Source organism: Psychrobacter sp. Ps4 (genome assembly GCF_022129285.1).
GTDB lineage: Bacteria > Pseudomonadota > Gammaproteobacteria > Pseudomonadales > Moraxellaceae > Psychrobacter > Psychrobacter immobilis_A.
Genome location: NZ_JADQAK010000006.1, coordinates 57,672 through 115,342, shown reverse-complemented (window position 1 = coordinate 115,342; position 57,671 = coordinate 57,672). Strand labels below are relative to the sequence as shown.

Genomic DNA, 57,671 nt, shown 5'->3' with positions numbered 1-57,671 from the left:
TTAGTTGCACACGATAATTGGAGATCGCACGATCAGCCTTAGCAACCATATTAAACAGGTCATTCGCAATTGTTCTCTGATAAGTTAACCATGCATTAGTATAGGTACTTGCGTTAACCTTTATGCCAGAGAACTGCAACCGGCCTTTCACTGTGTATATATCCCATAGCTCATACAATTCAAAGTGTAATACCATACGCGCCATCAGTCGTGCCAGCTCAGACAAGGTATGAGTACATGCCTGCGGTGCAACGCGCTTATCTTTATTGCATCGCTCAATCATATTGGCTGCCAGATGCTCCACTACTTCGTCAAAGTGACGTGACCAATCCCAATTAGTATCACTACCCCACAGTAATATGCTTGCCAGCGCCTTGGCTGGCTTGTCATCAATCATAGCGATAGCAGCACAATGGTCTTCCCAGTTTACTTCTGGCGGTAAGCCACCGGAACCAATATTAAATTTAACGGTCTTGGCATGCATACCTTGCTCTAACCAGTCTTGGTTTGATAGCTGTAGGTTTGGAGACTGGCCGAAGTTATTAGGCAACTCATCAATCCATGCACAGGTAAACTGACCATGCTTAGACTTTTCCTTTACTGGCTCAGGCTTATTTGTTACTTCTTGCGCTCGAACAACTGGCACGGCGTAACGTAGGAACTTATCGATAGATATAACTCTTTCTTTTGTACGATTTGGATTATTCAGCCATTTAAACCTAAGTTCGTCTTTATCATAATCGACATGCAGCACTTCCATTACCTCGCCTGCTTTGTCGAGCCATTCGGTCTTGATTTCGATATCAGTCACTTTTTACCACCTTTCTTAGTTTTGCGATTATTGCGTGGCTTATGCGGTATATAACCCTGACCTTTGAACTCTAATGGGTCGCATATACCATGAGTCTGTTGCTTAAGCATTGCGATAATTCTGCTGCTATCCTTTATCTTACTCATCGATTTCTCCTAAGACTTACCATTCAGGTTCATTTAAAACTTTTATAAAAACAACAAAAACTGCGAAGCTGAGCATAATTAATGATATACCCCACTGCCTAGAACTGAAGCCTGCACCCGCAACTAGCTCTACATAGGCCATCACTATTGAAGGCGTGCCGAATGCAAGAAAAATAAGTAGGCATGCTTTAGTCGAATTTTTCAAAGCCCTATCTCCTTTTCTTTTTAATTGGCTTTGGCGCTGGCACGTCGACCACACCTTTATCAATAAGCCTGTGATATTTGTAGATCATCATGCCAGCGTCTCGAGCGTGCTCAGATGTGCGAGCCGTCCAGCCAGTAATCATCTCGAAGTCCTCAGCATTACGCTTGGTATCAATGTGAGATGGTGGTACTAATATATGACGTAGGCCATTACGTTCACAGAACTCTTGCCAGATGCTGCAATCTCTTGTGACTGAGCCAACACCCTTCAAACGTTCCTTACCAATGCTGTGGTCTACCCATTTGCGCTTGCGAACGTCCTCAATGCAAACCACCAGCTTAACGTCTGACTGTGCCGCTTCGTCTCTAATCTCTAAGACTCTATCTTGTGCACTAAGGATGGTCTGTGTTGATACATCCTGAAGCACGCCATCAATACTATGAGCAAAGCCTGTCTTAACGCCTGTGTCGATACCGATTAAAATCATCACTTACCATCCTTTAAATTAATATCACCATATTCATGCTCTCTAGCCTTACCGCTCTCTGACCACTTGGCGTATTCATCATAGAAAGGGTTGCCTTCAACTACTCTCACTCGACCAGACCAGCCTTGATAAGAATAAACCTTTGTATCAAATGACTTTTGCAGTCCTAAGACGTTGAGGCCCTTTGTGGTTTTCATACTCACATCACCTTCAAATGGTTTACCGCAAAATAGTCATAACGCAGTTTTCAAAAGGTGACTCCGTAAACCTGATGTTTGTACCTCCAAAAACTCTCATGGCTGTATGCAACTGCATAATATGCATACCATCGACATCCATCTTAGTAGCGCTATAATTGGCTAACATTTTGCAGGTGGCTCTAACCTCTGCATTATGATCATCTAGTATTTGTTGACCGAGCTTAGTTAACTTGAGCTTCACCTTTTGGTTGATATTTACTGGCCCTTGAGCGTACCCATCGAAATAACTCATACTGCCTCCTTCATTTCTCTTGATAAACGATCGTATGCTGCTACTCGAGCTTCACCAGACTGAACATACCTATCTACATACGCCTCAGTCTCCGCAGTTGTCATGCCTGGTAAATGTGAACGCTTGCAGCCATTCAAGAACAGGGGCGCATACTCATCAGTAGGCTGGTTTACGCTGTGGCTTGGATGGTAGACAGGCGGTAAGTCGCTATCAAAGTTTGAATCGCCTTTGTTACCCGTGGTTCCCCAATTTTCGTTATCTGTAGAGAAACGGCCCTTAGCTTTTTCCTGACGTGCTTGATCGGCTTTTTGGTTGTTTGCTTCACGCATCATCCATTTGATTAGTTTTACTTTGCGATAAGATTCTGTGGTCAGTGGATTGCCTTTGAGCGCTTGCTCAGCGTAATGAGCTTTGAATGCTGAGATTTCAAACTGATACTGATCATCGGTCAGCTGTATCATCTTGCCTGCTTTGAATAACTCACCGCGCATCTGGTCAATGGTTGGTGCTTCCCAACTCTCAATATCATCAGCACGTTGGTCACGTATCTGGTCAGCTTTGGTTGCTGGCTGGTTAGCTGATGGCTGTGGTTCAACTGGTACTGGTTGGCTGGCTGATGGTTGGTTATTGTCAGTAGAGTTATCCACAGAACCATGGTTAAACTTATCCACAATCACCTCGCCTGTGTTTGTGTGTGCGTCTCTCTCAATAACTGGTTGTTGGTTACTGGTTACTGGTTCATGGTTACTAGTTATAGCAGCGTTTTTTGCGTTACTAGCGTTACTGTCATCGTTACTAGGCGTTACCGTTTGCGTTACATCACTTGTAACGTTATTAGCGTGACACTGCTTGATAGCGTCAATATGCTTGGCGTGTAATTCTCTTAGATCAGCAGTACCAATGTCCTTGTTAACAGATACGCCTATATCAGTAAGGTCATTAATCATATTGCGTTTGTCTTGACGAGACTTACGCACACGTTCTGCAGGTGTCATAGGTGCATCATTATCGTTACACGTAACGTTACATGATGCGTTACTTGGCGTTACACCTTGCGTTACACCTTGCGTTACATCATTCGTTACAGCGTTACGCTTGCCGTTACTATCAGCGTTACCGTTTTTGAATTTGTAATTCTTAATCTCTTTATCGATGCGATGATGGTGATGACGCTTACCACGTTTGACAAAGTATTCATCAAGTATGTATTCGAGCATCTTGAGATATTCAGGCGTAGTACATAGCAGACGACGAGCCAGCTTATCCATATCTGACGAATCGATGGCTTGTTCGTTGTGATAGTACATATCTATCAAGTCGCGATAGATGGCACGCTCAGGCAATGACAGATGGCGTGTTGAGTTATTAAAATCAGCAATGTTGAAGTTATAGAAATGCATTAGGCCACCTCATGAACGATGGCAAAAGTCTTAGCAAGGTGCGTAAGACCCTTTGGCGTGAATAGTGGCTGTGTTGTAGCGACTCGCTCGTTGCTGTTGCCTTGATACGTCACTGCCCGTTCTTCCATAAAGCCTTGCTTCATGCGGATACTACTCATCTTTAGCTTTTTGCGCGTATCGCGGTACATCCAATCATGGCCTAGGCACCAATTAACAAACTTGTTTTGTGGAATACCTAGCGCCTTGGCAGTATCTCGAACACTTAAACTACCCATGGCGCAGTCGATAACATCCAATGCTGCAGCTTTAGGCTCAGTAAGTGCTAAGCGCTCATTCTGCTTATCGATTAAATCAGCTTGATCAGCAGCTAATCGCAGCGCCTGTGACAAGGTTTGTGGAATAACTGGTGCACTTGCTTGCGCTTCTAGCTCTTGCCAGCGATCGATGACGGCTGCTGTAAATTCAGGCGATAAACGAGCAACAATAACTAAGCTGTCACGCTGGTCTGATAAGAAGTGAGTATATTGCTGACCATTCTGCTCATGCATGTATTGGTGGGGTGTCGTATTTTTTACGATACCCTTTTCAATCAAAGAGCGAACTAGCTTTAATACATTGTCATGAGGCTTGGCACATAGATCTGCCATTTCGCGGCTAGACATGCGCTTATCGTTATTTGCTTGCATCAATTGAATATTCATTGTAGTATTCCTTTATCTAGTTTTTGCTTTGAAGAAACGCCTAAAGCCCATCAGTTCCAGCTGATGGGCTTTTTGTTTGGGCGACTGCTTTGTGTTTAAGCTCCCACCCTTGTTTGTGCTGGCAAGCACGTTCGATACGTTCAAACTCACGTTTGATGTCTGCATCATTACCTGTCACAACTAAAGCCGTTCTTAGCTGGCTAGCTTTACACTGATCAATCTTATGCATGATTACCCTCACAATGATTCGTGATTTGGACGCTAAGTGTGCGTAGCATCTTCATCGTGTCTTGAATTTTGGTTTGTAGTGCATCACGTTCATTGCAATCAATGCGACCATCTTCTAATGCCTTATGCATCTCAGACATAACATCACCCTGGCATGCAGATGTAGATAGCGCTGTCATAAGTATGCTTGCCTGCGTTGCCTCACCTTCAACCGTACAGAACACACCGCCAAGGCGATGGGCCATAGCTTGAATGATGCTAGTGTCGCCTGTGTATTCCATGATGGTTAACGCTTCATCTAAGCGTAGATGGTGCGTAGGTGTGGTTGGATTGACCTTATTGTTGAGTACAGTGCTCGACATACCCATGCGTGCTGCCAATGCGATAGAACCACCATGCTTTGGGTTATGTACTGTTTTGTGTGCTGCGTCTATTACGTCCATCGAGTCCTACCTATTTATAAAAACGTGTTATTGATTAAGGGTTGGTTGTAGTATTGGTTTAAGCAGTTTGCTTCTTGAGCTCAGGAATCAAATCCTCTAACTCAACCTTGCCAGCACATGCTGATACTATGGATTGAGCAAGAGAAATAGAGCAACCACCCCAGCCATAAGCAATCTGACGCAAGTTATCAAATGATGTGCCGCATTTATCTGCAAAATCCTTGCGGTTTTCTACTGGCATATCATTTAATTTTTGCTTTAACTCCACGACGACAGGGCGACGACGTTCTTTCTTAGTTGATTCAATCATTATTTAGCCTCACGCTATATTTTAATGTTAGTTTATAACTAAACTATCTGCATTGCAAATTATGTTTTGCACTCATTTACTTCGCAGTCGTGTTTTAGTTAAATACTAAACAAAATAACTAGAAGGAGTCATAATGTGGACATTGGAAGCATAAGAAGAAAGAACATGCTTGATCTTATTTCAAACTTTAGGACTCAATCAGACTTTGCAGATGCAGTTGGCAAGCCAGCCTCATATATAAGCCAGATTAAGAAGGGTACGAAATCGAATGGCGAACCTATAAGTATGGGTAGCGAGTTTGCACGAGATATAGAAGAAAGTTTAGGCTTGGTTCACGGCTGGATGGACTCAATAGAAGACGCTAAAGCAGAGGGAATCGCTGCAGAAAATGACGAGAGCGCATTGGATCATGTATCGGTAGGAGTTAAGACGGCTTACCCATTGGTCCCTGTTAAGTATCTAGACATAAAGGCTAGCTGTGGTAACGGTTACGCCAATGAAGACCACCCATCAGCCCATACGCAAGTATTCACAGTTGAGTTCTTGCGCGCCAATAGTTTGCCTATTGATGGTGATGGTCTCGTGTTGATGCATGCGTGTAGTGACAGCATGGGCTACACAATCCCACACGGTACATTGATGCTGGTTAATACTAATGAGCGAGAATTTGATAATTTCACTAATAACAAAGTTTATGTGTTCAACGCCGATGGTGAGATGATATGCAAACGAGCCATTAAAAACCTAAACGGCACTGTCATACTTAAGTCAGACAACATGGATAAGGATAGCTATCCCGATCAAATAATTAGCCGCGATACTTTTGGACAATTCAACCTCTTTGGACGGGTACGTTACACTTTCAGCCAGTTATAAGCTCTATACCTCAATAAAACCGCCTATATGGCGGTTTTTTTATGTCTGTAATTTGTGTAATTGACACTATTTAGTCTATGACAAACTATTTTATTTACCTTTGAACTAAATTTATACTTGCGTTTTATTTAGTATTATACTAAATTATGTTTATCACATCGACACAGAGTAACCGTTATGAACTCAATCAAAGACTTTCTAGCCAGCATTGGCGTTATCGCATTACTGGTTCTTGGTATGACAGCAGCAACGGCTGGCGTGCAGTATATCAATCAGGCTTTTGAACGTCAGGAAGCAGGTCAAGACGCGTTGATTGCCGAACATAAGGCGTATCTAGCCAGCGACGATGACAACTACGTCACAGACCCTATGAATGGGTTTGACGATGAAGTCTACGAAGCGTCTGAGCAGGCTAAAGTAGCGAGTCATGCCAATCTGTTTATATCCACAGCTTACGGGAGAGAGTGATGATTGATTTTAAAATGATATTTTTCATCGTTCTAGGCTTAGCGATTTATAACTTTGCCAAATGGGTCTTTAAAGGTTATTTAAAGTCTGAAATCAAAAAACAGGTTGATAGCAGTAAGGATTAATAATGCCAGAACATAAATCACCGCAAGAAATGGAAGCCTTAGCGCTTGAGCTGCTCGAAACTGAGCTAAGTCTGGACATGCCAGCAAAGACCTGCCCTATCTGTGGCAGCAACGTGGAGAGTAATTAAGATGGCTGATGATATTGATCGCGCTGGTGAACGTATCGATGCTGAAATGACAGCTCGTCTGCGTGCCCTACCAACATTTAACATGCCGTCATTGCTTGATTGCCAAGCTTGCGGTGAAGAAATACCAAGCAAGCGACGCGCCATTGGTGGTGTTACCCGGTGCGTTGACTGTCAAAATCATTTTGAAGGGCGTCGTTGAACGTAAGGAAGTGGCAGATGTTAAGACTAAATAACAGCTCAGTAGCACGCGAGACTATCAATGGTATTGATGCGGTCAGCATGTATGCTGTATTTGATGATGTGACCAAGGCTGGTGTTATCAAACATAAGCATGCACAGCGCTTTGCTATCAAAGACAACCTGCTAACGCTGAACGGTGCACAGCATTGTTTGGTTGATCCAGTCGACTTGAACGCCGATCCTGAAGATTTGATTCAATACTTTGAGGCGCGGTTTGGCAGTGTTCAGCCGGATATCTTTGTAGAGCCGCCATCGTCAAGGAGTGGTATCCAAATACCAAAATCCATCAGAGAAGTACGCTGGGAATATCCTGATATGCAATGGCGTGCAACCGATAAGAGTGGCGCTGTTGCATACTTCGATCGTAGACCAGTGCTAGACAAAGCAGGCTACTGGGTGTCAGCAATCGATGGTGTTGTCGCTAGATATGGCAAATCACTATGTATCGCTGATAACTATCAGTGCAGTGTGCAAAATATTAAAGTTGGAGCTAATAATGGATAAGTTTATCAAAGAAGGTGATTTTAATTGGCTGTGCTTGGCGCTAAAAGACGATTGTATAGCGAACGAACATTTCGAGCTTATACACGTCGCTAATGGCAATGCTTATGCAACAAATGGCCACCGTATGCACGCAGCGCCTTGCAAGCTAGATGACGGTGTTTACTGTCGTTACGAGATTGCCAGAAGTTTAGACATCAACAACATACCCCCGGTAGAAACCGATGTTGAGATACCTGATGGATTTAAGCCGCAAGTCGTTATGATCAAGCAGGCAGCTAAAGCTTTTAATCCGGCTAGTGAAGTAAGGGCATCTAATTTTTATGTACAGAATGGCTTTTATGGTCAACTGGTGCCAAAGGACGGCAGTAGTAAATTTCAGCGCATCTATGTGCTTGAGGCGCTGTTTGGTATGTCGACCAAAGGTGGAACTATCCTGCACGTTCACACCAATGACGATGGCGAAAACTTTATGTATGCCAATGATGGTGAGCGTTCGTTTATTGTGATGGGTATGAAGCTGGATAAGGAGAACGACTGTGAGTAAGGTTTATCAGAAACTAGGGTTATTCGGCAAGACCTATTGGTACGATGACGGCTTGTTTGTTAAAAAAATAACCAAGCAGCAATATGATGAGATAGTGGTTAAATCTCAAGTCGCTAAAGAGTTGGCCAGACAACGGAATAGGGGTGAAAAACATGCCAAATGAATCTCAAGCCATAATCGACCTGCTTCACCAAATGGGCTTAACGCCGCTTGATTGGGTGGACGCCAAGCAATTCTCTGAACTAACGGGCATTGCTGAGCAGAAACTTCCTCACCGTAAGCAACACTGGCCAGAAAACGTTGTTTGGACGCGAGAAAGTAATAATATATATTACTCAATAAGAGGATATAACAAGTGGATGACACAGCAAGCAGACATACGTTACCGCAAGGCGTGCGGCTTAGATCGGGACGCATTCAGATCTACTTTAGCAGAGACGGTAAGTCCTATCACGTCACGCTCCCGCACCCAGTCACTGCGGAAGGCATCAAAGCAGCTGCTAAAATTAGACGCGACCTAATTACTAAAGCCGAATGGGGTGTGCTCACAGAAGCAGACCTCGCCAGCGCTAAAGGCGAAATGATTAATGATGATAGCGTCATCGTCGGTGATGGCGCCCTATTCCAAGAAATCGCCCAAAAGTATCTAAAGCACTGTGAAGCTAATACCGACTCCAAGAAAGACTACGTGAGTGCATTGAACAAGCACTGGATGCCTGAAATGGCACTGATACCCATTCACGAAATAACGTCTGATCTAATACGTGACATCATCTCTGACATTAACTTCAAGTCTGACAAGACCTTTAATAATTGCCTGGTACCACTTCGCGGTGTCTTTGATAAAGCTATTGAGCTGCGATTAATCACGCCTGCAGAAAACCCAATGGCCATGATTAAAAATAAAAAGGTGCAGTCAGGACTGCCTGACCCATTCACTCGAGATGAAATGAATGCCTTGCTGAATTGGCTAGATAAGAACTTAGCAGATAAGGACCATTTTTATTATTGGTATTTTGAAGTAGCGTTTTGGACTGGATGTCGCCCTAGTGAGCTGAACGCTCTAAGATGGAAAGATATTGATTGGTTCAACGGCTCAGTGATTATCAATAAAAGCCGTGTGCGCGGCGTTGAGAAGCAAGTTACCAAAACTCATACAGCGCGTGAAGTATATTTGAATGACCGCTCGAAGCGTGCATTTGAAGCACTGGACGCTATGAAGCTAAGTGATGACTATGTGATGATATGTCCAGAAACGAATGAGCCTTTCTACAATGAAAAGCCTGCCCGCATGAGATTGATTGAAGCAATGAAGTCTACAAGGGTGAGACATCGCCCAGCATATAATGCCAGACACACCTATGCCACAATGCTGCTCATGTCAGACGTAAACCCAGTGTTTGTAGCCAACCAACTGGGGCATAGCTTGCAGATGCTCATTAAGCGATATGGTCGCTGGCTGCATGGTGATCAGAACAAGCTTGAGATATCCAAGCTGACAACTGACTGACATGCTCTTGCCAGCCAATCATTTTACAAAAGCACCTTTAATCCTGCTGAATGAATTTCATAGGTTCGCATTTCAAATGCGAACCTGATGTTTGCGAAACTTGTTATAATTTGGGTTTACGCAACTATGCCTAAAGGATAACTTATGCCATTGACCAAATTTCAGGAATCGCTTCTGGTCTTAACCGGATTGAAAACAGTGATGCAAAATGATTTAAGAGTCATAAAACGGTATATACATGACGAAGATGTTAAGTGGTCTTTAAGCAACAAAATGCTCATAGATATCTGCTCGTTCTTAGAGGAATACAGAAGATTTAATAACTATGCAAAGGATAATACATATATTCGAGATACGATGAAAATAACTGCACCAGCAATTAAAAGGCTTAAGAGTTGGTCTGGGATTCAGGGCTTAAGAAACACTGTGTTAGCTCACGGATTCCGTGACGATAACGATCAAGGAAAACCAACGTGTTTGGATAAGAGATACTTTGATGCAGATATTCCAACGAATTACGCAGAAATTATGCTTCTATCTGAATACTGTGTTTATGTGATATCTGCATTTATGTGTCGACACAAAGAAGACCATCAACTGGCAATCAGCAAGCAACCTTCCGGAGACGCCAATGTATCTAGAGGTATAGAAACCCTAGAAGATTTTAACAAAGATGTTGAAGAGCTTCAAAGACATATGTTTGAGCTTGACCCTACCTTAAAAAATAGATTTGGTATTGATTAAGACCAAAAAAATGACATAGCAAACCCAGCTAATTTAATATCAATAAAAAAGCGTAATAGCTTGCCGCTACAGTGGTTTTTTGTTATTCAGTTAATACACTCCTTTCCTTGAGAATGAATTTGCAAACAATGTACAAGCAGAAACAATGATATACCCTTGACAGCCAATCATGTCAAAATCATGTCATAAAAAAAGCCAGCCACCTAAGTGACTGACTTCTTTCATTATATTTGGTGGAGATGGCGGGAGTTGAACCCGCGTCCGCCAGCATTACGCTCATGAATCTACATGTTTAGTTTCTGTCTTTAGATTTAATCCGCACCGATCCGACAGTCAGGATGGATTGGACGATTCTCTACTTTTGAACCCAAGCGATTGAGACAATCACTTGTGGCGAGCCTACATGCGGACGCTTCAACTTAGTTGACCAACTGTAGGTGATCAGCAACTAAGTAAACAGGTTTAAACCATGTAAACAGGGTTTAAGCTGCTAGAGCGTAATTTTCGTCGTTTGCGACTATAACAATATATGTTTGATTAACGAGAGGACATATACTCTCGACATGCATCATTGAGTTTCATTACCAGCGTCGAAGCCAGAACATCCCCAATAAGGTCATCAATTATATAGGACTTATAGGTCGACTTTCAACATATATAATATCTATATTACATTACGTTACGTTACAGCTGCGCGCTCTAAGCCAGTACTTTATTGAACCACTTACCAATATTTTGAATCTGCGGCATGCAAACTTGATGTGCCATCGGATAAGTATGATAAGCAACATTATAGCCTTTAGCGGATAATAACTGCTGCGCCTGCTCGCCCAAAATTACAGGAACAACTGGATCATGCGTACCATGCTCAATCAATATTGGCATATCTTTATTAGCAGCGCTATAGCTAATATTATCATTAGTCGCTAGATAAGTAGAGAGTGTCATCAAGCCAGCTAAACGCTGCGGGTAGCCAAGTGCCACATGATATGCCACTGCCCCACCTTGCGAAAATCCTGCGATCACAATGTGTTCAGGCTTAACGCCACCCTCTATCTCACGGCTGATCAAATCACGGATTTGCTGCGCAGACTCTTCAATCTGAGCGACATCGACTTTACGCTCTAGGCTCATCTCTAAGATGTCGTACCATGCTGGCATTACCATACCACCATTCACCGTCACTGGGCGCTTTGGTGCATGCGGGAAAATAAAACGCACTGCCATATTATCCGCTAAACCTAGCTGTGGTACCACTGGCTCAAAATCATGACCACTCGCGCCCAAACCATGTAGCCAAATAACGGCTCTATCTATCTTTTTTTGCGTTGGATTATGCTCAACGATGACCGCATCTAAATAGTCACTCATATTTTTAAATTCCTTTAAATAAAAATGGTAGGTACATCAAACTTATTTTTAGTAAAACTGATATTCGCACTATATTTCAATATTTTTTATAATAATACTGATTATTTTACAGCCTTTCATCAAAACCGCCAGTCAAAAAAGTCTTCGCTAATAATGCCAATTTCCATCAACTTTTCACATCTTTTAAGGCCTGATAGCAAAAGCGAGTACGACTTTTGTGCTACGATAAATTCGTCAACTTAGATAACACTCTAGCTACTACTGTATGATGCCCTACACTCATTTTTCAATGTTCGTATCTCATTAGATATTAATACCCCCTTCATCTTAAATAGTTTTTCTTTATATAGCGATATAGAGCTTATGACCCATATTTTATTGGTAGAAGACGATCCTGCTATCGCGATGTCACTGAAAGTCACTTGCAAGCGTGAAGGCTGGCAAATCACTTGGCTCGATAATGCGAGCAGTGTATTACCAATGCTGCGCAATTTACATAAAAGCGCTGAAGCGCAAAATCTATCGGCGATTATTTTAGATGTTGGGTTGCCAGATGGCGATGGTCTCAGTCTCTGTCAACAAATACGCCACACCCCTGATATTAACGGCTTAAAAGACATTCCTATCATCTTCTTGACGGCTCGTAGCGATGAGGTCGATCGTATTTTGGGTTTAGAAATGGGCGGCGATGACTATTGTGCCAAGCCATTTAGCCCGCGAGAGTTGGTTGCCCGTCTAAAAGCCATTTGGCGACGTGAGCAATTATTGTCTCAGTCCTCCACCTCCCATACAACAGAAGCCAGCGATACAGTCAACCCTGCCTCTTTGAATACTATGTCGGGGCAGGCGTTAATCTTTGAATGTCAGTCTGGCATCTGGCACTACCAACCGCTTAATTATTCGTTAATGTGGCAAGAGCAGAAGCTTGAGCTAAGTAACACCGAACGCAAAATCTTATTGACCTTGTTAAAAGCGCCCAATCAAGTCTTTAGTCGTGAGCAACTGCTCGGCGCTGTGAGCGACTATCCCGATCATCGCTTAGCGAGAACCATAGACAGTCATATCAAGTCCATTCGTAAGCAGCTGGCGACTGTCGATGCCAGCATCGATGTTATCCATACGCATCGCGGCTTGGGCTACGCCTTGTGTCCAGCATAGCTGCACTGCCTATAGCCATATTTTGATTAAAACCGATATTCTATGACGTCAAATAATACACCTAAAAATATGAATCATAAAACCAACGATAGTGCTAACAGGCATCCTAATACTCATATTAATAAGGCTGATAACAGCGCGCATGCCAGCCAAAGCAATTGGTATGCAAAACTTCATCCTATCGGCACCGCGCAGCAAACGACTAAACCAAAACGACTGCTGAATTTAAGTATATTTTTTAGGATTTGGCTCGCGTTGGCGTTAGTGCTGATTATCTGCGGTGTGGTCGCATTTACTCAGCTGTTTGGTTATGTCAAACCGACGGCGCAGCAAGTCATCGAAGATACGTTGTTAGATACCAGCAAATTGCTGGCAGCAAGTTTGCAGATACCGTTATCTTCAGGACAATTATACGATGAAGAGTATCAAACTAAACTCGATGCGGCATTTATCGGTGCGCCCACGATAAGTAAAACAACAGATCCAGAATATAAAAATAAAAGCCCTAGCAGCTTTCGGATATATATCACCGATGATAAAGGCGTTGTCATATACGACTCACTACCCGAACCTGACAATGATGAAGGACAAGATTACAGCCGCTGGAATGATGTCTATCTAACGTTAAATGGTCAGTATGGCGCGAGAAGTACAACGCTAGATCATAATCAGCGAGATGGTACGGTGATGTATGTGGCACAGCCGATAAAGGATGAAACTGGCAACTTGATTGGTATCATCAGCGTTGGCAAACCTGTCGCTAGCGTGTTGCCTTATTTGGACGATACGCGCAATCGCATGCTTATCACAGCACTGCTCATGAGTATTGCTGCCCTTATATTAGCAGGACTGGTCGCATGGTGGCTCAAGCAAAGCATCAGTTTGGTGACCCAATATACCAGTGCACTGGCAGAAGACACCAAAAAGCCCTATTTTTACTTAGGTCATGAACTTAATAGCCTAACGGATACCATTGAGTCTATGAAACATCGATTGGAAAATCGCGCCTATGTCACCGACTACGTTCATACTCTGACCCATGAGCTCAAAAGTCCTTTAACCGCCATTCGTGCCAGTAGTGAGTTGCTAGAAGACGACGGGCTTGATAAAGAAGATCAACAGATGCTCATCCAGTCCATTGGTGAACAAAGTATCAAAATGCAGCAATTGATTGATCGGCTACTATTACTTGCCAAAGTTGAGCAACCGACTTTTAAGCTGAATCGCCAGCTGACCCCTCTACTACCGTTGTTGCAAACCCTTGCAAAAGACAATAGCGCTAAATTGCAACAGCAGCACCTAGCGCCTATTGACATCTATCTTGATAATAAACGGGTTAGTGAAACAGACCTTTTATCACCAGATGCCTTGGCAAATACCAGCGTTTTCGCTGACCAGTTTTGGTTGGTACAAGTGCTGCAAAATGTATTGGACAATGCCATTCATTTTGCCGATAGCACAGTCGTTATTTATCTGCACAGCATCGCGCAACATGGTTCAGCGCAAACTGTGACTATTGATATCTTTAATAATGGTAAATTGCTCCCTGAGTATGCCGTTGATAAAGCGTTTGACCGTTATTTTAGCTTATCGCATCAGAGTCAAGCTGCTGAAAAAACCTCAGAGCATGCACCAGATAAATCTTCCAAGTTAGAAATCAAACAAGCACAGCAGCCCAATGTCACAAGCAATACCCTAAAAAAAGGCACTGGCCTTGGTCTAACCTTAGTCAAGCAAGTTATTGAGCATCATGGCGGTCATGTTGCCATTACTAATATTCAAGCAACTAGCGATGACAGTAGTCAAAATAGTAATAAAAATAACGCTGCTATTAAGCAATATTCAGGCGTGATGATTAGTATTACCTTGCCTTTGACTAAAGAATAAAAGCTTAGATAATATAGACAGTTACTCAAATTCATTAAATTATTTTCGATTAGCAATAATGCCAGTCCATGAATTTTCCATCATTCCTACACAGGTTTTCTATCTGCTTGTTTTACGATAGCGTTATTCAAATTCGTAATCCCTATTAAGGATAGAAAGGCCATGAAAGACGCTATTGAACAAAATCAAATTATAGAAAACTGCTTAGGCGGTAGTCGTCATTTTTGCCTACAAGCGCTGTCAGGTGAAGGGATTGATAGTATCGCTTTTGGGCATTGGTTAGCCATTCCCAGTCAACAACTGCTATTGGTATTTCGCCACCAGCAATGTGTGGCTATTGACCACTATCAAATAGCGGCTTAAAAATTCATTCAAGTTAATGATTAAATCTTATCAACTAAGTTGCTGGTTTTTTAATTATTTATAAAAAATCAGTCAAAAAAAACCTCTATCATATCTAGTTAGAAATGATAGAGGGTTTATAATTTTACGATAAACAATCTAAGTAATAGATGCTACTGGCTGCTCAACATCCGCATTTTGACCGCGATGGCGCAAATAATGATCGAGCAAGACGATAGCCAGCATGGCTTCTGCGATAGGCGTGGCACGTACACCAACACAAGGATCATGACGACCTTTGGTCAGCATATCAACCGACTCGCCTTGTGTATTGATACTCTTGCCAGCCGTCGTAATACTAGAGGTTGGCTTAAGCGCAATACTGACACGGATGTCTTGCCCTGAAGAGATACCGCCCAAAATACCACCAGCATGATTGGCAGTGAAACCGTCTGGCGTCAGCTCATCACGAGAACTATGACCGAACTGTCCTGCCACTGCCATGCCGTCGCCGACCTCAACGCCTTTAACAGCATTGATGCTCATCATCGCATGGGCAATATCCGCATCCAAACGATCGAATACTGGCTCGCCAAGTCCGACTGGCACACCGCTAGCGATAATCTCTAGGCGTGCCCCGCAGCTAGTGCCTTCACGGCGTAAACTGTCTATCAAGGTCTCAAAACGACTGACAGCATCGGCATCGGCGCAAAAAAACGGATTGCTATTCACAAAGTCCCAATCAATTTGGCTTGAGTCTAGGACATTGCTGTACTCACTGCCAATTTGGGTGACATGACCACGGACTTGCACACCTAAGCGCTCTTGTAGATATTTTTTAGCGATAGCACCTGCCGCCACGCGCATCGCAGTCTCGCGCGCTGAGGAACGCCCGCCGCCACGATAATCACGAAAGCCATATTTCATGCTATAGGTATAGTCGGCATGACCGGGGCGAAACGTGTCTTTAATCTCGCCATAGTCTTTGGACTTTTGATTGGTATTACGAATCAGCAGGCCAATAGAGGTGCCGGTCGTCTTACCCTCAAACACACCAGAAATAATCTCAACTTCATCGGACTCACGGCGCTGGGTAGAGTATTTAGACGTGCCCGGTTTGCGGCGATCTAAATCGATTTGCAAATCATCTGCGGATAAGGCTAAGCCAGGCGGCACGCCATCGACGATTGCCATAAGACCTGCACCATGCGACTCACCACAAGTCGTGACTGTAAAAACCTGTCCAATGCTATTGCCTGCCATATTTATCCTTAAACAAATGAAGTCGATTTTTAAGTAATGAAGTCGATTTTTAAGTAATGAAGTCGATTTTTAAGTATCGCGTAAATCTCGATGGTTTTATTGCTCAATAGTTCTCTTGCTTGATAGCTTTGTTACTTTATAGCTCTATTGAATGCTATCTAACAGTTGTACGTAAGCATTGAACAGCTCACGATGTGCCATAAGCTCATCATAAGTAATCGCAAAGACACCGTGACCACCGTGGGCAAATTTCAACCAATCAAACTGAATTTCAGGATAGGCTTGCTTTAATGCCCACTCACTATCACCTACTTCACAAACTAACAAGCCTTCAGGGCTCAGATAATCTGGCGCTTCAAACAAAATACGATGCACCAAATCCAGCCCATCTTGACCCGCGGCTAGCGCATGCTCTGGCTCATATAAAAATTCAGGTGGCAGCTCTGCCATAATAGCCGCATCAACATACGGCGGATTGGTGACTATCAACTCATACTGGTGTTCAGCAGGAATCTTAGCAAACAGATCGGACTCAATCACATTAACCTGATGCCCAAGATCATGATGATCGACGTTAACCATGGCTACTTCAAGCGCACTTTTATCGATATCAACAGCATCAACCAGCGCATCAACAAAACGCGTCGCAAGTGCAATAGCAATACAACCAGAGCCAGTGCATAAATCTAAAATACGCTCAGGCTGCGACAGCTGCTTGACCTCTAAACCGTGATCATAAAATGCAGCAGCCTGCTCGTTGACGCTCTTACCAAGTGGTTTGGCAAGCTCATTGACATCAAAATATGGATGGAACTGCTGACGAATCAATTCTGCGATAGGCGATCTTGGAATTAGCACCCGCTCATCGACATAAAAAGGCAAATCACAGAAGTATGATAAGTTGATCAAATAGCTTAATGGTTTACGCTCAGCGATACGCTCTTCTAACAAACTCAGTACCAACTGCTTCTCTGATGTGGTCAAGCGACAATCGAGAATCTGCTCATTGGCTGACCAGTCTAAAGCCAGAGAATGCAAAACAATGGCGGATGCTTCAGCAAACTCATCGGTGGTGCCTTGTGCAACGACCACATCATAATTACGAAGCTGGGTGACCGAAAAGCGAATAAAATCACGAATACTGACCAATTGCTCGCGGGCCTCTTCTAATTCTGCAGGCAAATTGGCAAATTGCTCGTCTTCACTCAGAATCCCACTCTCTAAATCAAACACCATTTCACTCTCTAGACCATCGTCATTGAAGTATTGATTTTGAAACTCTTCTGCGCTCATTGTTTGGTCTTCTGACATATCGCACCTTGCTGATTACATGTTCACTGACTACATGCGGATGGGTTAAAACGCCTTTTATTAAAAGCCGATCTATTAAATAAAAATTTATTCACCATTATAGACATAAACGCTAAGTTGCGCCAATTTTTGCAGTTTTATATTCATAAAAATGGTTCTAAAAACAATGTGAATAATGAGGATTGTAGGTAAGAATAGCGCATCATCTTATGCATACCCTCGCTCAGTTATTGCCCAACTGTAGTGAATACGTCAACGGTTGACGTTTGGCAAGACTTTAATGAAAAAAGATGTGTCAAAAGTTTGCGAAGCATTCAAATTATGCGCATAATAGCCCCATTAGTTATAACCATAAGTATCCCAATATGATGAAAATGAAGCCTCTTATTACCGCTATATCAATTGCTATCGTTACTACCAGTGTCAGCGCCGTTGCCGCACCTGCTGATAATACGCGCACCCTGCCAGTACGAACTGCTGACTCAATGCCTAGCATTGCCAAAAAAGTTAGCCTTGATGTACAAGAGAACCGCAGTAGCTCAATCGATGGTCGTGCGCCTGTTGTAGCCACGCCTGCCTTGAAGCCTAATTCACCTGATCGTATGACTCAGCTGATTGACGAAAAGCAGGAAGTCGATGTAGAGACAGCGCAACAAGCAGTCAGTGCTGATAATATGACGGTAGAAGAGCTGGCTCGTAAAGATGTGCAGTCTGATAGCACTGACGATATTAGTGAAGGTCAAGCTGTCGCTGCCCCTACCGCAGCCATATCTGATGCTAGCCCAGCAGATACGTCTATCAAAAGCATCGAAGATGTTAATGGTAAAAAACATACTACGCTGAATTTGTCGAATTACGCCAAACAGGTAAACGGTGCCACATGGACACCGAATATGAAAGTTAACTCGGCAATGACGATCAAAATGCAGGCACTGCTTGATTGGAACCATGCTTCTCCTGGCGCCATCGATGGCGGCTGGGGCATGAACAGTAAAAAAGCCCTCATCAACTTCCAAACCATGAAAGGCTTGCCAGCGACGGGTAAAATGGATCAAAAAACGTGGGATGCATTAAATAAAAATATCCCAGCGAATAAACCAGTGCTCGTGACCTACACCATCACTGAAGATGATATTAAGACCAACTTTGCCAGCACACCTGCAGGTTCAGAAGCTAAGTCCAAAATGAAAGGCTTATACTATCAAGACATTAAAGAGATGTTTGGTGAGCGCTTCCATATGGATGTGCGTTATTTAGATAAGCTCAATAAAAATAAGCAGTATAAAGCGGGCGAAACCATCACTGTTTTAAATACCCGTGCACCACTTAAGCAGCGCATTAACCGTGTGGTTGCCAATAAAGCCGATAAGACATTATATGCTTATAACGGCGATAAACTGGTAGCTACTTACCCAACGACAATCGGTAGCGATGCCACACCATCGCCACAAGGTTCGTTTAAAATCATTAACAAGGTGAAAATGCCTTGGTATAAAGCAACCGTTGGTAAAGGCGCAGACAAAAAAATACATATGCTACCACCAGGACCAAATAGCCCTGTTGGCGTCGTATGGATGGGCTTGTCTAAACCTTCATATGGTATTCATGGTTCACCAAAGCCTGAAGGCATCAGTCGCCAAGCCTCTGCAGGTTGTGTGCGTTTGACCAACTGGGATGTATTAGAGGTTTATGCCAATATCGAAAATGGCGCGACTGTTGAACTTAAATAAATTGATCTTAAATGATAAGTCATAAATGATGAATAAAAAAAAGACCTTGTTATCAAGGTCTTTTTTTATGGCTGATAATCGGATTTATTGATTTAAATTGACAACATTATTCGCTTTTATGCTTTATAGCCTTCTTCATTACCAGTGATGTTGCCAACTTTTTTGGTAAAAAACATGCCTGCAGGGATAGACACCAAAACGCCCAATGCTACTGCTATTTGGATATGAGGTATTTCATTAAAACCTGTGACTAAAGCGCCAATCATAAAAACGCCAATGGTAACGGTTGCTGCGATTGAATAGATAACAGAGAATAATGGCCAGTTCATAACTTATTCCTCATTTTTATTGTGGATATAGTACCTTTATACACTAAACCCATAAAGAAAGTAAGTATTTCCTATAAACCTGCGAGCCAGCTATAGTAGGTGACTAAGCATAAAAACCCTGTTAGAGTTAAGGTTTTTATTGTTATTAGTTAATGATGCATAATTTTACTATTTTAAGTATTACTATTTAATGACACTGCGCTCTATTTAGTCGTAAAAAAACCATATGTTGTCCTCTTTTTATCATTACAATAATGTCTTTCTTTTACTTTTTAAGAAAGCCCTCTGCCATGACCTCACCTGAAAACAAACCCTCTAATGATTCTTCAGTTATAAAAGATGCTTCAAGCATGGCCAATTATCCAGACAAAAAAGCGGCGCTAACTGACGCAGATGGTAGCTCTGTACTAGATAGCACTGTCGAACATACTGAGTCTTCAAAAAGCTCAGAGACTCATGATAACAATGACTGTGGCGAGGATATGGCTTGTGCGCAGCCGCCTGAAACAACGATAGCGATAAAGTCCATTGGTGCTGACGAGGTAGTGGCAACGTTAGAAACCGCTCAGCCCAACAATGAGTCTGAAACAACTAAGCTTGAAATCACTGGGCTTGAGACACCACTATCCAATGAATCGTTAAAATCGATAACAGCGCCCAATCATAAAAATCTAGAAAATGCATCAGCAGAACATGCTCAAGCAAAAGAAGATGACGCTGAGGTAACGGTAGAGGCTATTGCCCCCGCTGATGCACAAAGCACTTATCCTATCTCTGATAGCCATCAGCAAGAAAGCAAAGCAAATAGTGACAACACAAAACCGTCCTCAATTGATAAACAGCCAGACACGCCTAAAAATAATGACACTATTGTAAAAAATACTGTAAAAGATAAAGTCGATAATCAGGAAGAACTAGAAGACGAGATTAAAGAAAAAAAAGAAGCTAAATTGGAGTCTTATAAGCAATTTGTTGCCGAGCAATTTAGCAATCAAAAGGTAGACTATCCAGAAGTACGGGTCAGAATCGAAGCCAACGCTCTGCCTAGCAAAATGTATTTCATTATGAATATACTTTCTGCCATCATCGCCAGTTATGGACTGGTGACCAATTCAGCTGCCGTCGTCATTGGCGCCATGTTGGTTGCCATGATGTTAGGTCCCATTACTGGCATAGCGTTAGCGATTATTGATCATCGTATGCCATTGCTACGTAAATCACTGATTACGGTTATCGTTGGTGTGTCCTTAGTGGTATTGGTTGGTTTTATCGTCGGCTGGTTACACAAAGATCAGCCACTGACCGCAGAGATATTATCGCGCACTCAGCCAACCTCGATGGATTTAATGATTGCTCTAGCGGGTGGTACTGCTGGTGCTTATGCGATGGTTTCACCGCACCTATCAGTGGCAGTGGTCGGCGTGGCGGTAGCCACTGCATTGGTGCCACCTCTTGCCGCGAGTGGGATATTATTTGCCAATGGCGAGACGCAGCTTGGACTTGGGGCACTGCTACTGGCGCTAACCAATATTATTGCTATCCAGTTTACCAATGCTTTAGTACTTTGGTTATTAGGCTTTCGCCGTTTGGTCGATGACGATTATAAATCCAGCACCTATTTGACTTTTTTACGCCGTAATGCGGTGACGTTATTATTATTGGGCGGATTGGGTACATATTTGACCATCAATCTGCAAACCAACGCCAAGCAGCAGGTATTTGAGAGTAGCGTCAAAGAAGCCATCAATAGCTACTTTATCGACAAAGGCAACGTGCTGACCAATACGCAATTTGATACCTCAGAAGAAAATAAAGTCGTACGTGCGGTCATTCGCGGAGAGACGACGCCTACCTCATACGATGTACGGCAAATCGAAACCGTTATTACTCAAGATATGACAGAGAATTTCCCTGAGTATCTACCCATTAAGCTACAGCTACGCTACTTGCCAGTACAAGTCATTGAGTCTAATCCATTGATACAAGATAAACTGGACGAGACTGATGCGGCGATTTTGACCAATTAGCTTTTTTGACCAACTGGCTTTGATGCGCTACAAATCCATCGAGCATCTACATGCGCAGAATAACCTAGCCGTTGTAACTCTTGTACCAAGAGCTTGGGCGTTTGTGCTAAAATCGTTTGCAAAATTATTTTACTCAATTCTATTCGCCAGTAAGGAGCCGCTGTGAGCCAACCATTTCGCTCAGCCGATATTCGTCAAGCTTTTATCGATTTTTTCATAAGCAAGCAGCACACACCCGTCGCCTCATCGAGTTTGATTCCACACAATGACCCGACATTGCTATTTACCAATGCCGGTATGAATCAATTTAAAGAAACGTTTTTGGGTATGGAGCCACGTGACTATACCCGTGCGGTAACCTCGCAAAAGTGCGTACGTGCTGGCGGCAAGCATAATGATTTGGATAATGTCGGTTATACGGCGCGCCATCATACGTTTTTTGAAATGCTCGGTAATTTCTCTTTTGGTGACTACTTTAAGCAAGCAGGTATTGGCTATATTTGGGAGTTTTTGACCTCAGATGAATGGCTAGCAATCGATAAAAACCGCTTGTATGTGACCATTTATGAGACCGATGACGAAGCCTTTGATATTTGGCATAAAGACATCGGCATCCCAAGCGAGCGCATTATCCGTATTGGCGATAATAAAGGCGCGCCTTACGCCTCAGACAACTTTTGGACGATGGGTGACACTGGTCCTTGCGGTCCTTGTACCGAAGTCTTTTATGACCATGGTGCCGATATCGAAGGCGGTCTACCGGGCACACCTGAAGAAGATGGCGACCGTTATATCGAGATTTGGAACTGCGTCTTTATGCAGTTTAATCGTCAAAAAGACGGCTCTATGCTGCCGCTACCAGCGCCAAGCGTAGATACTGGCATGGGACTTGAGCGTATCAGCGCCATCATGCAAGGCGTTCATGGCAACTACGAGATAGATTTGTTTGTCCACTTGATGGATGCGGCGGCTGAGATTTTAGAGATTGAAAACCAGCAGCAATCGTCATTAAAAGTCATCGCTGACCATATTCGCGCCGTTTCATTTTTGATTGCTGATGGCGTGACACCAAGCAACGAAGGTCGTGGTTATGTACTGCGCCGTATCATTCGTCGTGCGGTACGTCATGGCAATAAACTTGGTGCTGACAGTGAGTTTTTCTATAAAATGGTCGCGCCTTTGGTTGCTGAAATGGGTACGGCGTATCCTGAGCTAAAAGATAAGCAAAGCGTCATTGAAAATGCCATTCAAAAGGAAGAAGCACAGTTTGCCAAAACTTTGGCACAAGGCTTACGTCTACTTGCCAGCGAGCTGGAAGGTCTAAAAGATGGCGACACGTTATCTGGGGAAGCCGCATTTAAACTGTACGATACTTATGGTTTCCCGGTCGATTTGACTGCGGATATCACTCGTGAGCGCGGTATTGTTATTGATGAAGCTGAATTTGATGAGCATATGCAAGCGCAACGTGAGCGTGCTCGTGATGCTGGCAAATTCGACGTTGATTATAGCAGTGTCATTCAAGTAGAAAACCCAACGACCTTTATCGGTTATGAGCAGCTTGCAGAAGATGGCGTGACGATTGATGCGCTGTATCAAGATGGCAATCCAGCAGCCAGCTTAGCTGAGGGCATGGAAGGCGTCGTGGTACTTGACCGTACACCGTTTTATGCTGAAGGTGGTGGTCAAGTTGGTGAGCTTGGCGAAATCCGCACTGCAACTGGCGTTTTTGAAGTGCAAGATACCAAAAAATCTGGTCAAGCCATCATCCATTACGGTGTCGTGACCATGGGTGACATTAACACCAAACAAACAGCCGATGCGCAAGTCTTGTCCAGCATCCGTGCGGCTAGTGCCAAAAACCACTCTGCCACGCATTTATTGCATGCCGCATTAAGAGAAGTATTGGGTGATGAAGTCACACAGAAAGGCTCATTAGTATCAAGCGAAGTCTTACGTTTTGATTTCTCGTATGACAAGCCTGTCAGCACTGCTGAAATTACGCGTATCGAACGCTTAGTCAATGAGCAAATTCAAGCCAACACCCCTGCTCGCATCGAGAATATGTCTATTGACGAAGCGATGAAACAAGGCGCTATGGCATTGTTTGGCGAAAAATATGGCAGTGACGTTCGTGTCTTAACCATGGGCACTGACAGTATCGTCGATGGTCAGCGCAAGCCCTTCTCTATTGAGCTTTGTGGTGGTTTGCACGTTAAACGTACTGGTGATATCGGTGTGCTAAAAATTACCAGCGAATCAGGTATTGCTGCTGGCATCCGCCGTATTGAAGCTGTCACTGGCATGAATGCGATTAAAAACATTCAGCAAAGTGAGCAGCAGCTGAGCGAGCTTGCCAGTCAGCTAAAAGTGAAACGTCCTGAAGTGGCACAGCGCGTACGTACCATGGCGGATAAGCAGCGCGAACTTGAGAAACAACTGGAGCGCTTAGAGCAAAAAATTGCCAGCGCCCAAGCAGCCAATTTACTCGATGAAGTGCAGACCATCGCAGGCACGCCGGTGCTTATCAGTACCTTAAGCGGTATCGACGGCAAATCTATCCGCACCCTGATGGACGATATTAAATCTAAACTTCCTGATGGCGTGATTGTATTGATTGGTGATAAAGACGAACAGTTAGCCCTAGCTGCAAGCGTGGCAAAATCAGTCACCGCTAAAGTAAAAGCTGGTGATATCATTCGTCATTTGGCAGGTGAGCTGGGCGGTAAAGGTGGTGGTAAGCCAGATTACGCACAAGGCGGCGCGCCAAAGTCTGGCAACAGTACCGCGGTTATCAACGCCCTACCTGCTTGGATTGAAACTCAGCTTAGCTAGTCCTGAAAAAAACATGAATACAGCGCATCACTTGGGTCTACTACGCATAAGATACGCGATTGGTTATAACGGTTATAACCAATCGCCATGTATCTAAGCGCTACGGGCACTTAACGTTGTGACGTAGATATGATATAAAGGTCAACGTTTATATGCATCGTGCGTGCATTACCTAGTCAGCACTACTGAATACATAAACGAAAAGCATGGGCGCAATTCTTATAATACGGCTTTATCTATACAAGCATTGATTGAGCGTCACATCCGCATATTGGCTCTCATTGATGATAATAAAAGGCCATTAACGAATAATAGGTAGATTTTTATGGCGTTAATAGTACAGAAATACGGCGGCACCTCGATGGGCAGTATCGACCGCATCAAAAACGTCGCCAAACGAGTCAAACGCTGGCATGACAACGGTCATCAAATAGTTGTTGTCGTCTCTGCTATGAGCGGCGAAACCAACCGTTTGATTGATCTAGCACGCCAAATTAGCACTCAGCCTGATCCCCGTGAATACGACCAAATGGTCTCAACCGGTGAGCAAGTATCGATTTCATTGCTTGCTATGGCGATTAAAGAGCTTGGTGTAGGCGCTCGTTCATTTACTGGTCGTCAAGTCGCGATTAAAACGGACAATGCCCACAATAAAGCCCGTATCGAAAGCATCGATGACAAAAATATCCGCGCGCAACTCGATGCAGGCAATGTCGTCATCGTCGCAGGCTTTCAAGGTATTGATGACGAAGGCAACGCGACCACATTAGGGCGCGGTGGCTCTGATACCACAGGTGTCGCTATTGCTGCTGCCTTGGGTGCTGATGAATGTCAGATTTATACCGATGTTGATGGCGTTTATACCACTGACCCTCGTGTGACCTCAAAAGCCAAAAAACTTGAAAAAATTACCTTTGAAGAAATGCTAGAGATGGCAAGTCTTGGCTCTAAGATTTTACAGATTCGTTCGGTAGAATTCGCCGGTAAATATGGTGTACCACTGCGCGTATTATCTAGCTTTGATGAAAACAACGATGGTAGCTTCGACCAAGAATTTCAAGACAATGTCGGCACCTTAATTACGATAGACGAAGGAGACAATATGGAACAGGCAATTATCTCAGGTATCGCTTTTAATCGAGACGAAGCAAAAATAGTCGTGCGCGGTGTACCTGATCATCCTGGTATTGCCTCTGCTATCCTAAGCCCGATTGGTCGTGCCAATATTGAAATTGATATGATAGTGCAAAACCTCTCTACCAACGGCACCACCGACTTTACTTTTACTGTCAACCGTACTGACATGGACAAAACCATGAAAGTACTGGAAAATGAAGTCAAAGATGAGATCGGTGCTAAAGAGATATTGGCTAATGATGAAGTCGTTAAAGTCTCTTTAGTCGGCGTCGGCATGCGCTCTCATGCTGGTGTTGCGAGCCTCATGTTCCAAACCCTTGCTGAAAACAATATCAATATTCAAATGATATCAACCAGCGAAATCAAAGTGTCTGTCCTTATCCAAGAACAGTATTTAGAAAAAGCTGTTAAATCACTACATACCGCATTTGGTCTGGATCGTGAAGATGGCGAAAGTAAAATCGCTGGGCTATAACTTATTTTAAAACGCTTAAAATAATCGATTTAGCATCAACAGTTATGCATTAAGTCAGTATCAATTACTTTCAACAATGTATTAATTTAAATAGGGTCTTTTTAGATCCTATTTTTATTTTTTATTATTGCTAGGGTAACTATTTACCCAATAGTTTTGTGAAAACCCGTGACAGTCTCTGTTATGCCCCCTATAATGGGGCTTTCATTTGGGCTAAATGAATCTACCTATCATTACCGCTATTGGCACAATAGTAAGCATTGTGGTTGTCATTGATACATTGTCTTTCTAGTGCTGCGGTAATGTCCTGCAATTGAGAAGTAATCTGATGAGTAATAATTTGTTGATGCGACATAAGGAGTGTGACGCATGTTAATTTTGACACGCCGCGTGGGCGAAACGCTAATGATTGGTGATGAGGTCAGTGTGACTGTCCTAGGTGTCAAAGGCAATCAAGTACGTATCGGTGTCAATGCACCGAAAGATATTGCCGTACACCGCGAAGAGATTTACCAACGTATTCAGCATGAGCGTTCTGTACAGTCGCAAATGCAACATCTTGAGCAAGGCAATTTTGCGCCTTCATTTGATGACGAAGACTATTTCAATCGCTAAGTTACATACTTTCACTTTTTTAATCTGCTCTGAGGTCATTTATTTATGAGTATCCGCCAATCAGATGTATCGGCTCTACTTAATGGTTTGGATAAAAAAGCCATTGGATTCAATGATGTCATCAGTTTTATTGATGATTTTTATCGCTACGCACCTGCCCCGTTTGTGAACGGTATGGTACACAATGCAGCTGGTGAAAATGAAGGTAGTGCGAAAATTTTTGGCTTTGCCAAGCACCATGGTCTAAATCAATTGGACACGCTAAAACTTTTTGGCGAGCATTATGCCAAAGTTCAAGCAACTCCTAACGGTACTGACCATGCCAATATCCGCAATTTTTTACATTGGGGCTGGCAAGGGTTTTTGATGCAAAAAAACCCATTAACGGTTCGCCCTAGTGTTGATACGACGGCGCTTTAAAAAGTTATTAAATAAGAAAAGGCCACGCTGATTAGCGGGGCCTTTTTTATGTGCTTCATTTTTTATCATAAAACTTAGCCACCAGCCTATTTATCACGAAACTTGACGGGTTGGACTGCGCCTTTCGGATTAGGCATGTTTGGATAATGATGCTCGTGCTCGACATCACATTCTGCCCCGACAATAGAGCCATCGTCTTTGACTGGCTTATGAATATAGCCTGTGCGCTCAGCAGGTGGTAGATGCTCGTGCTCCCACACCATCACCGCTTGCATACAGGTCTCGCGCTGCTCAGCGGTCAGCTTACGACCATCAGGCCACTTACCCAACTCAATCGCCATGCGGAACTTATCCACCACTTCTGGCGTTAAACTTGCTAATATCGTTTGCTTGTCCATCCTATCTACTCTCCACCACTATTTTTTATAACATATTTTTTATAACGTTTTTATATAAAAGAGACACTTATTCGTCGTCCATAATATCATCATCCACGTCAAGACTGAATTCCTCAGCATGGACGTTCCAGTGCAATTTGGTGCGACAAGCTTCATAAAAATCAAACCCTGGCGGGTGCAATAAAGTAAGTTTATCTGGATGCTTACGAATATAGAGCCGTTGCTCTTGCTCAAGTGGCACGCTTGGCTTGCCGTCGGCACTGACCATCGGCTGAGTGCGATTGTCTTCGTGAATGCGAATGCATACTTCGCTATTACCGCTCACCACAATCGGTCTGCTAGACAGCGTATGGGGATGCATGGGCACCAAACAGATAGCATCCATACTCGGATGGATGATGGGACCGCCGCCAGAGAGTGCATAGGCCGTTGAACCGGTAGGCGTTGCTGCAATCAAACCATCACTATGCTGACGGTAGACATCTTGACCATCGATTTTCATCTGAAAATCTATCATATGAACCGATTTTCCCGCATGCAATACGATATCATTGAGCGCCATATCTTCATGAATGATAGTGCGCCCTTCCCGTATCTCCATCGTCAATAGAAAACGATGATCCAGCTGATAATCACCCATCAATACTTGGCGCAATTTAAACGCCGCTTCATCAGGTTTTACATCCGCCAAAAAACCAAGCCGACCACGGTTGACGCCAAGTACAGGCACACGGTAGCGTGCCAACGCTTCAGCCGCATGCAATATCGAGCCATCACCGCCAACAACGATAACCAAATCACAAATCTCGCCGATTAGACTACGCTTAACGATTTTGACCTTTTCAATCTCAGTGAGATTCAAAGTAGGCAAGTTCGCCGTCTGCACGTCCATAATCAATGTGAGGTTCATCTCATTGATAGTCTGGGCAATTTGTACCAAACTTTGAGTGACACTGCGTTTACCAGCGCGGCCCATGAGCCCAATACGCCTAAAAGCAGGGTTTTTGATAGCGTGGAACAGCTCTGATTCATGTAAGTGCGGCAATCTTGCGGATTGCGCTGAGTTTTCCATAAAACGACTCGGCATAACGGTAAATTACTCGCCAATGATAGCGATAAACGAGCGTTTAGACTAGCATGTTTATGAATTATCGTTGTTAACTGTCGTAATCAACCCCATATAAAAGCCATCGCACGTTACTCTTAAACGTGTTTGTTTAGCTAGGCAATATGCCAAAATACATCAACTAATAATAGCTCTATAAGGTCGTGAGGCCTTGATGGCTGTCACGTAAACACAGTTGACAATAATGGCGGTTTTGCTAAAGTAGCTAGCATCACTATTATTTATATTTTATTAAGGACAACTTTATGGCCAATCCTATTGTCAGTCGCGCAGAACTTGCGATCGGCGGTAAGCCAATGACGGTCAAGGGCGTGATTCAAAAGACCAGTCTATTACTTGGATTATCTGCGATCACTGGTGTGGGCTTTTTCTTTTATGCCCTTATGGCAGGCTTGTCGCAAGGCTTTATTACGATGGCTGCCTTCGGTAGTATGTTTGCCGCTTTTGGTCTCGCGCTTTTTATCACTTTTAAACCACACAAAGCCAAAACCTTTGCGGTGCCTTATGCACTGTTAGAAGGCATATTTTTAGGCGGCATCTCGCTATTCTTTATGCGGATGTATCCGAGTGTACCAGTGACCGCTATGTGTGCCACTTTTGTGACGGCAGCCGTTATGCTAGGGCTATATCGCTCAGGTCTGGTCAAGGTGACTGAAAAGTTCCGCTCAATTGTGACCTCAGCATTGATTGCGATTATGCTGGTTTATGTGGCGCAATGGGTACTTTCTTTAGCGTTTGGCTCAAGCTTACCCTTCTTATTTGAAGGTGGCGCTATCGCTATCGGCTTTAGCTTATTTGTTATTATTATCGCCTCTTTTACGCTTTTACTAGACTTCGATAATATCGATCGTGGTGTGGCAATGGGCGTCTCTGAAGACTATGAATGGTTATTTAGTATTGGTATTCTTGCCACGCTCGTATGGATGTACATTGAATTTATGCGTTTGCTTAGCTACTTACAAGACTAATTTAAAAACCAGCTAATCTTCATTTCAATAAAAAACCGCCTTGGCTATTCATATAGTTAAAGGCGGTTTTTTTATGGGTAAAGTTAAATACTTATGACAGACATACTGTTTGGAAAAATGTGAGCAGCAAGGAAGATGAGTTTCAGTACTACATTAGTAGGCTAAGTAAGTTTGACGCAGCTAATCGTTTTTTGAATGGGTATTAAGCACGCTTTAAGCGTAGCGCATTTAATACCACAAACAATGAGCTTAATGACATACCAATAGCAGCTAGCCAAGGTGGCACATAGCCTAACGCTGCTGGTATTAGCACACTGCCATTATAAATCAGTGCCCAGCGGAAGTTTTGTTTGATAATACGTTCCGTTTTATCAGAGATACTCTTAGCCGCAGTAATAGCGTCGATTTGACCATTTAAGATAATACTGTCACTCGATACTTGTGCCAAATCTGCCGCCCCCGCAATAGAAGTCGAGACATCTGCTGCGGCTAGCACTGGCGCATCATTGATACCGTCTCCCACCATCAACACTACGCCACCTTCCGCCTGTAGTTTTTGAATATGAGTAACCTTGTCTGTTGGAGATAGACCATTGTAAGCAGAATGCATCCCTAAGCTTTCAGCCAATACCAGCGCTTGCGGGCTTGGGTCACCAGTCAACATAACTGTCTCAATACCCAACTCTTTAAGCGTATCAAGCATGGCTTTGGCACTATCACGCACCTTATCATTGAAATAGAAGCATGCCAGCGCTTGCCAAGTGACCGAGTCATTTTGTTGACAAGATAAAACCACTGCTGAGCTGGCGCGCTGTGATACTAAATCAATGACCATATCATTATCAGCATCGTTTAACGCAAAATCCACATGACCAATTCGATATAATACGCCATCAATCATTGCCTCGACACCGCCTGCTGGATAATGCTGTAAGGCCTGCGTCGATGGCAAATGCAACTGATAGGCAGCGGTAAGCAGCGCGTGTGCAATAGGATGACGGCTCCCTACTTCTAGAGCCGCAGCGATGGCTAATACCGTATCTTTTTGCTCATCTGTAGCCGTTGCAATATCATTATCTTTAAGCAGCTCAATATTTAATAAATTCGGCTTACCATAAGTTAAAGTGCCTGTTTTATCAAAGGCGACATGAGTGATTTCCGCTAAAGTTTGTAGCGTATGTCCACGCGTCGTCAAAAAGCCATAGCTTGCCAGTCGATTGGTCGCGACCGTCAGCGCAATCGGTGTCGCTAAAGACAGCGCACAAGGGCAAGTCGCGACCAATACCGCGACCGTAGCCCAAATCGCTTGACTTGGGTCAACGATATACCAACCAATGAATACCAAGACAGACAATACCAAAATACGCGCCACAAACCATCGTGCCAGCTTGTCTGCTTGCTGTGCCAGTTTGGGCTTTTCACTCATGGCACGGTTCATCAGCCGATCAATTAAGCCAATTTGGCTGTCTGCTGGCAATGCTGTGACCAGCATCTCAAACGGTTGGCTATCGTTTTGTGCACCGCCGACGATATAGTCACCTTGGCTCTTGATAATCAAGTCGCCCTCACCCGTCAATAGGCTTTGCGACACGGTAGCAGTCTGGCTCAGCAAAATACCATCGCTGATGATTTCAGAGCCAGCCTCAACTAAAATGATATCACCCACTTGCAAACTATGGGCGGTGACCATTTGTTTTTCTTTTGCCTCATCTGCTGTTGTTGATATGGCTGATTTTTGAGTACGCGTGCGTTGCCAGTCTTGTGCAATTTTTGATGTGAGCTGATGAACATTGGCATCCATGCTTTGCATAAAATTAGGCGTTGGATTAGCTGATGTGCTCGCCTCATTTGTATCCAAATTACTGACTTGATTGCTCACGTCTTCATTTATAGCTGTTTTCTTGAGCTCATTTTTCTTTAACTGCTGTAATATAAGCTCGGCGGCTTCTTTATCTTCCGCAATTTTTTGTACCAGTACTGGCTCAACCACAACCAAGTCATTGGCCATGGTGGCGGCTTTTAGGCGGGCATTATGCTCAATGTAACGCCCTGCCAGTAAAAAGAAAATAAACATACTGACCGAATCGTAATAGGTTTCCCCTTGACCAGTGATGGTGGCATATAGGCTCGCGAAAAAAGTCACAATCAGCGCGATGCTGACGGGCACGTCCATATTGACTTGACGGGCACGAATTGCCGACCACGCTGAGGTAAAGAACGGGACACCCGCATAGAAGAAAACGGGCGTACTGACAAATAAAGACACCCAGCGCAAAAAATCACGCTGAAATATTAGCATATCGCTGTATTCACCAAAATAGATGGCAACGGCATACATCATCGCTTGCATCGAGCCCAACGCGGCAATGCCAAGACGTATCAGCATTTGGTTGTTATGACGCGCCAGCATCGCCTCATGCGTATCTTGACGATAAGGCTTGGCTTCATAGCCGATTTCATTAATGGTGGCAAGAATACGGCTGATCGGCAGCTTATCCTCGTTCCAAATCACACGCATACGCTGATTGGTCAAATTCACCTGACATTTACTGATACCCTCTAACTCATCGAGACGCGACTCAATTAGCCAAGTACATGCCGCGCAGCGTAGGTTATTGACGGACAGCTCTGCAACCGACAGTCCGTCTTGAGCATAGACGAATTGTGATTTGATCTCGTCATGGTCATACGCCTCAAGGCGAGTCAACTGCGTCGGTAGACTTGCCGTACGATTAATCTCTGAGCGGTCCAAGTAATACTGCTCAAGCCCTGCCTCTACGATGCTTTGAGAGGCTAACTGACAGCCCATACAGCACATCTCACGCGGCTTACCCAATATCTTGGCATGGAACGGCGGCTGCGGTACAGGATCACCGCAGTGGAAACAGTGACCTGCGAGTGGCAGTACTAAACCTTCGATGATAGAGTTATCTTCATAATGCTGGCTGGTGGTCGATGCCATTGATGATGGGACATTGGACATAATCGCGCTTACTTCCTTTAGACAGGTTTGCTCGAACCTTATTCGCTTTAAGTAAACTTACTATCACTAACGAGACTCAACGCCTATGCAGAAGACTTATCTAAAACAGCTATTTTAAATAACTTTCAGCACGGCTCACAAAAAATAAAACAATAACAGTAGCGGTTAATTCATAAAAAACACATCGTTGGCGCGTCTCTAAACTGCTATCGTGCATGGCTATGTGACATGGTTACATGGTGACATGAAGCTAATATGACACTTATATAACAATGATACTGCCAATCTAAAGCTTTTAATGCTTTGTTAGCAATGACCGTGTTTTAACAGAGATTATACTATAAGCAAGTGCTGTGAAGAGCATAACGACTCACAGCTTAAAATCAATGAATGCCTGCGTTGACGATGATAGATTGAAAAATTTGTCAATTTGCGTCATTATGAGGCAGTTTTTTATACCAAAATGGTGCGACATCAGTGCAAACATCCAATTCCAAGTTACCAAATACCAAGTTAACACAGTCCTCTAAATCTGTTAACCACACGCTCCCTTCACAGCAGCGTGGGTTGGTATTTAGTAGTCTTATCTTAATTGTCATTATTGCTGGCATGGTGCTCTTGGCGCTATATTTAATCAAACTTGATCGCACCATTACTCATAAGTTTGAGGGTAAGCGCTGGGATATTCCTGCTAAAGTGTATTCGCAGCCGCTTGAATTGTATCAAGGCGCGAGTGTCGACAAAGATACGATGAAGACATGGCTGGAGTTGCTGAACTATCAAAGCAACAAAGCTTATGATCGCACAGGAACCTATCATAGATCAGGTAATACCTACTTTATTCATACTCGCGGTTTTACTTATAGCGCCAACGATGTGGATAAAGAGCAAGTCATAAAAATGACCATTGCTGGTAACAAGATTGAGTCCGTACAAAGCACTTTGCCTGCCAAAAGCGGCATCATTCGCTTAGAGCCGGTGAGTATCGGTGGTATTTATCCTGACAGTAATGAAGATCGTTTGGTCGTCTCGTTAGATGAAGTACCACAACCACTCATTGATGCGTTAATAGCCACGGAAGACCGTGCGTTTTATGAGCACAAAGGCGTCTCTATACGAGGCATTGCACGTGCCGTACTGAACAACTTCTCTGGTGGCTCTAGACAAGGCGGCTCGACCATCACTCAGCAGCTGATTAAAAACTTCTATCTCAATTCAGACCGTACGCTGAAGCGCAAAGCCAACGAAGCGTTAATGGCAGTATTGCTCGAGCTACATTATAGCAAAGATGAAATTCTACAAACGTACCTCAACGAGATTTATTTGGGTCAAAACGGCAACCGCTCTATTAATGGTTTTGGCTTGGCATCACAGTTTTACTTTGATAAACCACTGAATGAGCTGCGCTTGGATCAGCAAGCCCTGCTAGTCGGTATGGCAAAAGGCCCGAGTATCTACAACCCACGTCGCCATCCAAACGACTCAAAAGCGCGCCGTGACGTCGTGCTGGGCAACATGCTGGCCGTTGGCTCACTCAGTCAAGAAGACTATGAAAAAGCGCTAAAGCAGCCACTTGGTGTTGTGGACAAACCTGTCGAAGGCAAAAGTCAATTCCCTGACTTTTTGGATATCGTCAAGCGCGAGCTGAATACCGTGTACTATTCTGATGACCTCAAAAATGAAGGTCTTATCATTATCAGTACTTTAGACCCTATTGCACAATTAGCCGCAGACAAAGCGGTTGATAGAAAATTGGGTGAGCTGCGTCGTAATAGTAGCAAAACCAAAGACTTGCAAGGTGCCTTAGTGAGTGCCAATCCTGAGACTGGTGAGCTGGTATCTGTAGTGGGCAGTGGCAGTGAATTTACCGGCTTTAACCGTGCGGTCGATGCCAAGCGCCAAGTGGGTTCGTTATTGAAGCCTATTATTTATATGACAGCGCTTGAAAGTGGGCGCTATAATCTTGCAAGCTCAGTCGATGACTCACCGATTACCGTCAATCTAAGCGATGGTACTAAATGGAACCCCAAGAACTATGACAATCGTGACCATGGTTATGTGCCATTTACCACTGCTTTATCAAAGTCTTATAACCAAGCAACGGTACGCTTAGGTATGGAGTTTGGGGTCGATACCTTTGCCAAGCAGTTACAGCGCATGGGAATCAAAGAAAAAATACCACCTTATCCATCAGCATTGTTAGGTTCTGTTAATCTTAGCCCAATGGACATGCTTGGTGTCTATCAAGTCTTTGCAACTGGTGGCTTCCGTACGCCTATCCATAGTATTCGCACCGTCATTGATGACCGTGGTCGTATTTTACAACGTACTGGACTCAACACTCAGCGTAGTATTCCGCCTGAGACCAATTTCTTAATTAACTATGCTTTACAAGATGTGGTCAAAAACGGTACTGCCAAACGCGTGCAATCACTTGGTAGCAATCTAAATCTTGCTGGCAAAACAGGTACCACAAATGATTACCGCGACGCTTGGTTTGCAGGCTACAGTGGCAACTATGTCAGTGTGGTTTGGGTTGGCCGTGATGATAACAAGCCAATTGGTTTAAGCGGCGGTACTGGCGCATTGCCAGTTTGGGTTGACTATATGAATCGCTTGAAACTGACGCCTGTGGCACTACCAGAGCCTGAAGGTATTGAATGGTTGTGGTTAGAGAACAACTCAGGCAAGTTGTCTAATGAGCGCTGTGCAGATGCACGCTATCTGCCTGTCCTGTCGGCATATTTACCAGAAGAAGCCAGCAGTTGCGCTGTCGGCTTATATCAACAAGATCGTGCTCGTGAACAAAACCAGCAGCGCCGTAGTGAAGGTTTAGAGATTCCAAATGGCGAAGCTGTTGATAGCGACAACCAGGAAAACAGTGATGGGTCAAATGGTAATGATGCAGAAAGTCGTGCCGATACTTGGTATGATCGTGCCGTTGAATGGTTCTAAAGTTATTTGTGAAACTTAAAAAAGGTCTCAATCTAATGTTATTTCTCAAGCGAACTGTATCAGCTAGGTCAGCCGTCATAACGTGGTCTATCAAAATCAAGCCAGCCAATAAGATGCTGGCAGTCAGCGCTCTAGCTGGCATGTTGAGTTTGAGCGCTTGCCAGACTGCGCCGACTGCATCTACCGCGATCAAAACGGTACCGACTCAAACGCTGCCATCATCGCAAACAGCTAAAGCCCCCATAGCGACTGTGACGCAAGCGCCCATTGTCAGAACAGAGGACGAGGACGACTACCCCATTGAGCCTTATAACTCCTATGAACCAGCCGAATCAACCAATCCATTGACTCAAGAGACGCCTGTATTTACACCATCTAATCCTGTGTTGACCCAACCTGATCCAGTTATTATCATCCCTTCGCGTGATGACTACATCATCTCTGAGCCGTCAGCACCGTCACACAACGAATTGCTAGAACAGGCAAGAAAAAACTCGCAGCAACGAACACAGCAAGCTACCACCAACAATAGCAACCTGCCAGCATTTCGCAATTTGATGCAAGCAGGTATCAGTCAACTAAAAGCTGGCAAACTGACCAATGCTGAAAACAGCTTTACCCGTGCACAGCGCCTAGCACCTAAATCTTCTGCGGTATATTTCTATTTGGCGCAAGTAGCATTAAAAAAGAACCAGCCGCGCAAGGCAGAAGCCATGGCACGCCGTGGTCTGAGTGTTTCTCAAGATACCAGTCGTCGTCGCGCGCTGTGGCAAATTATTTTGCAATCAGGACAAGCCCAAGGCAACGCTCGCGTCATCAGTGAAGCGAAGCAAGCCTTACGCTAATATCAAGACATACCGAAGTGAATAGATACCAAGTTTATCACTTGGTATCTATTCACTTTTTATATTCTGTACCCGCATCATTTATCCAAAATAGACATTCATTTTTAATTAAGGTTATCGTTATGGCATGGCAACAACTGCATTTACAATGTGAAAAAGCAAACGTCGATTTGGCTGAGGCACTGCTCCTAGAAGCAGGTGCATTATCCATCGCCTTAGACGACGCAGGTGACCAACCTCTATTTGAGCCCTTACCTGGTGAATCACCGCTATGGGATGAAGTTATTTTGACAGGGCTATTTGATGCGACCACCGATGCTGGCAGTCGTCAGGCAGTCGAGCAGCTCAGTCATGAAATCGCAGCACAAGTGCAAGCCACTCGTATCTGGCTCACGGCTGTCGATGATAAAGATTGGGAGCGCGAATGGATGAGCAATTACCATCCTATCGAATGTGCTAATAATTTATGGATTGTGCCCAACTGGCTGACGCCGCCCAATCCTGAGGCGACTAATATTATTATGGATCCTGGCCTAGCTTTTGGTACAGGCTATCATGCCACTACCCGCTTATGTCTTGACTGGTTAACAGAACAAGATCTAAAAGACAAAGTGGTGATTGATTATGGTTGCGGTTCAGGTATTTTAGGCATTGCTGCTTTGTTATTAGGTGCACGCCACGTGTATGCCGTCGATATCGACCCACAAGCAGTGCTGGCAACCAATCAAAATGCCGCACGCAATCACGTTGGGGATCGCCTGCAAGCGTTTTTACCAGAAGACTTCACTGACTACTGCGCACAAAATAATGTGTTACCTGTAGACGTAATCGTTGCAAACATTCTAGCCAAGCCGCTTATTGGCTTAGCGCCTTACTTCGCCACCTTAATCGCACCAAAAGGTCGCATTGTATTAGCCGGTCTAATAGAGTCACAAACCGAACAGGTAACGGCGGCTTATCAACCTTATTTTGCGCTTGATGCAAAGCATGCTTTTACAGCGCAAGAAGACCAACATTGGCAGCGTTTATCTGGTACATTTACAGGCTAGCAACATTTAATTACATCTGTTACGATAGAGGGCAGTCAAATGTCATGCATTTGACGCCACTCTGTCCTTACTCATCATTTATGGACATTTACAGCTAATATTTAAAGCTGATACAAAAGGCAGTATTAGCACTATAGGCAACTATTAGCGAGTGGCTAAGCGGTATTGATAACCATAATTTTTTGGATTCGACCCTATGACCACGCCCATAAAAACTCAGTGCCCTCATTGCCAATCTTGCTTTAAAATACAGCAAACACAGTTGAATAAAGTAAACGCCACTGTTAGCTGTGATCAATGCCAACAGAGTTTTTTGGTCAATAAACATCTTATCCTCACTGCCGATGCTGTCAGTACTTCCGCGATTCAAGAAAATACAACGACTGACACCAATACGCTAGCCGATTCAAATGGACATCCTGCACAAACCGCTGACAATCATAATAAAAATCAACATGCAGTAGGTGCTGCTAAGTCACCACTCACTCCTCCATACTCAAAAAATGCTTCATCTGATACTTTAATTGAGGATGATTTGATTCATGACGGCTTAATCTATGATGATATGGATAGCGATGAACCAGAAGAAAGCGTTTTGGAGTATGATTCTCTAGATAGTATGGATGCTTGGCTGACTCAAGCAAGTAATATGAACAATAGCAGTTATACTTCTACAGCAGACAACCAACCACCAAGTAACCTCTCTAAAAAAACAGATAAAAACAACGCGTCATCAGCGAAAGTATCATCTGATGCTACAACAGAAAATTCCTCATCAGCACAAATGGCGCTCAGTTCAGCAGCCGCTAATGATATTCATGCCAATGTGGATGATACTGCGGACAATTCTTGGCTCGAAAAACTCCTAAAAGAACAAAATAAAAGCGAAGAGGTTCGACAAGACGATACCGACTTATCACAACTATTGCTCGATATGGGTGTACCATTGAAAGATGAAGCGTTAACCTCCGAAGAGCGTGTGAGAAAAGCACAAGCAAAGTTTACACCTACGCCGCAGAGACGTTCTATCGCATCCTTACTATGGACGCTAGGATGCTTAGTATTAGCACTGCTACTTTTTGCTCAATACGTCATTTTTAATCTAGAAACTTTGATGAAAAACCCAGTGCATGCAGAGCGCTTACAATCAGTATGTGCAGTCGCTGCCTGTAGTTTACCTAGTGCCGATCTAACAGCATTTACGATTACTAACCTTAATCATAAATCGAGTAAGATTAAGATGGATGGAAAGTCGAGCGATGTCAGTGCCACATTAAACAATCAAAGTGCCAAAGCACAGCTGTATCCGAATGTTAAAGTCAGCGTATACGGCGCAAATGATATGATTGGAGAATTCATCGCCACGCCAGCTGATTATCTATTAAGCAAGCAAAGCCAATTAGCGGCGAACAGTAGTCGAAACATATTATTTACCATCCCTGTTGCTAATAGACAAATTCGAGAAGTGACTATAAGTCCTCTGTATTGAGTGGATAATTACTAACAAAATAGCTGTTTCTATAAACAACCTCGTCTCTTAAAACTTCAGCCCTCAGAAAAACGTAGGCAGGTCGCAAGTTCAGTAGTGATGCAAGTGCGACCCAGCCAGTTATATTTTGTGGCAATGTTATAATAGTAAGCGTATACCCTAGTCATACTGCTGCCAATATAAGGTTAATCTGTCAGCGCTAAACGGTATTAATTTGATATAATACCCTGATATCTTATGGTTTGACTCTTTCCAATCCCAAGGACATTATCTTATGGCACCTCATGCACAGCATAATGCCAATCATTTTGCCACAAGCTCTGAGCATCCTGCCGATTATAGTACAGCTAACCATCATTCAACTCGTCATGTTGACTCCTCATTAGACAGCGATGCGAGCCAGCGGCATGAACCACTGCGCGTACATGTGGAGCGTGTGGTACGACAGTACTTTGCGATGCTAGGCGATGAGATGCCGACCGACTTGTATGAGCTTATTTTAAAACAAGTTGAAGAGCCACTATTATCGGTTGTCCTTGAAAAAACGCGAGGCAATCAAACCAAGTGTGCACAAATCTTAGGTCTGAATCGTGGCACTTTACGCAAAAAACTCAAAACTTATGACTTAATGTAGCATCTGCTATATGCATTTCTCTGTCTTTATTACCAATCATTATGTATGGCAATTTAACGTTATTGACGCTATCCACCATGATATTGTCTGCAACAATTGTCATTGTCACCTTGCCAGACGTTTACGTCAGGCTTTTTTTATGGAAATTTTCTTATGAGTACAACCCCACTTGCTCTATTGTCAGTCTCTGATAAATCCAATATCGTTGAATTTGCGCAAGGCCTTATTAAGTCAGGCTTTGGCTTACTATCTACTGGCGGTACTTATCGTTTACTCACAGAAAACAATGTCGCTGTGACCGAAGTATCCGATTACACAGGTTTTCCTGAAATGATGGATGGCCGTGTCAAAACACTACATCCTAAAATTCATGGTGGCATCCTGGGACGCCGTGGTACAGACGATGCCGTCATGAGTGAGCACGCGATTGAGCGTATTGATTTGGTTGTCGTGAATTTATATCCGTTTGCTGAAACCATTGCTCGTGCGGATGTCACCATGAACGATGCTATCGAAAACATCGACATCGGTGGTCCTACGATGGTGCGTTCTGCGGCGAAAAACCACGCTCATGTGGGTATCGTGACTGATCCAGCAGATTATGAGCGCATACTTGCCGCTTTAGGTGATGGCACCAAGCTGATACCTGCTTTGCGCTATGACTTAGCGGTTAAGGCTTTTGAGCATACTGCACAGTACGACGGAATGATTGCCAATTTCTTAGGTAGCCGTGTCAATGAAAACCAGCAACCTGAGAATTTCTCACGTACTTTTAATGTGCAGCTCGAAAAAGCACAGGATCTACGCTACGGCGAAAACCCACATCAAAACGCTGCTTTTTATACAGAAAACCATCCGCTAAAAAGCCAACAAGCCTCTATAGCGACTGCTAAGCAACTACAAGGTAAGGCACTGTCTTATAACAATATCGCCGATACTGACGCTGCCCTTGAGTGCGTCAAAGCCTTTAGTGCACCTGCTTGCGTTATCGTTAAGCATGCCAATCCTTGCGGTGTCGCTGTGGATAACGATCAGGTAACCGCTTATAACACTGCCTTCAGTACTGATCCTGAGTCTTCTTTTGGCGGCATCATTGCTTTTAACCGCCCATTGACGTTGGCAGCTGCTAAAGCCATTATCGACAACCAGTTTGTAGAAGTTATTATTGCACCAAGCATCGAAGATGGTGTGCTTGAAGCGACAGCTGCTAAGAAAAATGTCCGTGTCTTGGTGTGCGGCGAACTGCCAGCGCCAGATCAACGCGATAGTCAGCTTGACTACAAGCGCGTCAACGGTGGCCTGCTAGTACAAGAGCAAGATCTTGGTTTGATTACAGCCAATGACTTAAAGATTGTCACTGATGTACAACCAACGGAAGCGCAAATCGCCGATCTATTATTCAGCTGGAATGTAGCAAAATACGTCAAATCCAATGCGATTGTTTATGCCAAAGGTCAGCGTACTATCGGTGTTGGTGCTGGTCAGATGAGCCGTGTCAACTCAGCGCGTATCGCTGCTATCAAAGCTGAGCACGCTGGATTGGCTACTGAAGGTGCTGTTATGGCGTCAGATGCCTTCTTCCCGTTCCGTGATGGCATCGATAACGCTGCCCAAGTCGGTATTGCTGCTATTATCCAGCCAGGTGGGTCTATGCGTGATGATGAAACCATCGCTGCGGCAAATGAGCATGGCATCGCGATGGTATTCACTGGTATGCGTCATTTCCGCCATTAAATTGTTCCGTATCACTTTGAATAGTAGCATTGATAGCAGTATTAAATTTTGTATCGCTATTAATGCTAAATCTTTATGATAAAAGTAATGCTCATTAAAAAAGCCACTGTAGACAGTGGCTTTTTTATGCTTCAAACTTGAGAAGATTATTTAGAACGAATGACTAAGTAAGTATCTCACGTTTTCCTTAATAGCTTTATTTCTAACGCCCTTGCGCGTTTGCTATATTGGCGTCATTAACTTCAACTTTATATACCAAGCGGAGATAATCCAAGTAATCTTGTAGCTGATCTTGCCCCAAGTTATCACGAATGATGGCAGCCGTTTGTGCTCTTTGCACATCAGATAATGGCGACTGCTCCTCCGTTTTAATACGATCACCGACCAACAAAGTCGCGCCCATCTCAGTCTCACTGGCAATAGCAACGACGCCATTATTAGCTGCTTGCTGACTAAAGGCCAGTCCGCGTTCTTTCTCTGTCAATAGAGTGGTTTGGCGATTCACTTCACCTAATGATTGAAAACGTACTGGCTGTTTATTGATATCAGCAGGCGTTTTAATACCAGCGGCTAGTTTCTTCGCCTCTTTTAACGCCAATGCCGTGGCCCTTTCTTGACGTAATATCTGAGAGATTTTTGGTGTAGCAGCAGCTAAGCTAAGCGTTTTCGTAGGACGATAGTTGCTTGGTTGCACCCATACTGTCCCGTTACCAACTTCGATACCTGCGGTTACTGCCTGATCTTGAATGGTAAATTCATCAAAAGCCTGCTTAATCACTGCTGGTTGTGATAACTCCGATTTGTTGTTTTCTTTACGATAATCCTTGATACGTTTTAGCGTTACGTTCTCTTGCTGAGCGATGTCTTCGATACTAAAGCCATCTGCTGCCAAGTCATTAATCGCTGTCACTTTATCTGCATAGATTTCTTGACGCTTATATTCTTTGGCTTTTGCTGTCAACTCTGCACGCATGCTTTCTAGGCTTGGGATTTTACTACCGTTATCTTCGGTTACAGTAAATATCTGATAGCCAAAGCTGGTCTTAATAGGTGCTGTTACATCACCCACGCTTAAGCCCTCTAAAGCTTGCTCAACCGCTGCAGCATCATTACCAAACACAGAGGGATTAAAGGTACCAATATCGCCACCTGTTGCTCCTGATGGATCATCTGACTCGGTTTTAGCCAATGCCGCAAAAGACTCACCTTTATCCAAGCGAGCTTTGATTTTGGTCGCTCTGGTCTTCGCGTCTTTACCCGTTAATAGGATTTGACTGATCTTACGTTCATCGACGACCGCTAGCCCTTGCTTATAAGCTTCATATTGCTGCTGCAAATCCTCTTCCGTAACCTCATTCACTTGAATGGCTTTAGGACTTAATTGCAAATATGCCAAATCTACCATCGCCGCACTTTTTAGTGTGTCTTTATTGGCATCATAATAGGCTTGTATATCGCCTTTGCTTAACTTGACCTGATCTGCATAATCTTGCCAATTAAATCGATGCAGCCAGATATTGCGCGACTCAAGTTGTAAGTCAATCAATTGACTGACCGCTTGCATTGGATATACTGCCGTGCCAACGATACTGGCATTGAGCTGATCAAGGCTTAACTGATTACGGAACTCAGAAAATAGCTGATCTTTCGTCATACCACGCTGGCGCAAAAAGTTTGAGAATTGCTCGTTAGAGAAATTACCTTCTGCGTCCTTAAAAATTTCTTCTTCACGCAATAGACGATTAATCGTGTCATCAGAGACTGTCATACCAAGCTTGCCCGCTTGCTGCTCCAATAGCGTACGATCAATGAGACCTTTGAGCACCTGCTCGTGCAATACATCTTCATTCAATAGACTGGCATCATCAACTTGTTCTAGTATTTCAGTACGACGGTTATTTACGGCAGTCTGATACTCGGACAACCCTACGCTTGCTTCACCCACCTGAGCGACTTGGTTGGGATCGACCCCACCTCCAAAATAGCTTTCGACACCCAATAGAGCGAGCGGCGATAGGCATAAAATCAATAAAATGCGACCTGGCCAGCTTTTTAAGAAATCGCGCAATTTATCCATAGTTATCTCTGCTTTATAAACCTATATTGATGAAAAACCATTGTAATATTACTATTAATATCAATGCTATCTAAGCAGGCAATGGTAAGAATAAGAACGTGTGAATTTGATATAGAACAACAAGACTGAGTAAAACAGCCTTATTTAAACAACGCATCTATCGCGCGCCCTATGATACGTGATTTTTGATGCAGACTCAAAATATTCACGTGGTATGATACAAACTATAGCGATAAAAAAAGCACCTAATATTTAGGTGCTTTTTTATGATTCATATTATGACTTTTCAGCCATGCTATAAACCATATAATGCTTTACTAAGTAAATGCTGTGTTGATTCGTATATCACGTCGTTATACAGCATCCGTTTTTAATAAAACGGCTTAGTTTAAACGCTCTTTTAAGTTTTTACCTGCTTTAAAGCTTGGTACTTTACTTGCTGGAATGCTAAGCTCTTCACCCGTCTTAGGGTTACGGCCAGTACGTGCTTTACGGTCTTTTACGCTGAAAGTACCAAAACCAACCAATGAGATGCTATCGCCAGCTTCTAGCGCTTCACCAACACTTTCCATAACAGCATTCAATGCATCGCCAGCTTGGGTTTTGTTTAGGCCACTTTTGTCTGCGATGCTATCAATTAATTCTGACTTATTCATAAAATTTCCTTCAAGTTTAAGGGGGATAATAAACGCTCACGCCAAGCATTGTAACGCTCTCATAGCATTTAAGCAATAAAAACTGCCTGACTGGCGTATTAACAGGTTTCGCTTTGTTATCGTCTTTATATCAAGGCAGCATAAGGAGCGCAAGCGATTTTACATATTTTTGCCTACTGTACTACGTATTTGACACTCAATGTTACGCAAAGCCTCTGCAACGGTCATAACTGCTAGTGACCTTGGCTTTTCCTAACTTCGACTTAGCGAGTCAACCTCTATACTGCCTTATCGTTCAAAGAGATGTTATCTCGTACTGAGGCATCGCCAGTCATAAATATCTGTGTCCTTGTTGATTACCAAATTGTAAAGTAATAATTTCCCAACTGACAGAAACTAGCGTTACTTTTTATTATAAAGGCGTTACTATAAGCAAAATATCACTGCACCTTTTGGGTCAATTTTGACTCTTGTTTGTCTTTTGCCTCTAATTTGCCAAATATAAAACGGATTATTTACATGAAGCGTTCTACGTTGTCTCACTCTTTTCTTAATATCATTCTGGTGTTCATCGAGTCGGCGCTGACACTATTGTTACGTTTAGATCCCGAACTACGTAAAGCCGCTTACCCACTTGCCAAGCAAGGTACTGTCGTGGCGCTACGCTTGTATCTACCGCATGTTGAGGTGTTTGCCACTTTTAGCACCAAAGGCGTATTATTAGACGCAGAGTTACCTATTGACCGCAGCGAATCTGACGTCATCATTAATGCCTATAGCATCCAAGTGATCAATGCGATCACCACTCATGACAGCGAAACCACCGAAAAACTACAAATGCGCGGTGAGTCTGTTCAAGTACAGTTGGTCAAGCAGTTTATTATGCAACTCGGTCTTGGCAGCTTAATTCAAGGTCTTATTAAAAAGATAAAAGGTGGCAAAGGTAAAACCAAGCCTACTGAAGCTGAAATGGCTGACAAAAAGGACAGCTATAAATTACGCATCAAAGAGCAACAAACCCAAATAAACACTTTAACTATTAAAAACCGTGAGCTTGAAATCACGGTTAAAGAGTTACAGAGCAAACAAAAAACCCTGATAATCGTCACCGTGTCTGCTCTCGTCATTATGATCGCAGCCATTATCGTGCTATTAATGAATTAATTTCGCCAACAACGACTTACCAATGTCAGCTTAACAATGAAAGGTTGCTTACTTTACCAAACGCGTTTGATGCCGATTAAGGCATATTAAGCGCTTAATATACTAGGCGCTTAGATGACTGGGGCGTATTGAACATTCAGCACGCCCTAATATAATTGATAGAAGTTAAAAAAACGTAAGACTCAAACCTTAAGACTGTATTTTAGTATTTCAAAAATACTAGGAATCAATGTTTTCAATCTTATATCCCCTCCTTTTAATACCATTGTTTTTATCAATCATAGTGATAAGCTCGATTAACCATTCAACCACACTTTAATCTTGACTAAATTACTCAGGATTAAGTATAATTGGCCTAATCGTTGCACACATCGGGTTCATCATCTGCTGTTTAATAACGATAAGACACAACTTAGCGATTATGTGATTCCATCAGTAGCTTTCATATTGCGCTACAAGCTGCCACCACTATCATTTTGCTAAGGTCGTTGTTAAATAAAAATGACTTAAAAGTTTGGAGATAACACATGCGTTTGACTACTCGAGGCAGATATGCCGTTACTGCGTTACTGGATTTGGCATTACAGACCAGCCAACAAGACACTGCAGTCTCCTTATCTGATATCGCCAAGCGGCAATCGATTTCCATCTCTTACCTTGAACAACTGTTTTCCAAACTTCGTAAGCGTGGTCTGGTCACTAGCATCCGAGGTGCGGCCGGTGGCTATCATCTAGCCAAACCATTGCATGAAATAGACGTCATGAGCATCATATCTGCCGTCGATGAGTCGGTCAATGCGATGCAGTGCGAAGGACGCGGCGACTGTCAAGGTGGTACAATGTGCTTAACCCATGATTTATGGTGTGCACTGTCCAATCATATCGAACAGTACTTGAAAAATATAACATTAGCGCAATTATTAGACATGGAAAATGTGCAGTCAGTGTCAGAGCGTCAGCACAACTCTACCAAAGAGATTTCCATAAAAGATATCAACACTATTACCCTATCGAACAGCGAGGCAAACCCAGCATGAGCCAACATAACAACCTTATATACTTAGATTATGCCGCCACCACACCAGTTGCTAAATCAGTAGCTGCTAAGATGAGCGAGTATCTGACAGTAGATGGCATCTTTGGTAATCCAGCCTCGCGCTCGCATGGCTATGGCTGGCAAGCAGAAGAAGCGGTAGAAACAGCGCGTCAACAAGTGGCCGAAGTCATTAATGCTGATCCACGCGAAATCGTCTTTACCTCTGGTGCAACAGAATCAGACAACCTAGCGATTAAAGGTGCAGCGCATTTTTATCAGTCTCGTGGTAAGCACATCATTACCAGTAAGATCGAACATAAAGCCGTATTAGATACGTGCCGTGAGCTTGAGCAAGAAGGTTTTGAGATTACTTATCTTGAGCCGCAACCAAGCACTGGGCTAATCCTACCAGAGCAAGTTAAAGAAGCATTACGTGACGATACTATCTTAGTATCACTCATGATGGTAAATAATGAGCTTGGTACGATTACTGATGTCGCTGCCATTGGTGAAATCACTCGTGAAGCGGGTGTGGTCTTCCACGTCGATGGCGCACAATCTGTTGGTAAAGTATTGATTGACCTTGAAACCACGAAGATCGATTTGATGAGCTTCTCAGGTCACAAAGCTTACGGCCCTAAAGGTATTGGTGCATTATTTGTTCGCCGTAAGCCACGTATCCGCTTGAAAGCAGAGCAGCATGGCGGTGGTCATGAGCGCGGTATGCGTTCAGGTACATTACCGACGCATCAAATCGTTGGTCTTGGAGCAGCATTTGCTTTAGCCAATGAGCGTTATGAAGAAGACCATGCACATGCAGCCAAGCTACGCCAAAAACTGTGGGACGGTCTACAAGATATCGAAGAGATTTACCTAAATGGTGATCTTGAGCACAGCGTACCTAACATCGTAAACATCAGCTTTAACTTCGTTGAAGGTGAATCGCTAATGATGTCACTCAAAGACTTAGCGGTATCATCAGGCTCAGCCTGTACATCAGCGACGCTTGAGCCATCATATGTATTACGCGCTATTGGTCGCCCAGATGAATTAGCACACAGCTCAATTCGTTTCAGCTTCGGTCGTTATACCACTGAAGCAGACATCGATACTGTCATCAAACAAATGCATGAAGCGGTCGATAAATTACGTGCCTTATCACCACTGTGGGATATGTACCAAGAAGGTGTTGATTTAGATTCAGTCGAATGGGCTGAGCACTAAAATTACCGAAAGCAACGACATAGTTGTCAAACAGAACCATTAAACGATTGATCAGACACTTATAAATCCAGTTTTTATAAATCCAGTTTTTATAAATACCGTTTCTATTAACTAAATGTTTGACCCCAATTATCGATGAGTAGTTAGACATTTAAAGTCAGTAATTGACTACTCATCATCTAACTAGGAGAAAACCCCATGGCCTATAGTGACCAAGTTATTGATCATTACGAAAATCCACGCAACGTCGGCAATCTTGATAAAAATGCCAAAAACGTTGGTACTGGTATGGTTGGTGCCCCAGCTTGTGGCGATGTAATGCGCCTACAGATTCAAGTTGATGATAACGGCATCATTGAAGATGCACGCTTTAAAACTTATGGCTGTGGTTCAGCAATCGCTTCAAGCTCGCTCGTGACTGAGTGGCTAAAAGGCAAAAGCTTGGATCAAGCGGGCGAAATCAAAAACAACGATATCGCGAAAGAGTTGGCCTTACCACCAGTAAAAGTGCATTGCTCTGTACTTGCTGAAGACGCCATTAAAGCCGCTATTAGCGACTATAAAGGCAAGCATAGCGCAGCAGTAGAGACAGAAGAAGCGGCTAGCTAAACCTATTAGCGTAAGTATTGTACTTCTAAATACACGGTCTTAATGGCCGTACTTTAGTAGTCGGTGTATTGAACAGCTACTAACGCTAAAGAGGTGACAATAACGCTAATGTAATTGTCACCTTTTATTTTCTAGTGACTCTTAACTGGTCGTTATTAAGATTTTTTTGGCAAGTGCGCTATTTTCATTGCCAGTTTATACAGATTTTTTTGATTGATATTTATCATTGATAGTCAATGGGAGTTGGCATGATTGAAATGACAGAACGCGCCGCTCAGCATGTTCGAGACTTTTTGGACAATCGCGGCAAAGGCGAAGGTATTCGAGTGGGTATCCGTACCGCGGGTTGCTCAGGCTTAGCTTACGTTTTAGAGTTTGTAGATACCCCTGATGAAAATGACACGCGTTACGAAAGCCGCGGTGTTAACATCTTTATTGATCCTAAAAGTTTGGTCTATTTAGATGGTTTGTTGATGGACTACGAAAAAGAAGGTCTTAACGAAGGCTTTAAGTTCACCAATCCCAATCAAAAAGGCGAATGTGGTTGCGGCGAGTCTTTTACCGTTTAATGAGCCAAAGGTTGAAAACCCTTGAGTTTAGAGTTTCCTGACTCTATATTCAAGCCATAGTAGATATGTTCTCAGCTAAAGAAAACTTTCAAAATAAATAACAAGCAAGGCGTATGATATGACAGACATTACTGCAGAAGCCCAGTTTGATAACTTCTTTGCCCTATTTGAGCAGCCTGTACAGTTTGAAGTCAATCAAGAGAGTCTCGATCAGCATCTACGTCTGCTACAAAAACGTTATCATCCTGATAATGTCACCAAGAATCTAGCCAATACTACGCAAGCGCAACAGCAGTCTGAGCAGGCCTCAGCGTTAATCAACCAAGCCTACCAAGCGTTAAGTGCGCCTGATAGTCGTGCTAGCTATCTACTAGACATGGCAGATCAAGCACAGAATCTAGAGCATTCAATTGCAGACTTGGATTTTTTAGAAGATGCGATGCAGATGCGCATGGATTTAGATGACGCTATCGAGGGTAAAGATCGTGCGACATTGCAAAAACTACACCCTCAAATCACCGAGCGACTGGCAGAACAGTCTAAGCGTTTTAACGATGCTTACCAAAACCAAGATTGGCAAACGGCGATTGATGCGACACAAAAACTGAAATTCTTAGTCAAATTAAATGCTGACGTGACTACTGGTATCGATGAGTTAGCGACTGCTGAGCATTTAGATGATGATGATTTATACGTCTAACTAACTGAGTATAAGTTTGTTAATTTATTCTATATGCCAAATTTATTCATAAATACTATTCGCTTATAACGCTTATTTGAAAACTATATTATAAGCGATGGTTAAAATAGTCATAGCGATGCCGTATAATCCCTTATTTTAAGCACTTTTAATCGCTAAGTATCTTCATTTTCACGTGCATACAAAGCAGTTAAACTACAATAGTGCGCTTATCATATTTGTTCCATTTCACTTACTAATTTTATCTCTTTCATTTTATCTTTGAGTTATCTTATGTCTTTATTGCAAATTGCCGAACCCAATCAAAGTGCCCAACCCCATCAGCATCGTTTTGGCCTAGGAATTGATCTTGGTACTACGCGCTCATTGGTCGCGGTAGTACGCTCAGGCAAGGCGCAAGTCTTAGAGGCAAGCGCAGCTACCGATACATTATTACCTTCTGTGGTCTATTATCCAAGCATAGGTAAGCCCTTGGTTGGCTCTGATGCATTAGCTCACTTAGCGGATGATCCAAAAAATACGATCGTCTCGGCTAAGCGTTTTATGGGTCGTAGTCAAGCTGATATCAAATTCTCTCATCCTTATGAGTTAAGCGGCAGCAAAGATGACATGCCAGCATTTGTGACGGCTCAGGGTAAAGTATCGCCTGTTGAAGTATCAGCACGTATTTTAGCAGCGCTTGAGCAACGGGCAGCGAGCGCATTGCCTGCAGACAGTATTGAGGGTGCGGTCATTACTGTCCCTGCTTATTTTGATGAAGCCCAGCGTCAAGCGACCAAAGATGCAGCCCAAGCGGCTGGTATCAATGTGTTACGCCTGCTAAATGAGCCTACTGCTGCTGCCGTCGCCTATGGTCTCGACCAGTCAACGCAAAACGGTGATAAAGAAAGTTATTATTTAATTTACGATCTGGGTGGCGGTACTTTTGACGTTTCTATCTTAAAACTAACTGATGGCGTCTTTGAAGTATTGGCAACTGGCGGTAATAGTGCATTAGGCGGTGATGACATCGATCGTCTAATGACCAATTGGCTTATCAAACAATTAAATATCGATCCTAAAGACGTGAGTCGTCATGATAAAGCGATACTCGCCCAACAAGCCAAGGCTTATAAACAAGCCCTGACGGATGCTGAACAAGTCAATATTGACATCACTGTCAATGAGCAATCTTACCAAGGTGTGCTGCGCCGTACAGATTTGCTGGCTATTGCAGAGCCAGTTAGCCGCCGTACACTGAGCGTATGCGAACAAGTACTGCGTGATGCCAAACTTTCGAGTGCTGATCTAGACGAAGTGATTTTGGTCGGTGGCTCTACTCGTATGCCTGCTATACAACAAGTCGTGACAGAGTTTTTTGCCAAGCAACCACTTTGTCGTCTAAATCCAGATGAAGTCGTGGCTTTGGGTGCTGCCCAAACGGCGCATCAATTGGTCAATGGCGATAGTAATAACAACCTACTATTGTTAGACGTAACGCCGCTATCGCTTGGTCTTGAGACCATGGGCGGCTTAGTTGAAGTACTGATTCCACGTAATACGCCTATCCCTGTCAAAAAACGCCAAGTGTTTACCACCTATCAAGATGGTCAAACAGGCATGGTGATTCATGTGGTACAGGGCGAGCGCGAGACAGTAGATAACTGCCGTTCATTGGGTCGTTTTGAGCTATATGGTATCCCGCCGATGAAAGCTGGATTTGCTCGTATTGAAGTGACCTTTAGTATCGATGCGAATGGACAGCTAACCGTCAGCGCACAGGAAACCACAACCAAGACAGAAAGTAAGATTGAGATTGTGCCTTCTTATGGGTTATCAGATGAGCAAAAAGAGCAGTTGCTCGTTGCAGGATTCAAGCATGCAGAAGAAGATAAAAATACACGTTCTTTAATCGAAACCAAAGTAGAAGCGGAGCGTGAAGTATTAGCGCTACAATCTGCCCTTAAAGAATTTTCAGCCTTATTGTCTTCTGAGGAGCAGCACTCATTGGCTGAGCAAATACAAGTGTTGCAGACAACGCTCAGTACTGATGATTTGGCACTTATCGAGGCAAAGCAAGCAAAGCTCAAGCCTCACAGTGATGCCTTTGCTGCCCGTATTATGAATCAAAGCGTCAAAGCCAGCATGGCAGGCACGAATGCCCAAGATTGGTAGCAGATACATTCAAAAATATGGCTTAGTCACCATACTAAGCTCATTTTTTATTCTTTTAATTGATTAGCACTGGAAAGACGATTTATGCCAAAAATTACCGTACTACCGCATCATGAAATTTGCCCTGAAGGCGCTGAAGTCGAGCTAGAAGCTGGCAGCAACTTATGTAAAGCGCTATTGGAAAAAGGCATTAAAATTGAACATGCATGTGAGATGTCAAAAGCCTGTACCACATGCCATGTGGTCGTCCGTAAAGGTTTTAATAGTTTAGATGAAATGGATGATATTGAAGCCGATTTATTAGATCGTGCTTGGGGGTTAGAGCCTGACTCACGCCTATCTTGTCAGGTCATGCTCGATGATGAAGACTTAACCATTGAGATTCCTAAATATACGCTCAACCATGCAAAAGAAAACCACTAAACGCTAGAACATGTCCTAATATTACAGTTTACTTCATTAGATAAAAAAGCCAGCTATCATAATAGTAGCTGGCTTTTTTGCGCTTGATTTTATAAACATTATTTTTGGACGATTGTCATTGATTGTCATTACGTTTGCTTGCTGCCGCTATGTCAGTTGCCACTTTTTCTTGCTCCTGCTCGACACGTTCAAGCGCAAAATTTAAGCGTGCTCTGATATCTTGATAATCATTATCCTTCATATCTTTAAAATTTAGATGCAAATTGAAACCTGGTAGTGTGTGATCAACCCACTTTGATAAATGACCTTTATACGTATCTGGATCCAGCACTTGCCATGCATTTACCTTGCTATCAAAACCTTTTAACTTGAACGCACCCGCATGCTGACAGTCATAATTATGACAGATATAATCGTAAGTACTCTCACTGACCAGTATCTCATCTTTACCAGCGCTCGACTCAAGTCTTGCCGCGAGATTGGCCTCTTTACCAATAAGAGTATAGCTTAGACGGTTATTACTACCAAAATTACCAACATGGCAATAACCTGTGCTGATGCCGATACGGATGTACAACCCCTCAAAGCCCATCAAGCGCCATTTCTGCCTCAAAGTTCGCATCTCGCGACGCATATCTATTGCCATTGCAATACAGTCTAAAGCATCTTGGCGCGCACCGCGACTATTTGGCTCACCAAAAAAACACACCATGCCATCACCAATAAATTTGTCAAGTACGGCGCCATGCTTGTTTGCTATCAATGTCATACAATGCATATAAGTATTTAAGATATCAGCCAAATTGTCAGCGCTCAAACTATCTGACAACTCCGTAAAGCCAACGATATCTGAGAACATAATCGTCAGCTTAGCACGCTTATTAGCAACAGTAACTGGGCTATCAGATTTTACGATAGGCTCCCAAACTTGCGGAGGTATGAAGCGCGTCAACTTATTAATGACGGAGACCATCGTGCTTAATCGTCCAACAGCCTGATGAGCACGAGTTTCATAACCAATATACTCTTGGTACACATGCCAAAACTGATACAGTATGACGATCATACTGGCTAATAATATTATTGGTGTGGTCCAGCCTTCGTGGCAATCTATATCAGCACTGCTTAGGGTAACGCTAACATAATAGAAGACAATGACGGTTATTACGGAAACGGTAATCAGTTTTAAATGATTTTCAGGGCTACTAATAATAATTCTGAGTGCTATGAGCGCAGCTAAGCTAAGCGAAATAACCGTGCAAAACTGTATCGACCCAATAACTACCGATAGTAAAATGATAACAATGTTAGACGTCCAGAAGCTTTTTTGGCGGCGATAGTTATAAATCAAAATCATTAAACTTGGCAGACAAACAATAACGAGTAGTGCCATTGAAGTAGGTCTAAAATTAAAATGTACAGCGAGGAGTATGACCGTAAGTATTAAAACGAAGACTTCTGGATAGTCAAATCGATAAATCCCTTCATTTTTTGAAGAGTGATTTGGTCTCAGCGTGTCTAAAAAAGGCATATGAAGTATTCGCTCACGTAAAACAGGCTATGTAAAAAATTAAAAGGCTTGAGGATAGCACACGCGTACTACCTGCCTCTATGCCAAGTTGTGTATAAAATTAATCAATGATTACATTATACTTTTTAAATGCAACAAAACCCATGTCACTGATAGCCAAAAGCCTACCACTCATCACTCATCTTGTCTTAATACGCTACTAAATCAGGATTATAAGACATATCGTTTGAGCCAAACACAAAAAATCCAGATAATATTTATCTGGATTTCAAATACTTAAAACCTATTAATATATAAAAATTAAGTCATGTAATAACCGAGCATAACGTTGGCACATAACCGTAAAACGACTAAGACACCAAAATAAAGCTTAACTTTAAACGTTTAGTCATTTTTCTAGTTATTTTGATGGGTCAATCGATGCCCAGTTAATTGATACCTAGTTAATCGAGGCCTAGCCAATAGAGTATCATTATCAATTTGCCAATCAACTTACCGACCTATTACTACTCAGGTATTTATTACATTTGCCAATCAAATGGCATTTGATGATGACCACGTAGCGCCATCATTAACGTCTGCTGCATCTGCGCCAACACCTCTTTAGTATAAGGAATAGCAGGAACGCCCCATACTGGATTTGGCCATTGCATGTCGTTTTGATAGCGAACGATATGATGAAAATGAAGTTGCGGCACTTGATTACCGAGTGCTGCTACATTCATTTTATCAGCTTGAAAGGTCTTGGCTAGCTGACTCGACAACCAGCTTGACTCACGTAAAAACTGTGTTTGATCAGCTTCAGATAACTCATATAACTCTTTGATACCTGATACGCGCGGCACTAATATTAACCAAGGAAACTGGCAATCATTGATTAAACGACAAGTTGATAATGGGAAATCCCCCACTAAAAAGCTATCGGCAGCAAGTTTATGATGAAGTTGGAACATAATGACGGTTCTCTTGTTATGACACTCAGATAAAAGGAATATAAATCTAGAAAAGCAGAATTTAATTTAATAAAAAACAATAGGCTAAATATAGGATGTCGCTATTTTATCAGTTATCCGACCGATAAAATAGCGCTATGACTCATTGTCTTGACGTCCTACTTGGGCACTGGCTAGCTGACTTATTGAGCTGATTTAATCTACTAAAAATCATTGCTGAGCTCTCAAAATGCCGAAATACCAAAACAACTACGCTGACTCTGCCACCATATGCTCGCTAAAATAGCATAATAACTCTTGAATTGCGCTGACGCGCTGTTGCGGCGTTGCCAGTTTATCAGCATCTTGATAACGAATACCAGAAGCACCGTTCATACGATAACGCTGACCATTGCTCTGAATCAACTTAATAATTGCCAAGGCATCGACTGGCGTATCAGGTGCAAACTCTAATGTCATGCTATTACTATTTGCATCAATCTTATTGATTTTGAGCGGCTCAGCTTGTATACGCAGTCCGTGGATGGCGAACAACTGCTTAGTTTGCTCTGGTAATGTACCAAAACGGTCAATCATTTCGGTACGAATATCAATCAATGCCTCTTTATCATCGGCATTACTGATACGCTTATAAAATAACAAACGCTGATGGACATCATGTAGATATTCTTCTGGTATCAATGCTGAGCTATGCAGATTAATCTCACTAGTCAGCGACAACGGTGTGCTTAAATCAGGCTCTTTACCCGCTTTAATGGCTTTTGTTGCACGCTCCAGCATGTCCATATATAAGCTAAAACCAATCGCCTGCATATTACCACTTTGCTGCTTACCAAGTATTTCGCCAGCACCGCGAATTTCTAAGTCTTCGCTAGCCAGCATAAAACCTGCACCTAAGGTATTGGCACGTTCAATCGCATGCAATCGGCGCTTAGCATCGCCTTTTAGACCTTTGATAGAAGGCACAAGTAGATAACAATACGCTTGATGATGACTACGACCGACACGACCACGCAGCTGATGTAATTGTGCCAAGCCAAACTTATCGGCGCGCTCAATGATGATAGTATTGGCATTGGGCACATCAATACCGGTTTCGATAATGGTAGAGCATATCAGGACGTTGAATTTTTTATGATAAAACTGCTGCATCACTTGCTCAAGTTGGCGCTCTTGCATTTGCCCATGAGCCACGCCTACTCGCGCTTCAGGCACCAATTCACGTATGGTTTCTGCCATACGCTCAATGCTCGCCACATCATTATGTAATAAATAAACCTGCCCACCGCGCAATAGCTCACGCAAGATAGCCTCTTTCATTAACGCATCCGTTTTTTGCATGACAAAGGTTTTAATCGCCAAACGTCGTGCTGGAGGTGTCGCGATAATTGACATGTCACGCATACCTGAGAGCGCCATATTGAGCGTTCTAGGGATGGGGGTTGCTGTCATCGACATACTATCCACATCAGTCTGAATCGCCTTGATACGCTCTTTATGGCGCACCCCGAAGCGATGTTCTTCGTCGACAATCATCAAACCTAGATTAGAAAACTTCACATCAGGTTGTAACAGTTTATGGGTACCGATGACGATATCGACTTTACCTGCTGCTAAATCTGTCAACACCGTTTCTTGATGCTTTTTGCCGCCAAAGCGCGATAGCGTCTCGATACGCACTGGCCAATCAGCAAAACGGTCGCGGAAATTGTCTTCATGCTGACCGGCCAGCAAGGTCGTCGGCACTAGCACCGCTACCTGATAACCGGCGCTGACGGCAATGAATGCTGCCCGCATAGCCACTTCTGTTTTACCAAAACCCACATCACCGCAGATGAGCCGATCCATTGGTTGGTTTTGTCGCATGTCTTCCATCACCGCATGAATGGCATTGGCTTGATCCGGCGTTTCTTCAAAGGCAAATTGACTGGCAAAGAGCTCATACTGTGACGCATCTATTTTAAAATGAATACCGACTTTAGCTTCACGACGCGCCTGCATATTAAGCAGTTCAGCCGCTACGTCATGGATTTGCTCTAGCGCCTTTTGCTTAGCTTTATCCCATTTGCCACTACCAATTTTGTGCAATGGCGCAAGTGCTGGGTCACCGCCACTATAACGGTTAATCATTTGCAAGTTAGCAACGGGCACATAAATACTGGCATCATCGGCATATTTTAAGTGAATAAACTCTTGCTCACCGTCGCCCACATCTAACGTAATCAGCCCATTATAACGACCAATACCATGCTCGATATGCACCACTGGGCTGCCTTCGGTTATCTCGGTAACACTCTTAACCAAGAACTCTTCGGACACCCCGCTTTGACGACGACGGCGTGTTTGCAATACTTGGCGACCAAATAATTGCGTCTCACTAATCAGCACCAAACGCTCAGGAACATAGACGCCACGCTCAATGGGCGCAACGGTTAAACCAACCTGCGGTAGCTTATTACCTTTAACGCTGTTGGTTTTGTCCGCTGCTAGAAACGCTGCAAAGCTGTCATAAGCCTTAATGTCAATCTTGCCTTTGAACAGCTCAATAAGAATCTCACGGCGACCCGCTGTTTCTGCCACAATTAATACTGGCGTCGCTGTTTGCGCTTGTAACTCTAAAAATTCTAATAGCTGGGTAAGAGGCTCAGACTTTTGGTGATTAACAGCCAATTGTGGCGGCTCTTGCGCACTGAGCGTCACCAAGCCTTGCTGCTTATTTGCCGTCAGTGGCAATTGTGGCTGTGAATCTGACTGCTCTTCAACTTCCAGCAATGAACCATCTGCTAACAATGAAGCATCTTTCAATAACGAATCATCGCTGTCAATCGCAGCGACATCCGTCATGCTAGCCAACTCATTGCGCTCACTGAGAATCACGCGTGGATAATGATTAAGATGTTCGTTAAGAGTATTTGACAATAAATACAGCAACTCAGGCGCGACAATAGGCTTATCGATATCATGACGACGCTCTTCATAACGGCGCTGAATTTGTGACCAGTAATCTACCTGTTTTTCATTAATCAATTCATCAGTGATAAACAGCGCATCGCTTGGTAAGTAAGCAAATAAGCTACTCTCTGCTGTCCACGCTTTTAAATCAAAAAATAGCGGCTGATAATATTCAAGTCC

55 protein-coding genes, 1 other RNA gene and 1 pseudogene (2 of these 57 cut by a window edge) are annotated in these 57,671 nt (G+C 43.3%); 33 read left to right on the top strand and 24 right to left on the bottom strand.

Annotated features, from left to right (window positions below):
- The 11 genes in view from I3252_RS05390 to I3252_RS05340 are tightly spaced (at most 58 nt apart) and all read right to left on the bottom strand, a layout consistent with a single transcriptional unit that may run on beyond the window.
- On the bottom strand, positions 1–811 hold the 5' portion of the coding sequence (locus tag I3252_RS05390) for a hypothetical protein (RefSeq protein ID WP_238034456.1). 17 nt of this gene lie to the left of the window's left edge; 811 of the gene's 828 nt are visible here — the first part of the coding sequence; it begins with the start codon at positions 809–811; its stop codon lies beyond the left edge, outside the window.
- On the bottom strand, positions 808–957 hold the full coding sequence (locus I3252_RS05385) for a hypothetical protein (RefSeq protein ID WP_238034455.1): 150 nt from the start codon (positions 955–957) through the stop codon (positions 808–810). The genes I3252_RS05390 and I3252_RS05385 overlap by 4 nt, the downstream gene beginning before the upstream one ends.
- A gap of 16 nt (positions 958–973) precedes the next feature.
- Positions 974–1,162 carry a hypothetical protein gene (locus I3252_RS05380; protein ID WP_238034454.1) on the bottom strand — a complete coding sequence of 63 codons (189 nt, stop codon included), beginning with the start codon at positions 1,160–1,162 and terminating at the stop codon, positions 974–976.
- A gap of 4 nt (positions 1,163–1,166) precedes the next feature.
- The gene (locus tag I3252_RS05375) at positions 1,167–1,649 is read right to left on the bottom strand and encodes a hypothetical protein (RefSeq protein WP_238034503.1); all 483 of its coding nucleotides are present in this window, start codon (positions 1,647–1,649) and stop codon (positions 1,167–1,169) included.
- On the bottom strand, positions 1,649–1,846 hold the full coding sequence (locus tag I3252_RS05370; RefSeq protein ID WP_238034453.1) for a hypothetical protein: 198 nt from the start codon (positions 1,844–1,846) through the stop codon (positions 1,649–1,651). Before I3252_RS05370 ends, I3252_RS05375 begins: the two co-directional genes overlap by 1 nt.
- 22 nt (positions 1,847–1,868) lie before the next feature.
- Positions 1,869–2,141, bottom strand: coding sequence for a hypothetical protein (locus I3252_RS05365; protein WP_238034452.1), 273 nt, complete (start codon positions 2,139–2,141; stop codon positions 1,869–1,871).
- The gene (locus tag I3252_RS05360; RefSeq protein ID WP_238034451.1) at positions 2,138–3,541 is read right to left on the bottom strand and encodes a YdaU family protein; all 1,404 of its coding nucleotides are present in this window, start codon (positions 3,539–3,541) and stop codon (positions 2,138–2,140) included. Before I3252_RS05360 ends, I3252_RS05365 begins: the two co-directional genes overlap by 4 nt.
- A complete protein-coding gene (locus I3252_RS05355; RefSeq protein WP_238034450.1) occupies positions 3,541–4,242 on the bottom strand; it encodes a phage antirepressor KilAC domain-containing protein in 702 nt (233 codons plus the stop codon). Before I3252_RS05355 ends, I3252_RS05360 begins: the two co-directional genes overlap by 1 nt.
- Positions 4,243–4,282: 40 nt before the next feature.
- Positions 4,283–4,471 carry a hypothetical protein gene (locus tag I3252_RS05350; protein ID WP_238034449.1) on the bottom strand — a complete coding sequence of 63 codons (189 nt, stop codon included), beginning with the start codon at positions 4,469–4,471 and terminating at the stop codon, positions 4,283–4,285.
- Positions 4,464–4,913 (bottom strand): phage regulatory CII family protein, encoded by a 450-nt coding sequence (locus I3252_RS05345; protein ID WP_238034448.1) that lies wholly within the window; start codon positions 4,911–4,913, stop codon positions 4,464–4,466. Before I3252_RS05345 ends, I3252_RS05350 begins: the two co-directional genes overlap by 8 nt.
- 58 nt (positions 4,914–4,971) lie before the next feature.
- Positions 4,972–5,223 carry a hypothetical protein gene (locus I3252_RS05340; protein WP_238034447.1) on the bottom strand — a complete coding sequence of 84 codons (252 nt, stop codon included), beginning with the start codon at positions 5,221–5,223 and terminating at the stop codon, positions 4,972–4,974.
- Between the two features lie 285 nt (positions 5,224–5,508).
- Between I3252_RS05340 and I3252_RS05335 the strand changes: the two genes are divergently transcribed.
- The 9 genes from I3252_RS05335 (at position 5,509) to I3252_RS05300 (ending at position 10,362) form a co-directional block, all read left to right on the top strand.
- Complete coding sequence (locus I3252_RS05335) at positions 5,509–6,099, top strand: S24 family peptidase (RefSeq protein ID WP_238034446.1); 591 nt, start codon at positions 5,509–5,511, stop codon at positions 6,097–6,099.
- A gap of 177 nt (positions 6,100–6,276) precedes the next feature.
- A complete protein-coding gene (locus tag I3252_RS05330; RefSeq protein WP_238034445.1) occupies positions 6,277–6,567 on the top strand; it encodes a hypothetical protein in 291 nt (96 codons plus the stop codon).
- A 127-nt stretch (positions 6,568–6,694) separates the two neighbouring features.
- Positions 6,695–6,820 (top strand): hypothetical protein, encoded by a 126-nt coding sequence (locus I3252_RS14195; RefSeq protein WP_269129632.1) that lies wholly within the window; start codon positions 6,695–6,697, stop codon positions 6,818–6,820.
- A gap of 1 nt (position 6,821) precedes the next feature.
- Complete coding sequence (locus I3252_RS05325; protein WP_191114966.1) at positions 6,822–7,019, top strand: TraR/DksA C4-type zinc finger protein; 198 nt, start codon at positions 6,822–6,824, stop codon at positions 7,017–7,019.
- Positions 7,020–7,036: 17 nt separating this feature from the next.
- The gene (locus tag I3252_RS05320) at positions 7,037–7,564 is read left to right on the top strand and encodes a hypothetical protein (RefSeq protein ID WP_238034444.1); all 528 of its coding nucleotides are present in this window, start codon (positions 7,037–7,039) and stop codon (positions 7,562–7,564) included.
- Complete coding sequence (locus I3252_RS05315) at positions 7,557–8,108, top strand: hypothetical protein (RefSeq protein WP_238034443.1); 552 nt, start codon at positions 7,557–7,559, stop codon at positions 8,106–8,108. Before I3252_RS05320 ends, I3252_RS05315 begins: the two co-directional genes overlap by 8 nt.
- Positions 8,101–8,271 (top strand): hypothetical protein, encoded by a 171-nt coding sequence (locus tag I3252_RS05310; protein WP_238034442.1) that lies wholly within the window; start codon positions 8,101–8,103, stop codon positions 8,269–8,271. Before I3252_RS05315 ends, I3252_RS05310 begins: the two co-directional genes overlap by 8 nt.
- 192 nt (positions 8,272–8,463) lie before the next feature.
- Positions 8,464–9,618 (top strand): tyrosine-type recombinase/integrase, encoded by a 1,155-nt coding sequence (locus I3252_RS05305; RefSeq protein WP_238034441.1) that lies wholly within the window; start codon positions 8,464–8,466, stop codon positions 9,616–9,618.
- A gap of 144 nt (positions 9,619–9,762) precedes the next feature.
- Positions 9,763–10,362, top strand: a complete 600-nt coding sequence (locus tag I3252_RS05300) for a hypothetical protein (protein ID WP_238034440.1) — start codon at positions 9,763–9,765, stop codon at positions 10,360–10,362.
- A gap of 231 nt (positions 10,363–10,593) precedes the next feature.
- Here I3252_RS05300 and ssrA read toward each other — a convergent pair.
- Both ssrA and I3252_RS05290 read right to left on the bottom strand, forming a co-directional pair.
- Positions 10,594–10,971, bottom strand: a transfer-messenger RNA (tmRNA) gene (gene ssrA, locus I3252_RS05295).
- 90 nt (positions 10,972–11,061) lie between these two features.
- Complete coding sequence (locus tag I3252_RS05290; RefSeq protein WP_201553616.1) at positions 11,062–11,733, bottom strand: dienelactone hydrolase family protein; 672 nt, start codon at positions 11,731–11,733, stop codon at positions 11,062–11,064.
- Positions 11,734–12,096: 363 nt separating this feature from the next.
- On the opposite strand from I3252_RS05290, the gene I3252_RS05285 reads away from it, so the two are divergent.
- The 3 genes from I3252_RS05285 (at position 12,097) to I3252_RS05275 (ending at position 15,141) form a co-directional block, all read left to right on the top strand.
- Entirely contained in the window at positions 12,097–12,891 is a 795-nt protein-coding gene (locus tag I3252_RS05285) for a response regulator (RefSeq protein ID WP_238034439.1), read from the top strand.
- A gap of 42 nt (positions 12,892–12,933) precedes the next feature.
- Positions 12,934–14,778, top strand: a complete 1,845-nt coding sequence (creC, locus tag I3252_RS05280; RefSeq protein WP_238034438.1) for a two-component system sensor histidine kinase CreC — start codon at positions 12,934–12,936, stop codon at positions 14,776–14,778.
- A gap of 162 nt (positions 14,779–14,940) precedes the next feature.
- Positions 14,941–15,141, top strand: a complete 201-nt coding sequence (locus I3252_RS05275; RefSeq protein WP_238034437.1) for a hypothetical protein — start codon at positions 14,941–14,943, stop codon at positions 15,139–15,141.
- Between the two features lie 138 nt (positions 15,142–15,279).
- On the opposite strand, the gene aroC is transcribed toward I3252_RS05275, so the two are convergent.
- Positions 15,280–16,383, bottom strand: coding sequence for a chorismate synthase (gene aroC / locus I3252_RS05270; protein ID WP_238034436.1), 1,104 nt, complete (start codon positions 16,381–16,383; stop codon positions 15,280–15,282).
- 144 nt (positions 16,384–16,527) lie between these two features.
- Positions 16,528–17,694, bottom strand: a complete 1,167-nt coding sequence (gene prmB, locus I3252_RS05265; RefSeq protein WP_201501570.1) for a 50S ribosomal protein L3 N(5)-glutamine methyltransferase — start codon at positions 17,692–17,694, stop codon at positions 16,528–16,530.
- Between the two features lie 290 nt (positions 17,695–17,984).
- Between prmB and I3252_RS05260 the strand changes: the two genes are divergently transcribed.
- The gene (locus tag I3252_RS05260) at positions 17,985–19,424 is read left to right on the top strand and encodes a L,D-transpeptidase family protein (RefSeq protein ID WP_238034435.1); all 1,440 of its coding nucleotides are present in this window, start codon (positions 17,985–17,987) and stop codon (positions 19,422–19,424) included.
- 116 nt (positions 19,425–19,540) lie between these two features.
- On the opposite strand, the gene I3252_RS05255 is transcribed toward I3252_RS05260, so the two are convergent.
- The gene (locus tag I3252_RS05255) at positions 19,541–19,753 is read right to left on the bottom strand and encodes a hypothetical protein (RefSeq protein ID WP_238034434.1); all 213 of its coding nucleotides are present in this window, start codon (positions 19,751–19,753) and stop codon (positions 19,541–19,543) included.
- A gap of 290 nt (positions 19,754–20,043) precedes the next feature.
- Between I3252_RS05255 and I3252_RS05250 the strand changes: the two genes are divergently transcribed.
- The 5 genes and pseudogenes from I3252_RS05250 to I3252_RS05230 all read left to right on the top strand — a co-directional run bounded on the left by I3252_RS05250 (position 20,044) and on the right by I3252_RS05230 (position 27,262).
- Positions 20,044–21,780, top strand: a complete 1,737-nt coding sequence (locus tag I3252_RS05250) for a DUF389 domain-containing protein (protein ID WP_238034433.1) — start codon at positions 20,044–20,046, stop codon at positions 21,778–21,780.
- A gap of 162 nt (positions 21,781–21,942) precedes the next feature.
- Positions 21,943–24,615: an alanine--tRNA ligase gene (gene alaS, locus I3252_RS05245; RefSeq protein WP_193009460.1), complete on the top strand. Its 2,673-nt coding sequence runs from the start codon at positions 21,943–21,945 to the stop codon at positions 24,613–24,615.
- Between the two features lie 325 nt (positions 24,616–24,940).
- The gene (locus I3252_RS05240; RefSeq protein WP_087814157.1) at positions 24,941–26,227 is read left to right on the top strand and encodes an aspartate kinase; all 1,287 of its coding nucleotides are present in this window, start codon (positions 24,941–24,943) and stop codon (positions 26,225–26,227) included.
- Positions 26,228–26,596: 369 nt separating this feature from the next.
- Positions 26,597–26,764: pseudogene (gene csrA / locus I3252_RS05235) on the top strand (carbon storage regulator CsrA); the annotation flags it as partial.
- A gap of 123 nt (positions 26,765–26,887) precedes the next feature.
- A complete protein-coding gene (locus tag I3252_RS05230) occupies positions 26,888–27,262 on the top strand; it encodes a HopJ type III effector protein (protein WP_045445094.1) in 375 nt (124 codons plus the stop codon).
- Positions 27,263–27,348: 86 nt separating this feature from the next.
- Here I3252_RS05230 and I3252_RS05225 read toward each other — a convergent pair whose 3' ends face one another.
- Positions 27,349–27,660: a DUF1315 family protein gene (locus I3252_RS05225; RefSeq protein ID WP_045451872.1), complete on the bottom strand. Its 312-nt coding sequence runs from the start codon at positions 27,658–27,660 to the stop codon at positions 27,349–27,351.
- Positions 27,661–27,727: 67 nt separating this feature from the next.
- Positions 27,728–28,732, bottom strand: a complete 1,005-nt coding sequence (locus I3252_RS05220; RefSeq protein WP_227675922.1) for an NAD(+) kinase — start codon at positions 28,730–28,732, stop codon at positions 27,728–27,730.
- Positions 28,733–29,031: 299 nt separating this feature from the next.
- Here I3252_RS05220 and I3252_RS05215 point away from each other — a divergent pair, with 299 nt between their 5' ends.
- Positions 29,032–29,754, top strand: a complete 723-nt coding sequence (locus I3252_RS05215) for a Bax inhibitor-1/YccA family protein (protein WP_045445091.1) — start codon at positions 29,032–29,034, stop codon at positions 29,752–29,754.
- Between the two features lie 202 nt (positions 29,755–29,956).
- Here I3252_RS05215 and I3252_RS05210 read toward each other — a convergent pair whose 3' ends face one another.
- Entirely contained in the window at positions 29,957–32,737 is a 2,781-nt protein-coding gene (locus tag I3252_RS05210) for a heavy metal translocating P-type ATPase (protein ID WP_238034432.1), read from the bottom strand.
- A 477-nt stretch (positions 32,738–33,214) separates the two neighbouring features.
- Between I3252_RS05210 and mrcB the strand changes: the two genes are divergently transcribed.
- The 6 genes from mrcB to purH all read left to right on the top strand — a co-directional run bounded on the left by mrcB (position 33,215) and on the right by purH (position 41,443).
- Positions 33,215–35,692, top strand: a complete 2,478-nt coding sequence (gene mrcB, locus I3252_RS05205) for a penicillin-binding protein 1B (protein ID WP_060490725.1) — start codon at positions 33,215–33,217, stop codon at positions 35,690–35,692.
- Between the two features lie 35 nt (positions 35,693–35,727).
- A complete protein-coding gene (locus I3252_RS05200; protein ID WP_193009463.1) occupies positions 35,728–36,537 on the top strand; it encodes a tetratricopeptide repeat protein in 810 nt (269 codons plus the stop codon).
- A 122-nt stretch (positions 36,538–36,659) separates the two neighbouring features.
- Positions 36,660–37,586, top strand: coding sequence for a 50S ribosomal protein L11 methyltransferase (gene prmA / locus I3252_RS05195; protein WP_193009464.1), 927 nt, complete (start codon positions 36,660–36,662; stop codon positions 37,584–37,586).
- A gap of 196 nt (positions 37,587–37,782) precedes the next feature.
- Positions 37,783–39,075 (top strand): DUF3426 domain-containing protein, encoded by a 1,293-nt coding sequence (locus I3252_RS05190; protein WP_238034431.1) that lies wholly within the window; start codon positions 37,783–37,785, stop codon positions 39,073–39,075.
- Positions 39,076–39,349: 274 nt separating this feature from the next.
- Positions 39,350–39,709: a DNA-binding transcriptional regulator Fis gene (gene fis, locus I3252_RS14190; RefSeq protein ID WP_087816165.1), complete on the top strand. Its 360-nt coding sequence runs from the start codon at positions 39,350–39,352 to the stop codon at positions 39,707–39,709.
- A gap of 153 nt (positions 39,710–39,862) precedes the next feature.
- Entirely contained in the window at positions 39,863–41,443 is a 1,581-nt protein-coding gene (gene purH, locus I3252_RS05180) for a bifunctional phosphoribosylaminoimidazolecarboxamide formyltransferase/IMP cyclohydrolase (RefSeq protein ID WP_238034430.1), read from the top strand.
- Positions 41,444–41,645: 202 nt separating this feature from the next.
- On the opposite strand, the gene I3252_RS05175 is transcribed toward purH, so the two are convergent.
- Positions 41,646–43,520, bottom strand: coding sequence for a SurA N-terminal domain-containing protein (locus I3252_RS05175; protein WP_238034429.1), 1,875 nt, complete (start codon positions 43,518–43,520; stop codon positions 41,646–41,648).
- 383 nt (positions 43,521–43,903) lie between these two features.
- On the bottom strand, positions 43,904–44,176 hold the full coding sequence (locus I3252_RS05170; protein WP_045445077.1) for an HU family DNA-binding protein: 273 nt from the start codon (positions 44,174–44,176) through the stop codon (positions 43,904–43,906).
- A gap of 519 nt (positions 44,177–44,695) precedes the next feature.
- On the opposite strand from I3252_RS05170, the gene I3252_RS05165 reads away from it, so the two are divergent.
- The 8 genes from I3252_RS05165 to fdx all read left to right on the top strand — a co-directional run bounded on the left by I3252_RS05165 (position 44,696) and on the right by fdx (position 52,055).
- The gene (locus I3252_RS05165; RefSeq protein WP_238034428.1) at positions 44,696–45,340 is read left to right on the top strand and encodes a hypothetical protein; all 645 of its coding nucleotides are present in this window, start codon (positions 44,696–44,698) and stop codon (positions 45,338–45,340) included.
- A 527-nt stretch (positions 45,341–45,867) separates the two neighbouring features.
- Entirely contained in the window at positions 45,868–46,377 is a 510-nt protein-coding gene (locus tag I3252_RS05160; RefSeq protein ID WP_198332834.1) for an Rrf2 family transcriptional regulator, read from the top strand.
- Positions 46,374–47,600: an IscS subfamily cysteine desulfurase gene (locus I3252_RS05155; protein WP_045451862.1), complete on the top strand. Its 1,227-nt coding sequence runs from the start codon at positions 46,374–46,376 to the stop codon at positions 47,598–47,600. The genes I3252_RS05160 and I3252_RS05155 overlap by 4 nt, the downstream gene beginning before the upstream one ends.
- A gap of 198 nt (positions 47,601–47,798) precedes the next feature.
- Positions 47,799–48,209 carry a Fe-S cluster assembly scaffold IscU gene (iscU, locus tag I3252_RS05150; protein WP_055124404.1) on the top strand — a complete coding sequence of 137 codons (411 nt, stop codon included), beginning with the start codon at positions 47,799–47,801 and terminating at the stop codon, positions 48,207–48,209.
- Between the two features lie 248 nt (positions 48,210–48,457).
- Positions 48,458–48,778, top strand: coding sequence for an iron-sulfur cluster assembly protein IscA (iscA, locus tag I3252_RS05145; protein WP_045445072.1), 321 nt, complete (start codon positions 48,458–48,460; stop codon positions 48,776–48,778).
- A 118-nt stretch (positions 48,779–48,896) separates the two neighbouring features.
- Entirely contained in the window at positions 48,897–49,478 is a 582-nt protein-coding gene (gene hscB / locus I3252_RS05140; protein ID WP_238034427.1) for a Fe-S protein assembly co-chaperone HscB, read from the top strand.
- 273 nt (positions 49,479–49,751) lie between these two features.
- Entirely contained in the window at positions 49,752–51,632 is a 1,881-nt protein-coding gene (gene hscA / locus I3252_RS05135; protein ID WP_238034426.1) for a Fe-S protein assembly chaperone HscA, read from the top strand.
- 84 nt (positions 51,633–51,716) lie between these two features.
- The gene (fdx, locus tag I3252_RS05130) at positions 51,717–52,055 is read left to right on the top strand and encodes an ISC system 2Fe-2S type ferredoxin (protein ID WP_045445066.1); all 339 of its coding nucleotides are present in this window, start codon (positions 51,717–51,719) and stop codon (positions 52,053–52,055) included.
- Positions 52,056–52,170: 115 nt separating this feature from the next.
- Here the strand turns inward: fdx and I3252_RS05125 are convergent, their stop codons facing one another.
- From I3252_RS05125 to mfd, 3 genes are all read right to left on the bottom strand, one after another.
- A complete protein-coding gene (locus I3252_RS05125) occupies positions 52,171–53,448 on the bottom strand; it encodes an adenylate/guanylate cyclase domain-containing protein (RefSeq protein WP_227678077.1) in 1,278 nt (425 codons plus the stop codon).
- Positions 53,449–54,107: 659 nt separating this feature from the next.
- On the bottom strand, positions 54,108–54,539 hold the full coding sequence (locus tag I3252_RS05120; RefSeq protein ID WP_045445060.1) for an HIT family protein: 432 nt from the start codon (positions 54,537–54,539) through the stop codon (positions 54,108–54,110).
- A gap of 249 nt (positions 54,540–54,788) precedes the next feature.
- Positions 54,789–57,671, bottom strand: the 3' portion of a protein-coding gene (gene mfd, locus I3252_RS05115; protein WP_238034425.1) for a transcription-repair coupling factor. 891 nt of this gene lie beyond the right edge of the window; the window shows 2,883 of its 3,774 coding nt (coding positions 892–3,774); its start codon lies off the right edge, out of view — the gene reads right to left on this strand; the stop codon is at positions 54,789–54,791.

Coding starts and splice junctions, on each gene's coding strand:
- I3252_RS05385 (WP_238034455.1), bottom strand. CDS start 957: ATGAGTAAGATAAAGGATAGCAGCAGAATTATCGCAATGCTTAAGCAA.
- I3252_RS05375 (WP_238034503.1), bottom strand. CDS start 1,649: ATGATTTTAATCGGTATCGACACAGGCGTTAAGACAGGCTTTGCTCAT.
- I3252_RS05370 (WP_238034453.1), bottom strand. CDS start 1,846: ATGAAAACCACAAAGGGCCTCAACGTCTTAGGACTGCAAAAGTCATTT.
- I3252_RS05365 (WP_238034452.1), bottom strand. CDS start 2,141: ATGAGTTATTTCGATGGGTACGCTCAAGGGCCAGTAAATATCAACCAA.
- I3252_RS05360 (WP_238034451.1), bottom strand. CDS start 3,541: ATGCATTTCTATAACTTCAACATTGCTGATTTTAATAACTCAACACGC.
- I3252_RS05355 (WP_238034450.1), bottom strand. CDS start 4,242: ATGAATATTCAATTGATGCAAGCAAATAACGATAAGCGCATGTCTAGC.
- I3252_RS05350 (WP_238034449.1), bottom strand. CDS start 4,471: ATGCATAAGATTGATCAGTGTAAAGCTAGCCAGCTAAGAACGGCTTTA.
- I3252_RS05345 (WP_238034448.1), bottom strand. CDS start 4,913: ATGGACGTAATAGACGCAGCACACAAAACAGTACATAACCCAAAGCAT.
- I3252_RS05340 (WP_238034447.1), bottom strand. CDS start 5,223: ATGATTGAATCAACTAAGAAAGAACGTCGTCGCCCTGTCGTCGTGGAG.
- I3252_RS05335 (WP_238034446.1), top strand. CDS start 5,509: ATGGGTAGCGAGTTTGCACGAGATATAGAAGAAAGTTTAGGCTTGGTT.
- I3252_RS05330 (WP_238034445.1), top strand. CDS start 6,277: ATGAACTCAATCAAAGACTTTCTAGCCAGCATTGGCGTTATCGCATTA.
- I3252_RS14195 (WP_269129632.1), top strand. CDS start 6,695: ATGCCAGAACATAAATCACCGCAAGAAATGGAAGCCTTAGCGCTTGAG.
- I3252_RS05325 (WP_191114966.1), top strand. CDS start 6,822: ATGGCTGATGATATTGATCGCGCTGGTGAACGTATCGATGCTGAAATG.
- I3252_RS05320 (WP_238034444.1), top strand. CDS start 7,037: ATGTTAAGACTAAATAACAGCTCAGTAGCACGCGAGACTATCAATGGT.
- I3252_RS05315 (WP_238034443.1), top strand. CDS start 7,557: ATGGATAAGTTTATCAAAGAAGGTGATTTTAATTGGCTGTGCTTGGCG.
- I3252_RS05300 (WP_238034440.1), top strand. CDS start 9,763: ATGCCATTGACCAAATTTCAGGAATCGCTTCTGGTCTTAACCGGATTG.
- I3252_RS05290 (WP_201553616.1), bottom strand. CDS start 11,733: ATGAGTGACTATTTAGATGCGGTCATCGTTGAGCATAATCCAACGCAA.
- I3252_RS05285 (WP_238034439.1), top strand. CDS start 12,097: ATGACCCATATTTTATTGGTAGAAGACGATCCTGCTATCGCGATGTCA.
- creC (WP_238034438.1), top strand. CDS start 12,934: ATGACGTCAAATAATACACCTAAAAATATGAATCATAAAACCAACGAT.
- I3252_RS05275 (WP_238034437.1), top strand. CDS start 14,941: ATGAAAGACGCTATTGAACAAAATCAAATTATAGAAAACTGCTTAGGC.
- aroC (WP_238034436.1), bottom strand. CDS start 16,383: ATGGCAGGCAATAGCATTGGACAGGTTTTTACAGTCACGACTTGTGGT.
- prmB (WP_201501570.1), bottom strand. CDS start 17,694: ATGTCAGAAGACCAAACAATGAGCGCAGAAGAGTTTCAAAATCAATAC.
- I3252_RS05260 (WP_238034435.1), top strand. CDS start 17,985: ATGTGTCAAAAGTTTGCGAAGCATTCAAATTATGCGCATAATAGCCCC.
- I3252_RS05255 (WP_238034434.1), bottom strand. CDS start 19,753: ATGAACTGGCCATTATTCTCTGTTATCTATTCAATCGCAGCAACCGTT.
- I3252_RS05250 (WP_238034433.1), top strand. CDS start 20,044: ATGACCTCACCTGAAAACAAACCCTCTAATGATTCTTCAGTTATAAAA.
- I3252_RS05240 (WP_087814157.1), top strand. CDS start 24,941: ATGGCGTTAATAGTACAGAAATACGGCGGCACCTCGATGGGCAGTATC.
- I3252_RS05230 (WP_045445094.1), top strand. CDS start 26,888: ATGAGTATCCGCCAATCAGATGTATCGGCTCTACTTAATGGTTTGGAT.
- I3252_RS05225 (WP_045451872.1), bottom strand. CDS start 27,660: ATGGACAAGCAAACGATATTAGCAAGTTTAACGCCAGAAGTGGTGGAT.
- I3252_RS05220 (WP_227675922.1), bottom strand. CDS start 28,732: ATGGAAAACTCAGCGCAATCCGCAAGATTGCCGCACTTACATGAATCA.
- I3252_RS05215 (WP_045445091.1), top strand. CDS start 29,032: ATGGCCAATCCTATTGTCAGTCGCGCAGAACTTGCGATCGGCGGTAAG.
- I3252_RS05210 (WP_238034432.1), bottom strand. CDS start 32,737: ATGTCCAATGTCCCATCATCAATGGCATCGACCACCAGCCAGCATTAT.
- I3252_RS05200 (WP_193009463.1), top strand. CDS start 35,728: ATGTTATTTCTCAAGCGAACTGTATCAGCTAGGTCAGCCGTCATAACG.
- prmA (WP_193009464.1), top strand. CDS start 36,660: ATGGCATGGCAACAACTGCATTTACAATGTGAAAAAGCAAACGTCGAT.
- I3252_RS05190 (WP_238034431.1), top strand. CDS start 37,783: ATGACCACGCCCATAAAAACTCAGTGCCCTCATTGCCAATCTTGCTTT.
- fis (WP_087816165.1), top strand. CDS start 39,350: ATGGCACCTCATGCACAGCATAATGCCAATCATTTTGCCACAAGCTCT.
- purH (WP_238034430.1), top strand. CDS start 39,863: ATGAGTACAACCCCACTTGCTCTATTGTCAGTCTCTGATAAATCCAAT.
- I3252_RS05175 (WP_238034429.1), bottom strand. CDS start 43,520: ATGGATAAATTGCGCGATTTCTTAAAAAGCTGGCCAGGTCGCATTTTA.
- I3252_RS05170 (WP_045445077.1), bottom strand. CDS start 44,176: ATGAATAAGTCAGAATTAATTGATAGCATCGCAGACAAAAGTGGCCTA.
- I3252_RS05165 (WP_238034428.1), top strand. CDS start 44,696: ATGAAGCGTTCTACGTTGTCTCACTCTTTTCTTAATATCATTCTGGTG.
- I3252_RS05160 (WP_198332834.1), top strand. CDS start 45,868: ATGCGTTTGACTACTCGAGGCAGATATGCCGTTACTGCGTTACTGGAT.
- I3252_RS05155 (WP_045451862.1), top strand. CDS start 46,374: ATGAGCCAACATAACAACCTTATATACTTAGATTATGCCGCCACCACA.
- iscU (WP_055124404.1), top strand. CDS start 47,799: ATGGCCTATAGTGACCAAGTTATTGATCATTACGAAAATCCACGCAAC.
- iscA (WP_045445072.1), top strand. CDS start 48,458: ATGATTGAAATGACAGAACGCGCCGCTCAGCATGTTCGAGACTTTTTG.
- hscB (WP_238034427.1), top strand. CDS start 48,897: ATGACAGACATTACTGCAGAAGCCCAGTTTGATAACTTCTTTGCCCTA.
- hscA (WP_238034426.1), top strand. CDS start 49,752: ATGTCTTTATTGCAAATTGCCGAACCCAATCAAAGTGCCCAACCCCAT.
- fdx (WP_045445066.1), top strand. CDS start 51,717: ATGCCAAAAATTACCGTACTACCGCATCATGAAATTTGCCCTGAAGGC.
- I3252_RS05125 (WP_227678077.1), bottom strand. CDS start 53,448: ATGGCACTACTCGTTATTGTTTGTCTGCCAAGTTTAATGATTTTGATT.
- I3252_RS05120 (WP_045445060.1), bottom strand. CDS start 54,539: ATGTTCCAACTTCATCATAAACTTGCTGCCGATAGCTTTTTAGTGGGG.